Source organism: Rurimicrobium arvi (assembly GCF_039540495.1).
Classification (GTDB): Bacteria; Bacteroidota; Bacteroidia; order Chitinophagales; family Chitinophagaceae; genus Rurimicrobium; species Rurimicrobium arvi.
In genome coordinates this window covers 644098-701442 of sequence record NZ_BAABEZ010000022.1, presented here as the reverse complement: position 1 = coordinate 701442, position 57345 = coordinate 644098, and the positions used below count along the sequence as shown (strand labels likewise).

The following is a 57345-nucleotide window of genomic DNA, read 5'->3' as shown; positions in this document are numbered from 1 at the left end:
AGTATTCGTCGAGGGTGCCGATATTGATGACTACAGCGGAGGAGATGGCAACCATGTCCCGCAGCTCCGGACGGGCATGTGCCATGATCGGTGAAGCGCCGGCCGCAAGCAGGGCATTTGCGGTATTGTTCATTACCACATAATTGGTGAGGTTGAGTACCAGAGGGGACTGTGTCTTTACGCGTTGGATAAGCTCCCAGAGTTTTGATTCCATAATGACCTTTTTCAATTACAATAAAATGGCCTCAGGAATAACCGATCCGGAACAAAAGCAGCGTGCAGGGAAGCACGCCGGTTTTTACTTTTCCCTACGACGGTATGAGCCGTGTCAGGTTCCAAGGGACTCTCTCAATTCCTTCCGGAATACCCCTAAAGCGCAGACAAATGTAAAACATCCGGTCAGATAAACGCAATATTTATCCGGCTGTATGTTGCGAACTCCGCGACAAAAGAGAAGATCGTCAGGTTATTGAAAAAATATCAGCTTGCCACCACCTGCACGCAGCAATAGATGGCATGGGGTAGTGCGAGGGTGAACTCTTTTCCGGACGTATTTTCTGTAGGGATTCTGGTTTAACTTTAATGTGCCACATAACCCCCCTGTATGAAACCACTACTACTCATTGTCGCACTGTGCGGCGCAATCCTGCCGGCATACGCGCAGCAGGACTCTTCTACATACTATTTCAATTCGGAGTGGCGCGATACGAGCGCCGTTCATGCAGCTTATTACCGGAAGGCGTTCCGCACAGACGATCATTGGGGCGTACGCGACTACTACATGAATGGCACTTTGCAGATGACAGGTACTTATGCCGATGCTGCAATGAAGATACGCGACGGTGCATTTGTGTATTACGATGAATCGGGTGCACGTGAAAGTTACGGATCTTTTACCCGGGGCATGCGCAGCGGCGAATGGACGGATGTGTATGAGACAGGCGCCGTCAGGTCCCGTGCAGTATATAAAGCCGGCAATATAGAAGGGTGGTGGAACAACTGGTATGCAAACGGAAAGTTGCGTGCGCGCGGTAAATACCGCCATAATAAGGCTGTAGGGCGCTGGAAATGGTATTACGAAAATGGCGTGGTCGCGTCCAGCGAAAAATACCGCAGAGGTAAGCTCAGGAAAGCCACGTTCTACAATGAAGACGGAAGCAGAGTACCGGGTACACCACAGATAGAAGTGATGGCCGAATACAAGGGTGGGGAACCCGCTTTGTACAGATACCTGCAAAATAATATCCGTTATCCTCAGGAGGCGATCGAACAGGATTGGGAAGGAACGGTAGGTGTCCGCTTTATTGTGGATACAGATGGTTCGGTCATTAAGCCTGTGATACGCCGCGGAGCATACCCGGCACTGGACGCCGAAGCACTGCGGGTGGTCCGTTCGATGCCTGCCTGGACACCGGCCCGCTCACACAATTTGCCCGTTCGTGTGTACTTTCTTGTACCGGTGACATTCCGGCTGCAATAGTTTTCAGTTTAAATATTATACTGAATTTTGTTTAAAAAGAATCACGATCTAGAAAAACAATTGCTTTATATGTAATTGTGCGCTCATGATATTGAACCAATTTTGGTATTGATCTTCATATGCGCTCCAAACCATATTTGTGATCCAATCAATAAACTGTATTCCTAAATCGTGTTTACTATCCGTAGGGTTATCCGTTACAATAGCAGCTCTTTCGCGATGAAACCAGATTTGAGTCTGCAGGTAATCTATACAACTGCTGCCGCTTAAGACTTTTACACTCCTGTTATCTCGGGTGATTTTGCAAGTTTCATGGTTTTCTATTTTTTCAATAAGAGATAATCCCATCATGTAGTTATACAGCTTATTACCATCTTGCTGGATATGCCTGGCGACATTTTGCTTTTTTACGGTAATTGCTCCAATGATGAATTCAGGATGCTTTTCAAGCATTTTAATAGTCGCCGCGCAGATGTAATCTTTATGGTGTTTTTTTAATTGCGAAGCTTTGACTTCTTGCTGCGGATTAAATCCGAATTTGGTGTAAAAATCTCTTACCAGTCGGCGAGCTATATTACAATGGGTGACAGGGCATATCAAATAACCTATTGTCAAAAACCGACTCGATCCCCCATCCCTGTATGGTAAATTTAATTTCCAGCCCAAGTCACCACTTTCGTCTAAAAAAACGTGACTTTTCATAGGTATACGCAAAAAAAAATAGCAGACCCTGAAGGCGATGTACTTACAGTACATTTATGATAGTCCGGATGACCGTCACGCTACTTCGAGGATTTACCTGCTACTCAGTGCAAATCTAATGCCATCTTTTAGAATAGCCAAAATTTGGTGCGAAAATCGGACTTTTTTCAGTTGGTTTTATTATTTAATTAGTTGGATAGCGGACTGTTTTTGACATGTAATAACGCAGCTCTATATTTGTGGCCTTCATGATGCGGACGAAATATTTTTTACTGGCCCTGGTCCTGTTTACAGGTCGCAACGCATTTGCGCAGGGCAGGATAAGTTGGGACGGGATCTTTACTCCCGGATTGCAGGATTTCCGTTCGCCGCAGACACGGATCAGTCCCGACATAAAAGCCAACAGCCTCAGCGCAGTTGTACGGATTGAATTCTCTTTTCTGATGTCGAATGGTCAGTTCATGTTCACGAAGAACTTCAACGATAAGGTAGACTGCACTTTTGATCCTTCCGTTTCTTTCCTGGTTGCGCAGGATTCGGCTACCGCATCAGACTTCGTGCAATTTACCTGCTTTTCATTCGACCTTGCGGAACTGTACGCCCGGAAGATGCGCCAGCGGTTGTACGAGGAAAAGCGGGCATTTTCACGCAGCGATTTCTATCAGCCGGTATACGACGAGCTATCCCACGAATACGACGTACGCCGCAGTAATGCGCTGCAGGAAACTGAAATGGGGCGCAAGCGCGAATTGCTTGCGCAATTGCATCAGGCAGTGAAAACGGAGATCGGACAGTTGCCGGATTTCTGCAAAACCTGTAAGCCGGCAAAAAAGAAGCCGTCCCGTATGGATGATCTCAACTGATCACCACAATAATCTGCACATTACGGAGTTTATTACGCTGTATGGACAACCTGATCATAGACACCGACCCCGCTAAGCTGGACATAGCGTATATGACCGCATTTTTGTCACAAACGTATTGGGCGCAGGGGCGGTCTCAGGCGCAGATGCAGCAGTGCGTGGATCATTCGCTTAATTTCGGTGTGTACCTGCAGGGCAGTCAGATCGGCTATGCACGTGTGGTGTCGGACACCGTACAGTTTGCCTACCTGATGGATGTATTTATTGATCCGCTGCATCGCGGTAAAGGGTATTCGCTGCAACTGGTGGATTATATATTACAATTTCCGGAGTTGCGCAATGTGCGGGTCTGGCGACTGGCTTCCAACGATGCACGCGGCTTATACGGGCGTTTTGGCTTTACACCGCTGGCGCATCCTGAAAAAATGATGGAGCGGATACGGCCTTAGTCCTGATAGACCGTTTCCTGGTAAACGGCGTTGCCGAAATCTTCATTATTGATTCGGGTGTTTCCCGCGAATCCTCCAAGGTACCCGATCTCATTGCACTGATCATCCATAACCGTAGCCGCCATATCCGCTCCGCAGTTACCGGGAGCGACCACATATACCTTTTTTCCCTGGAACAGGTATTGTTTTACGGAATTGCCCTTGGGACAGGAGCCTCCGGATTTCAGGAATGCTTCCAGCTTTTTGTCGAGGCAGGCCGGGTATTTCGCTGAAATGCGTCCGGTGGAATGTTTGGAGCAGGCGGCAGAGAAGAGCAGTGCAAAGGCACAAACGCCCAGGGTCAGTGTATGTTTCATAGATGGTCTTATAGGGCAAAGGTAGCCTTGCTCTGCTTTCGGTTAATGCCTGTATACGGAAAAGTTATGATCAATAAATACTACGTGAAACACAAATTTATTGCGGTATCCGACAAAGGGCGCTTTCCCATAAAATCGCAAAGCAAGAAAATGTTCGACATCTGCTGATATTCCGGCAGGAATTCCCGGTTGTATGGCGGATCTGGCTATTTTCTCAGAACCCATTCCATGTCTGTGAGCCAGCTGGATATCTTGCCAGTCCATTTTGGATAAGGTGCATAATCGCTCTACAAAAGAAATTTTCTGTTCTGCAGAACAGGGTTCCAACCCGTAGTCTTTATGTAAGTATTTGAAGCAGAAAATAGGGTGTTTATAATGAACGATGGTTGTCTCTTCACGCGGAGCAAGCGTCGAACTTTTATTTAAAGCTGGTAACTTTATTTTGGTCATCAGTCACGGATAATTAAGTTCTGGAAATAATCCCGGAGCAATTCGTGATCTATTTCCTGATTTCTAGGAGTTTCCATCCAAGGACGTTCCGAATGAGTTAAGTTTCGCAATTTCCATGCAGAGAACTGTCCGTAGACAGACTGGATCTCTTTTATCAGTTCAATTTGCTCAGCCGTAAATGTTCGGTGAGCATCAAAATCTGAAGGGTAAGGCAATCCGGTAGCGCCATATTCTTTAAAGTGATGATACAGGCTTTCAACAACTGGACCATGTTCCCATGCAAGAATAGGTTCGTTGAAAAATGCTGTTCCTTTAATCGCTAAATGAAAACCTTGTGCATAGTAAACCAGTTTCTGCACTTTTAAATTAGAAACATGGTCACCCACTTCCGGCTCGGACAACATTATAAAAGCATTTGCTATGTCTAAAACCTTAACCATGCCGCAAAAATACTTTTAATTTCTTGGCTCCTTTCTTTTTAAATGCTTATTTTCAGTCTTATGCCTGTTCCGTTCACCTGTCTGCATAATTGAATAAATGCAATTCCTCATTTGTCGGGGTGTCCCCCTCCGACCACTGTTTTTTTGACCTATATTTGCGCTGCAAAAATAGAAACCTGTTACGCATGTCCCGCTATCTGAACTTATCTTTATTTTATTTTATATGTATGCTCGGGCTCACTGCCTGTGGGGGCGGTTCCAAAGCACCTCAGCAGCCTGTTTCCGGAGTATTTGCCGTGCCGGAAATCGCTGAAGTATCTGCACGTATAGAAAAAGATGGCAATAATGCTGCGCTGTATTACAAGCGTGCGATGTTGCTGCGGGAGCAGGGTGCCGACTCGCTCGCCCTCACGGATCTCAAAAAAACAGTGTCACTGGATAGTAGTAAAGCCTATTATTTTTCCTCAATCGGCGAACTGCTGTTTGAGCACAAAGATGTGCAGGGGTCTATCAAATATTTTAAAAAGGCTATCGGCATTGATCCGAACGATCCCGTTTCGCATCTGAAATACGCAAAACTGCTGATGTTTACCGATAACAACCAGGAAGCATTCACAGAGATCAATACCGTATTGCGTCGCAATCCATACAGCGGTGAAGCATATTTCCTGAAAGGAATGGTATATAAAAACCTGAAAGACACGAATAAGGCTTTGTCAAGCTTCCAGACCTCTATCCAGGTAGATCCGCAATACCAGCCATCCTTTCTGCAGTTGGGAGCAATCTATGCATCCCGTAAAGATTCGCTGGCCCTGCGCTATTTCGAAAATGCATACCTGATCGATTCTTCCCAGATGATCGGCCGCTATTCGCAGGCGATGTTCTACCAGGATGCCGGTGCTTACGAAAAAGCTAAAGCAGTTTACCGGAAGATCATTCTTAAAGATCCGCAATATGCCGATGCGTTCTTCAACATGGGTTGGATACTGATGCGACAGGATTCCTTTGAGAAGGCTGCAAGGCAATTCGACCTCGTGACGCGTATCGAGCCGGCCAATGCCGGAGCGTATTACAACAGAGGTGTCTGTTACGAACTGATGCACCGGACCCGGGAGGCATTGTCCGACTACAGACAGGCCGTGGAACTCGACGATACCTACACCGAAGCAAAATCCGGCGTGCAAAGACTTTCTTCCCAAAAATAGTATTTACTTTATTCTTCAATTACAGATAAAATGATAGCACCTTCCGTATTATCCGCTGATTTCCTGAACCTGGGTCGCGATGTGGAAATGATCAATGAGAGCGAGGCCGCACTGTTCCATGTGGATGTGATGGATGGCCGTTTTGTACCCAATATCAGTTTCGGGCTGCCTGTGATCAAAGCGATTAAAAAACTAGCAAAAAAGGCCCTGGATGTACACCTGATGATTGTGGAACCGGAAAAATATTTCGAAGACTTCAAAAATGCGGGTGCCGATATTCTTTCCGTTCACGTGGAAGCTTCCGTGCATCTGCACCGCAGCCTGCAGAGCATCAAAGCGCTGGGTATGAAGGCGGGTGTGGCTATCAATCCGCATACGCCTGTTTCCGCACTGTCTGAAGTGATCATGGATACCGACCTGGTATGTATGATGAGCGTGAACCCCGGATTCGGTGGTCAGTCTTTTATTCCCAATACATTGAATAAGATCCGTGAGCTGAAAAAAATGATCACGGAAAAAGGCGCATCCACGCTGATAGAGATAGATGGTGGTGTAACGCTGGAAAATGCCGCTACCATAATTGAAGCCGGAGCTGATGTGCTGGTTGCCGGTAATACGGTATTCAGCGCTGCTGATCCTAAAAAGATGATCAGCGACCTGCACCGTTTATCAAAATAAATGACGCTGTACTGCGTTTAATGCTCTATATGAAGTTGTTTCGCCCCGTCGCCTTTCTGATCGTATTGCTGTTTGCCTTGCCTGCCGCGTCTCTGGCGCAGTTGGCTCCCGCCGTGCTGGAAGGCCTGGTGCGCGACGATAATGGTAATCCGTTCGCCGATGTGCGTGTTACCGTTGCCGGTTCCGACAATATCCTGCTCACCGGTTCCGACGGGCGTTACCGTATTGAACTGTCTCCTTCCGTGACGCATACGGTCTCCTTCGCGAGCTTCGGCTACGAAACACATAAAAAGCGGGTGACGCTGAAGCCTGGCGAACATAAGACCCTTGATCTGCGTCTGCGCATACAGGATATTGAACTGCGTGCATTTGAAAAGAAAGATGATTCGCGCAAGAAAGAAGCCGGAGCAGTATATATTGATCCTAAAAAGGCGCAACAGATCGCCGGTCCCATCGGCGGAATCGAAGGGATCATCAAAACCCTCGTGGGCAGCACGAACGAATTGACTTCCCAATACAGCGTGCGTGGCGGAAACTATGACGAAAACCTTGTGTATGTAAACGATTTTGAAATATACCGCCCCTTTCTCGTCCGCAGCGGTCAGCAGGAAGGGCTCAGCTTCGTGAATGCGGATCTTACCCAGAACGTAAGCTTTTCTGTGGGCGGCTTCCAGGCGCGTTACGGAGACAAAATGTCTTCTGTGCTCGACGTAACCTATAAGACACCGAAACAATTCGCCGGCTCCGTTTCCGGTAGCCTGCTCGGCGGAAGTGTACACCTGGAGGGCGCTTCCCGCAATAAGAAATTTACGTATCTCGTCGGAGCGCGCCAGAAAAGCAATCAGTACCTGCTCAAAAGCCAGCCCACAAAGGGAATATACAATCCGTCCTTTACAGATCTGCAGGGACTGCTGCATTACCGTTTCAACCGTAAATGGGAAACGGAGCTGATCATCAACTATGCACGCAACCGTTTCTCCTACATCCCGGAAGAGCAGACCAGCAGCTTCGGTCTTGCCAATAAAGCATACCAGCTCCGTGTATTGTACACAGGTAGTGAGATCGACCAGTTTGATTCCCGCTTCGGCGGCTATTCCGTTACCTTCCGCCCGAATGAAAACCTGAAATTAAAATTACTCGCATCGGCGTTCCAGACCAATGAACAGGAAACCTACGATATCAGCGGGGAGTATGTACTCGGAGAATTGGAAACGGATCTCGGAAAATCCAACTTCGGACAGACAAAATACAGTCTTGGTACAGGAGTGATCCAGAACTACGGAAGGAACTACCTGAAGGTAAATGTGTATACCGCAGCACACCGCGGCTCTTACGATGCAGGCAATCACTTCATCCAGTGGGGCGCAGATTTTACGCGGCTGGATATACGCGACGAGCTACATTCGTACCAGCGCCGCGACTCCGCCGGATTTACGCAGCCTTTCAGCACTACCGACCTTACCATGCAGAACGTGTATGTTTCCGCCAACACGATACAGCCATTCCGCGTGAGTGGTTTTCTGCAGGATAATTTCCGTTTCAATGACAGCTCCCGTTATTCAGGATCTTTTGGCGTGCGTTATCTCTACAATAGTCTGAACAAAGAAAAGATATTGAGTCCGAGACTACAGCTGGGTTATAAACCACGTTGGAAAAAAGACTGGTCTTTCCGTTTTGCCACCGGCTACTATGCGCAGCCGGCGTTTTACCGCGAATTGCGCGATCTGCAGGGTAATACCAACCTTGATGTGCAGTCGCAGAAATCTTACCATGTGCTGGCCGGAACAGAAACCAATTTCACTGCCAATGGTAGTCCGTTCCGTTTTACCACCGAAGTGTACTACAAAAAGCTCTGGGACCTTGTGCCCTATGAATACGATGGTATCAAGATCCGCTACTACGGTACGAATTCAAGCCGCGGTTATGCATACGGTGGAGAAGTACGCTTGTATGCCGACCTGGTAAAGGACGCCACATCCTGGATATCGCTCGCCGTGATGAAAACAGAGGAGCAGATATTACAGGCTTATAAAGGTGCCGGCGGACAGGACAGTGCGTATGTGTATTCACAGTATGTGCCTCGCCCTACGGATCAGCGCGTGATGGTATCGATGTTCTTCCAGGATTATCTGCCGCAGAACCACAACTTCCGCGTGCATCTGAATATGATGTACGGAACAGGCCTGCCCTTCGGTTATCCGAACGGTAACCGCCTGGATGATGTGCTGCGCATGCCCGCCTACAAGCGCGTGGATATTGGTTTTTCCGCATTGCTGCTCGATGGCGCGAAAAAGGGAAAACGCCCGAGCCACAGTTTTTTCAACAACCTTGAATCTATATGGACGAGCCTGGAAGTCTTCAATCTGCTGAACATCCAGAATACGCTTTCCTACACCTGGATCCAGGATCAGACCTCCAATAAGATTTATGCGGTTCCCAACCGACTCACGTCGCGATTGCTGAACCTGAAGGTGGTTGTTTCGTTCTGATTCACCGAAAATCCCTCTCCTTTTCACCTACCTGTGATGCAATTGTGCACATAGCTTTGCTAATATTGCATTTCAAAGCACACCACCTATGAAAAAAACGCTTCAGCTCACCATGCTTCTACTGTGCCTCTCCCTTTGGGCACAGGCGCAAAAGACGGTCGTCTCGGGAAAGGTCATCGATACCTTCAACAATGAGACGATACAATATGCAACCGTTACGGTGCTCAATGCCGCCGACTCCACACTGCTCGGGTTCGGCCATTCAGACAAAGACGGTAAATTCTCATTTACTGCGGGCACCGCTCCTAAATTCCTTTTGCTGATCACAGGTTATGGCTTTGCCGATTATACGGATATTGTGAACTCCGGGAGCTCCGGAACGCTTGATCTTGGCAATGTAATCCTGTTTACACGTGAGAAGGTCCTTTCGGAATTCGTTGTCATGCAACGCCGCGGTTCCATCGTAATCAAAGGCGACACCACAGAATACAATGCGGATAGCTTTAAAGTGGACGCCAACGCAAATGTGGAGGCTTTGCTGAAAAAGCTTCCGGGTCTGCAGGTGGATAAAAATGGTCAGATTACCGCACAGGGCGAAAAAGTGCAGAAAATACTGGTGGACGGTGAAGAGTTCTTCAGCGACGATCCGGCTGTGGTGAACCGCAGTCTGCAGGCCAAAGCGATCGATAAAGTTCAGGTGTTTGATAAAAAGAGCGCCAATGCCGAGTTTACAGGTGTAGACGATGGTGAACGCACCAAGACGATCAACCTGCAACTGAAAGACAAATACAAAAAAGGTTCGTTCGGTAAAGTCGCGCTTGGCGGCGGAAGCAACGGCTTCTTCGAAAACCAGGCAATGTTCAACCTGTTCCGGGGCAAACAGAAATTCTCGGTTTATGGCATCGCTGCCAATACCGCGAAGATCGGATTATCGCAGAACGACGCGTCCAAATACACTTCTTCCGGTTCCTCGATGCAGATGAGTGATGACGGCGATATGTTCTTTATCGACAATAACAACGATGACGGAACGTCTTGGGACGGACAATATAACGGTGAAGGTCTGCCGAAGGCATGGGAAGCCGGAGCGCATTATTCCAACAAATGGAATAATGATATCCAGCACGTGAATACGAATTACCGCTTCAATCGCCGCAATATCGAAACGCTGGACAACACTTTCACGCAATACAACCTGCAGGATTCATCCTATTATACAGACCAGCACTCCACATCCTTCTCTTCTATAGACAAGCATACGCTGAGCGGATTGTACGAATGGAAAACCGATTCGGCCTCCATGCTGAAGTTCACGATGAACGGACGTAAATCGAATACCGTCAACAGGACCGGTAGTGAAACGAGATCCAAAGGGGTTTCCGGTGCACTGCTCAATACCTCCGACCGTACTTCGGATAACGACGGTACACGCGATAATGTGGATGTCAACCTTTCATGGCAGAAGCGCTTTAAAAAGAAAAGCCGCAGCATGTTCCTGCAGCTTACCTATAATAATTCAGGTACTAATAACGAAGGATACCTGCACGCAGCAAATACTTTTTACAGCGACGGTATACAGGATAGCACCACTACGATCGATCAGCGCAAAAAGAATGAATCCAACACCAACACTTACGGAGCCATCGCATCCTACACAGAGCCGATCTCTCAGAAAGCGGTGGTGGAAGTAAAATACAATTTCTCCAGCCAGGGCAACTATTCCCGTCAGCTTTCGTTTAATAAAGGTGCGGCAGGAGATTATCAGCAACTGGATTCGCTGTATAGTACCGACTATAATTTTGATGTGACGACGCATCGCCTCGGAACGACCTTCCGCTGGAATTATGAGAAGCTGAGCTTTTCGTTCGGGGCGGCAGCTTCCAACACCGAATTCCGCCAGTTTGATAACCTGTATAACAGGGAAATGAACCGTACATTCCACAACTTCTTCCCTTCAGCCAACCTGAATTATAAATTAAGTCGCCAGTCGAGTCTGCGCTTCCGCTACTCAGGGTACACACAGCAGCCAACGGTAACGCAGATACAGCCGGTACGCCAGAATACAGATCCTCTGAACATTTCTGTCGGAAACCCGAATCTGAAACAGGAATTCGACAACTCGATTTCTCTCGGATATAACAGTTATCGCGTGCTGAGCGGCACTTATATCTATATGGGCGGGGGAATGAGCCTTGTGGACAATGACATCAGTCGTTCAGAGACAATCGCCGCTTCCGGTGTGCGTACTTACCAGTACGTGAATGTAGACGGTAATCGCAGCTCCTACCTGTATGCGGGTATCGGTACCAAGATCAAAGGGACGCAGATACAGATCGGTGCAAATACCAATGTCAACGTAAGCCGTTACAATACAATCGTAAACGGTGCCGCAAATAAAAGTGACAACAACAGTTACACGGTAGGGTTGCGCGCTGCTTATGAAAAGGAAAAACTGATCGACTTCAGCTTCAATCCTTCCGTCACATACAACTACAACCTGAGCAGCATCAATGCGCAGAACACTTCGTTCTGGTCGGCAGCACCGGAAGCAAGTGTACTGCTGTATCTGCCCAAGAAGTTTCAGATCAGCTCAGATGCCAGCTATAATATCCGTCAGCGCACCGCAACATTCGATCGCAACAACAACGTATTCCTGCTGAATGCATCGGTTTCCAAAAAGCTCCTGAAAGGCGATCAGCTTGAGGCGCGCTTCGCGGTATACGACATCTTCAACCAGAATCTCGGGTTCAACCGTTATGGAAACGGTAACACTGTAGTGCAGCAATCGTACAACACGATCAAGCGCTATGCGTTGCTGTCGCTGGTATGGAACTTTACCTATACCCCCAAGGGAAATGCTGCCGACGGCGCAGCATCCCAGATCGAAGAAATTCAAATGAGCGGTAAATAAATCTGACACAAATGAAAGCACTTAAATATATCATAGCAGCATTTGCTGTAGCCTTGTCTTTATCTGCAGATGCCCAGGTGGTGTTGCAGGGACGTATCGAATACCAGCGTAAAATGAATATCCACCGTCAGTTTGACGATTTCGGCGACGGGGAAATGAACTCCTATATGGAAGCGTTTATGGCAAAATTGCCCAAATTCGATACCCGCAGTTTTAATTACCGTTTTACGACACAGCAAAGCCGTTACGAACCGATAAAGCAGGACGAAAACCCGGCTTTGTCGATGATGGGGGGGCTTCCCGGTACGGAGACTATTGTATTCTCCGACTTTTCGCGGCATCAGTTCGTGGCGCAGAAGAAAGTATTTGAACAGACCTTTCTGCTTGCCGACAGCCTGAAGCCGTTTAAATGGAAAGTGCTCGACGAAGTACGTACAATTGCGGGATACAGCTGCCGCAAAGCCAGTTGCCGTATTCACGACAGTGTTGTGGTGGTGGCATTCTATACAGACCAGATTCCCGTAAGTGGTGGTCCGGAATCGTTCAGCGGACTGCCCGGAATGATCCTGGAGATTGCCATTCCTCGTTTATACACTACCTGGATCGCGCAATCAGTCGTGCTCGAAGCCGTGGGGCCCGATAAGCTCGGTGTTCCCGAAAAGGGAAAGAAGATTGCGATGAAGGACGCTGAAAGTACCATCCGGGAGAGCACGAAAAATTGGGGAAAATTTGCAGAGAAATATATCTGGTGGACCTGCCTCTGACGTAATTTTGCAGTCTATCCGGCCTCATCCGTAATGAAATCATTCAACGTACCCACCCACTACCGCAGTCCTATTGTAAGTGCCATCAAGGCAAAACGCAAAGCGGCTGACAAGATGAAGAAAGACTTTGCTCCCACGATCCTGCATATAGGTTCGCTGGAAGTGATCCTTGCCCGTCATTTCGGTTTTTGCTACGGGGTGGAGAACGCTATTGAAATTGCTTTCCGTGCCATAGACGAGAATCCGGGTAAGCGTATATTCCTGCTCAGCGAAATGATTCACAATCCGAATGTGAATGCAGATCTCGTCGCGCGCGGCGTACGCTTCATTATGGATACTTCCGGCCGTATGCTGATGGACTGGAATGAGCTCAACAGCGATGATATCGTGATCATACCTGCTTTCGGTACCACACTGGAGATGGAGGCTTTGCTGCGTGCGAAGGGTATTGAACCGACCACTTACGAAACTACATGCCCATTTGTGGAAAAGGTGTGGAACCGTGCCGAGAAGATCGGTAAAGACGGCTATACCATCGTGATCCATGGCAAACCGAAGCATGAGGAAACGCGTGCCACGTTCTCGCACAGTAATGTGCACACACCCACGGTAGTGGTGAAAGACATGAAGGAAGCGGAATTGCTTGCTGAGTTTATCCGTAAAGAATTGCCGCGCGAGGAGTTTTACACGCGCTTTAAAGGCCAGTATTCCGAAGGGTTTGATGTAGATGCGGACCTCGAAAGGATAGGGGTGGTGAATCAGACAACGATGCTTGCTTCCGAAACACAGGGTATTGCAGACTTCCTGAAGCAGGTGATCATCGCTCACTACAACGTAGCTCCCGGTAATGAACTCGAACGCTTTGCGGAAACGCGCGATACTTTGTGCTATGCCACCAACGATAACCAGAGTGCCGTGCAGGGAATGCTCGAAGAGCAGGCCGATCTTGCTTTGGTGATCGGCGGATACAATAGCTCCAATACTTCTCATCTGGTGGAGCTGTGCGAACAAAAGTTGCCCACGTATTTTATCCGCGATGAATTCTGCCTGATCAGCGATAAACTGATTAGTCATTATGATTGGCGTAATCATCTGGAGGAGATGACTCCGGATTTTCTGCCCGCAAAGAATCCTTTGCGTGTAATGATCACTTCCGGGGCTTCCTGCCCCGATGCATTGGTGGAACGTATCATAAACAGGCTCGCCGGGCTTACGCACAACGAGCCTGCATTAGCAACATTGCAATCCACCTGGGAAGCCTAGGATGTTGTAACGTTGTGATTGAAAGTACTATTCCGTCAACTCGTCTTTTTTAACCAGGATTACATAGTCGGCGAGTGCTTCATGTGCCGCGAAATCGGGTTTTTCGAAATCCGCTGAAGGGAAGCAGCTGATAGTGCTTACTTTAATGTCTTTGTCGAGGCGGTACAGCTGAGAAACTGTTCCGAGGTATTCGTCGGAGTGGAAGCGGCCACAAACGTGCATCACCATTCCTTCCTTTTTATTTTTGTCAACCGCCGACTGTATGCTTTTCGCCATTGTGGCATCCCACAGGCACTGGGAGGCGAACATGTTGGGACTGTGGATGTTTTCTTCTCCGCCCATAATACCGATGAACTTCTTGAAATATTTGCCTTTTGCTGGTACGTAAACGGGCAGTTTTGCGATCAGTCTTTTGGCGCCGTAGCTCAGGCTGTCCAGGCTTTTCGGTCCCCGCTGACTCATCAGGGAATTATAGCGGCGCGGGCTGTTGGCGGCAGTGATGGGGATATGCTGGTCTTTACAGAATTCCACCATCGGACTGTAATCTTCATAATTCGACCAGGGGCGGGAATCTTTCAGGAATTTTTCGCGCGATATAAATCCTCCCAGGTAGTCTTCCAGCAGTACCTGACAGTCCGTTTCAAACATTTCCAGCGATAAACGCAGGCTGCCTTCAAAACGCTCCCGGAGCATTTTCAATAATTTCAGTTCAAGAATATGACCGATCGTATCATCATGTTCCTCACCCCAGATCACAACTTCTGATCGTTTCAGTTTGTCTGCCAGTTCTGTCAGGGTAATATAATTACCGGTAGCGGTCTGGATTATTTTGAAGGGCGGTTGCGGCATCTCCGGCCTGTATTGTGCTTTCGCCGTGTTTATTCCAAACAGGAATGCGAGCAGAGCGACAGATAAGAATCTCATAGACGAGCGTTGGTTTGCCGCAAGATACTTGTCTTTATGTGAAAAAGAAAGACTATTTGCCCCGGCCTTCCACGATCACGATCAACGTGTGCAGCATGATCTTTATGTCCAGCGCCAGGGAACAGTTCTCGATGTACAGGAGGTCGTACTCCATACGTTTTTTCATTTCATCCACGTTTTGCGCATAGCCATATTTCACCATTCCCCAGGAGGTAAGGCCCGGCTTCACTTTGTGCAGGTAGCGGTAGTGCGGATGCGTGGTGCAGATGATGTCGATATAATATTTGCGTTCGGGTCGCGGACCTACAAGGCTCATGTCGCCGATAAGGATATTGTAGAACTGCGGGATTTCGTCGATACGCCATTTACGCATCACGCGTCCCCAATTGGTAATGCGCGGGTCGTTGCGACGCGAGAGTGCCGGTCCGTGCTGCTCTGCGCTCATAAACATCGACCTGAATTTAATGATGTTGAACGTTTTGCCGTACAGCCCGATCCGTTCCTGCTTATAGAAAATAGGACCCGGTGAAGAGAGTTTTACCTTGATTGCCGCAAACAGGTACACCGGAGACAACAGCAATATCGCAATAGAAGAGGCCACGATATCAATCACGCGCTTGCATACGATCTGCCAGTCGGGCATGATGGAAGGCTCAATGTGTACCAGAATGGTGTCATACACATTGTTCGTTTTCACCGACCCTGAAATGATGTCGTACAGGTTGGGTAAGACTTTTACCACAACGGCCTTATAGCTCAGGCGTGTCAGAATGTTTTCGAGCAGACTCCGTTCGGAGCTGTCCACTGCGACAATCACTTCTTCGATCGCGTATTCGTCTATAATGGATTCCAGCTGCGCAAGATTTCCCAGTTGCGGCAGGTAATGGCTCATGCCGTTGCCGGTTTCTTTCTGGGAATAAACGAACCCTTTAAAAATATTTCCGAGGATCTTATCGTTGCCGGTGATCTGTTTGTAAATCTGGATCGCCTGCTCATTGCCGCCGACAATCATCGTGTTGAATCCTACGCGCCCGGAAATGATATTCTTTTTTACACGGAACAGGATGAACATTCTGGCTGCAAGTGTAAATGCGGTATGGATGAAGAAATAACGCCAGGTCATCGTAAAGAAATACGAAAAGTTATCCGTGTCGTTACTCACCAGGGTAAATGCGAGCAGCAGGCTGCCGATAAAACAGGAAATAAAAGTGCGGTAGATCTCATCTATGCGGGATTTCCGGTACAGATCGAAATAGGTGCCGGAAAGATGGTACAGGAACAACCAGCCCAGTGGCAACAACACAATCCCTTCAAGAAGATCGATCGGTTTCATCAATGTGATCGCTTCACTGAAACCGGTTTGCAGCAATGTTTTATGCCTGATCACCCAGAACAGCAGCCATGCAAGCGCCGATGTCAGAAAGTCTGACACCATCATTACGCGAATGGCTTTCTTTTTTACCGGGGACAGGTACGCAAACATCTATTTGTAAATCACTTTGAAATTGTCGAGTACAACGTAGCCTTCAGTGTATTTACCATCGTCGTCGTCCAGGGAAACACGGATCTTAAGGTAGAAGCGGGAATACTGTGTATTGGCATTGGTGAAATTGGAAACATTCACATACACTTTGTTGGTTTCGGATTTTGGATAGAACCCAACCGAATATGCTTCGTAAGAATTGTTGTTTGCGTCTTCTGCGCGGAACCCTATCTGGAACGGTACCGAACACTTGTATTCCAGTTCCAGCCAGCAGTCGCTCGTAGGCAACTCAAAATAGTTCGTTGATACGGATTCTGAATTCCTGTGGTTCTGGTCCACATAAATATAGCCCGAATACTTTCCCTCAATTTTAAGCTCCGGATTAGTGATCAGCTGAACGCCGGTATCTCCGCCGGTTGTTCTGAAGAGATTGCCTTCTTCAAAATTGATCATCTGACGGAAAGAGGAGCGGGTGAGCGAATGCAGGTAGCGCGTTTTGGGCGTAAAAGAAAAAGTCTGACCGGGTGCGTGTTTTACAGCAACGGAATCCAGTTCATAAAACGGGTACGCAATGACATAACTTTTGAGGCCCTGATTGGTAACGGCGGGAATAATAAATATCTCCTCGTCTTTACTGAGGATCAGCGGTACCGTACAGGGAAGGTCAAATACTCCCACGGCAGAGTTGTTAATGAATACTTTTGCCGCAGGAATGCTGTGGCTGGAGCTGCCGGTAAAGCTGGAGTCGGGATTGCTGTATTGAAAAGGTTCAATATGCAGAAAAGTAGGTACAGGTTCTTTAGGGTTGATAATATTACACCCCCAGCAAAACACAGCTATAAAAAATAATAAGTAAACGTTTTTCTTCATTCCTGTCGGTACACTTCTTACACTTAACGTAAAAAGCAATTATTCATTGTGTATCTGATTATGTAAACTCATTTTTTTCAGAATGAGGTGTGCTACTTCCATAGCCTGATAGCCATCGAAGGCAGTCACCTTTACCGCTTTGTCATTTATAACGGCGTCGGCAAACTCGGCCAGTTCCATGCGGATGGCGTTTATTTCCGGTACTGCGGGATTTTCCACCTGCAATATCTTTTTATCACCATTGGGCATTTCCAGCGGAATATCGAATGCATTGCTGTTGCCGGAGGAGTCGGAAAGGCGGATGATCTCCGTTTTCTTATCCAGGAAATCCACGCTGATATAGGCATCGCGCTGGAACAGGCGCATTTTGCGCATGCGTTTCAGCGAAATGCGGCTGCTTGTAAGATTGGCTACGCAACCGTTGTCAAACTCAATGCGCGCATTAGCAATATCGGGTGTTTCGCTCATTACGGCCACGCCGCTTGCCGAAATACGTTTTACGGGTGACTTTACGAGGTGAAGAATGATGTCAATATCATGGATCATCAGGTCGAGTATTACCGAAACATCTGTTCCGCGCGGATTGAAGGTGGCCAGACGGTGCGATTCGATAAACATCGGTTGCAATGCGGTATGTTCCAAAGCCAGCAGGGCAGGGTTGAAGCGCTCCACATGTCCGACCTGGCATTTAACATTGGCTTCCTTCGCAAGTTTGATCAGTTCCTGCGCTTCCTCAAGCGTGCTGGTGAAAGGCTTTTCCACGAACAGGTGTTTCCCTGCAAGCAATGCTTTGCGGGCAATTTCGTGGTGGAAAATGGTCGGGGTAACGATGTCGGCTGCTTCACACACCGCGAGCAGTGCGTCCGGACTTTCAAAGCGCCGGATCTGGTATTGCGCGGCTACGGCTGCAGCATTTGTATCGTCGGGGTCGAAAAAGCCCACTATGTGGACCTGCGGTATTTCCTTCCATTGCTGGATGTGAATTTTTCCGAGATGTCCTGCGCCGAAAATCCCTATGTTGAGCATACCTGTTTGCGTCGAAATTAAGCTGATGTTAAGCCTGCAAGATAATCATTTAGAGCGGAGTTTTTAAGCGGCGCAGCAGGCTGCTTCAGAAATAAATATTATTATAATAAGCCTTCGTTTGCGAATGAGACAGCCTGTTTGCCCGCAATGATAATGTGGTCAAGCAACTCGATATCCATTGATCCGGCGGCGCTCTGTAGCTTGTATGTGAGCTTTTTATCGGCTTCACTCACCTTTGGGTTGCCCGAAGGGTGATTGTGAGCTACGATGATCCGGGATGATTTGTAGAGCAATGCGTTCTTGAGTATGATCCGTATATCGGCTATTGTGGCGGTCAGTCCGCCATAACTGATAAATTCGTGCCGTATCAGCGCTCCGGAAATATCCATATAGAGCACGCAGAATACCTCCTGACCCAGGTCTTGTAATAAGGGTTGCAGGATATCAACCGCATCCTGGTACCCGGTAATGATTTCCCGCGCGATTGCGGGCTCCATCTGCCGGCGTCTGCCGAGTTCGATCGCAGCAAGCAAGGTGATCGCTTTCGCGGGCCCGATACCTTTGATCTGGGTCAGTTCTGTAATGGTAACTTTTCCAAGGGTGCCCAGCTTCCGGTCAACGAGTTTCAGGACATCCCTCGCAAGGTCCAGTGCGTTTCTCACCGGGGTTCCGCTTCCGATAAGTATCGCGATTAATTCTGCATCGCTGAGGCTGTTTTCTCCTTTACTGACCAGCTTTTCCCTGGGGCGGTCGTCTTCCGACCATGATTTGATTCCGCTCTTCTTAAATGCTTCTTTCTTCCTGCGTGACATTCTTTTCCCTATGCAAATATCTTGCCAGGGTTCAATATTCCCTTCGGATCGAATGCTTTTTTTATGGCTTCCATTAAAGCCAATTGAGTTGCATTGAATACGATGGATAAATAAGTTTTTTGCACATATCCGATCCCGTGTTCCCCGGAAATAGTTCCGCCCATCTGATGCACTTTTCCGAACAGCTCGCGAATCCCTTCCGGTAGTTTATATTGCCAGTCGTGATCGCTCATATCGCCTTTTACAATATTCACATGAAGATTGCCGTCGCCGGCATGACCGTAACATACAGATCTGAAACCATATTTCTTCCCTGTCTCTTTTACATGTTGTAACAGCTCCGGCAGGCATGCCCTGGGGACCACCGTATCTTCTTCTTTATAGATGGAATTGCCTTTTACCGCTTCACCGACAATACGCCTCAGCTTCCACAATTGCTGTTTCTGTGCGGCTGTATCGGCAAAAAGTACCGGGTCTGTGGCGTATTTTTCTGCAATGGCAGTTATCTGTTCTGCCTCTTCAATAAGCTGTTCCGGATGATTTCCGTCCACTTCAACAAGCAGGTGCGCCTGTACATGGTCGGGTAGCGGAACGGAACTGTCCCCGAAATAATGCACGGCACATTCCAGCGCATCACGCTCCATAAATTCGAGTGCCGATGGGGTGATACCTGCAAGAAAAATGTCATTTACGGCACGGCATGCTTCTGATGCATCGTGAAACGGGATCAGCAGCAACAGGTCATGCCTGTTCGCCGGTATAAGCCGCAGCACGATTTTTGTAACAATACATAAAGTGCCTTCGCTGCCTACCACCAGTTGCGTAAGATTATAGCCAGTGGCGTTTTTCAGCACATTTGCGCCGGTCCACATCACGGATCCGTCTGCAAGCACCACTTCGAGATTCAAAACGAAATCCTTGACCACGCCATATTTTACGGCTCGGGGTCCTCCTGAGTTTTCGGCTATATTTCCGCCTATGAAACAAGAGCCTTTACTGGCAGGGTCGGGCGGGTAGTACAAGCCCTTTTCCTTTACGGCATTCTGTAATACTTCGGTAATGACGCCGGGTTCGGTGGTCACCTGAAAATTTTGCGTATCGATATTCAGGATTCGGTTCATGCGTTTCATATCCAGGGAAACGCCGCCCGCAACCGGTAATGCACCGCCGCTGAGTCCTGTTCCGGCTCCCCTCGCTGTGACGGGGATGTTATGCTGGTTGCAATAAGCAAGCACTGCGCTTACTTCGGCTGTCGACTGAGGCCGAAGGACCACCTCCGGGTAAAACACGAAATCTTCCGTATGGTCGGAAGCGCATTGCGCCAGGTCCGGCGCTGCTACAGACATGCCTTCCGCGCCCAGTAGCGACCGGAATTGCTGCAGGTCATTTTCATCGATCTTTTTATAGAGCACTGTCTTTTTTTTAAGGTTTGTCGAATGCGTACTGAACCAGGTTGGCGCCCATTTGCAATGCAGCCTGTCTTTGCGCGGGCTTGTCGTTATGTACATCCGGATCTTCCCATCCGTCGCCGAGATCCGTTTCCACGCTGTAAAACACTATCAGTCGGCCTTCATAGATCAGACCGTATCCTTTCGGTGCTTTATTGTCATGCTCGTGGATTTTCGGCAACCCGTTCGTGAAATTGAATTTCTGGTGGTAAACAGGGTGGGAAAAGGGCAGCTCCGTAAGCGTCAGTTCCGGGAAGATTTTTTTCAATGCCGGGCGCACATATTCGTCGAGCCCGTAGTTGTCGTCGATATGCAGAAATCCGCCGGCCATCAGGTAACTGCGCAGGTTTTTTGCCTCAGCATCATTCACCGTCCATCTTCCGTGACCGGTCATGTGTACGAAAGGGTAGTTGAATATTTCAGGACTTGCGGCTTCCACCTGTGCTTCCTTTGTATCAAGATTGGTGCGTAGTTGTGCATTGCAGAATTGCGCGAGATTCCTGAGCGAACTCGGATTCGCATACCAGTCGCCACCACCTCCGTATACGAGCAGGGCCAGTCGCAGCTGTTGTGCGGACGCGCTGCCGGCGCAGGAAAGGAGCAGCGTAAACAGTATTATTTTGAATTTATTTTCCATTGAGCAGGTTGAAGTAAGCGCAAACCGCCATAGCTGCGGTTTCGGTTCTTAATCGTTGTTCACACAGCGCAATTCCGGCAAAACCGGAAGCTTCCATTTGGGTGATCTCCGCAGGACTGAAATCGCCTTCAGGTCCTATCAGTATCCATACATCTTTTCCGGCTGAAAGTACTTTGGATATTGGGTTACGCGTGCTTTGCGGGTCACAGTGTGCGATGAGTTTCAGTGTGCCGGTATCGGCACGTTCGGCAATCTGTTTCAGTGTAGACGGGGCGTACAGCTCCGGAAGGTAATACTGTTGTGATTGCAGCATAGCCGAAATAAGTATGTTGCGTGCGCGGTCTTCCCGGAATTTCTCGCGTTCGGTGCGTTCGCTTAAAAGGGGAGTTATAGAAGAAACGCCAAGTTCCGTCGCTTTTTCCAGCAGCCATTCATTTCGGGAGGCATTCTTGGTAAAGGCGACGGCAAGATGCAGTTGTATCGACGGAGCGGCATGCTGCTCCGTGCTTTGCAGGCGCACCACGCAATGCTTTTTACCGGCTGAGGTAAGCGCCGCGAGTGCGGTCCGGCCCTTCCCGTTGTTTAGCTGTATCAGGTCTCCTTCTTTTTTGCGCAGTACCTGGACTACATGCTTTGCCGTGTCTTCGTGAAGACTCAGCAGTTCATTTGCGAGCAGTTCCCCGTCGTGGTAAAAAAATGGAATTTGCGACATCGCGGCAAGTTACTCCGAAATCCGTAAACCTGTTCCTGACATATCTTTTGAAAATGTATAAGCTTTTGCCAGCCTGCGTTTGCCAGCCTATAGACACGGCAAATGGACAAATAACAAATCGTTTATGAAGCGAACTATTTTCTTTAGTTCGTTTTGTTATCTTTGCGTCCGTCGGGTTCGAATCTGAGGCTGTCTGCGTCCAATCAACTTTTCAATTTATTGTCACTATGGGTTACATTAAAGACCATTTCAAAGAAGTTGCAGATAAGCAATCTGCAGCAATCAAAAAATTAATAGCGGAACACGGTGAGATTTCTTTGGGGCAGGTTACGATTGCTCAGGCTTACCAGGGGATGCGTGGTATTCCCGGTCTGATCACCGAAACTTCTCTGCTGGACGCCAATGAAGGTATCCGCTTCCGCGGGTATTCTATTCCTGAGCTGCGCGAAAAGCTGCCGAAGGCAAGCGATGGTAAAGAACCTTGTCCGGAAGGACTGTTCTACCTGATGCTCGTTGGTGAGATTCCCACAGACGAAGATGCAGGTCATATCTCCGCAGTTTGGGCCCGCCGCAGCCATGTACCCAATCACGTTTTTCAGGTGATCGAAGCGTTCCCTGTTTCCACGCACCCGATGACGCAGTTCTGTGCTGCAGTGCTCGCGTTGCAGACGGAAAGCAAATTTGCAAAAGCTTATGAGGCCGGTATTTCCAAAAAAGAATACTGGGATTATGTATACGAAGACAGCATGACGCTGATTGCGCGCCTGCCCCGTATCGCAGCTTATATCTATCGCCGTAAATACAAAAACGGTGAGCATATCCAGCCTGACGGAATGCTCGACTGGAGCGCGAATTTTGCGCATATGCTCGGTTATGACGATGACAGCTTCAAAGAGCTGATGCGTTTGTACCTCACCATCCACGCTGATCACGAAGGTGGAAACGTTTCCGCTCATGCCACACATCTGGTTGGGTCTGCACTGAGCGATCCTTACCTGTGTTTCACAGCAGGAATGACGGGCCTCGCTGGTCCGCTGCACGGTCTTGCCAACCAGGAAGTGATCCGTTGGATCGAAGAGCTCCAGAAAGATCTCGGTACGCTCACTCCTTCAAAAGAACAGATCGCCGATTACATCCGCAAAACCCTGAGCGAGGGTAAAGTGGTTCCCGGTTACGGTCATGCCGTACTGCGTAAAACAGACCCCCGCTTCACTGCTCAGATGGAATTTGCAAAAGTTCACTGCGCAGACAACCCTACGGTTCAGACCGTTTGGAACGTTTATGAAGTGGCTCCTGAAATCCTCGAATCAACCGGTAAGATCAAAAATCCGTGGCCTAACGTGGATGCGCATTCCGGCGCACTGCTGAAACACTACGGTCTTGTGGAAGAAGATTTCTATACCGTGCTGTTTGGCGTGAGCCGTGCGCTGGGTGTGCTTGCAAGTCTTTGCTGGGATCGCGCACTCGGATTCCCGATTGAGCGTCCGAAATCAATGACCACCGAGTGGATCAACAATTATATCGCGAAACAAGCAGTGAAATAATCCTGCTTTGATATATGAAAAGCCCGTGGATCGATACCCACGGGCTTTTTTTGTCGTTTCTGAAATTATATTTGACAGCATTTCTGTTTTTCTGAATCATTCGATATGAAACCCATCCTGGAATGTATTCCCAATTTTAGCGAAGGCGCTGATGAAAGCGTACTGACAAAAATTGCAGAAGCGATCCGTTCGGTGCCGGGTGTTTTTTTACTGCATACAGATAAAAGCCCTGCCGCCAATCGTACGGTATTCACTTTCGCGGGTGATCCTGATGCCGTTGCCGAAGCGGCTTTCCGCGGCATATCTGTTGCCGCAGCGTGTATTGATATGCGCAATCAGAAGGGTGTGCACCCGCGTATCGGCGCAACGGACGTGTGTCCGTTGGTGCCGCTGCAGGGAATGTCTGAAGCGGATGCAAATGTGTATGCATTACAGCTTGCGGAAAGAGTAGGCAAAGAATTGTCGATCCCTGTGTTTCTATATGAATACAGCCAGTCACGAACTTATCGCGCGGCTTTACCGGTTATCCGCAAGGGGCAGTATGAGGGGCTTTCGGAACGCATGGCGGACCCTGCCTGGCACCCCGATTTCGGGCCGGTCACGGGCAATCCTGTTACCGGCGCAACCGTAATTGGTGTGCGTCGGATATTGTTGGCATTCAATATATCCTTAAACACAAAAGACGTGCTCGTTGCGGAGTCGATTGCCCGCAGCCTGCGTCAATCGGGATATTGGGAGGAGGGGGATGAAGGGCAACGACGCAAAGTGCAGGGATTATTGCCGATGGTGCGCGCGATCGGCTGGTATATGGAAGATTATGGACAGGCGCAGGTTTCGTTCAATCTGCTGGATTATCATACAAGCAGCCTGCTGACGGTATGGCTTGCGTGCAGGCAGGCGGCAGCGGCTATGGGCGTATCTTTGGCAGGGTCTGAGTTGATCGGACTGGTGCCCGAAGCGTGTATGCTGGAAGCCGGGCGTTATGCAGCGGGGAGTGCCGTGAGCGATCCGGACACATTGATGAACGCAGCCATCGATATGATGGGACTGGCGCAGCTGAAGCCGTTTGTGCCTGAAGAAAAAATATTGGAACGTGCATGGTACCGGTATTCCGGTACTGTTTTGAAATTAAACTGATCATGTTTTTATTAAGATATCTGCTACTCCCGTTTACATTACTGTACGGATCACTTGTGTGGCTGCGGAATCGTTTATACGACGCGGGTTTCCTGTCATCGGTATCTTTTGATATTCCGGTGATCGCAGTGGGGAACCTCTCGGTAGGAGGAACCGGCAAAACGCCCCATATCGAGTACCTGGTGCGTTTATTGCAGTACGAATACCGGGTTGCCACAATGAGCCGGGGTTACAAACGCCGTACGCGTGGTTTTCTGCTGGCGGATGAACGGACGAACGCGCTGCACATCGGGGATGAACCGATGCAGTATCACCTGAAGTTTCCTGAGCTTGCAGTAAGCGTTGCCGAGGATCGTATGACCGGCATTCCTTCCCTGCTGATGCACCGGCCCGAAATTGAAGTAGTGCTGCTGGATGATGCATTTCAGCACCGGTCTGTACGTGCGGGACTGAATGTGCTGATTACGGATTACAACAAACCTTTTTATAAAGATCATATCCTTCCCTATGGCAGTCTGCGCGAAAGCAGGAACGCGTATAAACGCGCAGACCTGATTGTAGTATCGAAATGCCCGCCATCGCTGACAACTGCAGAAGCCGCGGATATCCGCTCCAGGATAGCGCCGTCGCAGTCTCAGCAGGTTTGCTTCAGTCGCGTGCGTTACGGCAATGCGTACCGGATGGGCAGTCCGGACGAAGCGGTATCATTTGCCGGGAAAAAAGTACTGTTGCTGACAGGTATCGCCAAACCGGAACCTTTACTTGCACACGTGGAACAGCAGGCTGCAGCCGTGCACCTCTTATCCCATCCCGATCATCACTTTTTTACTGCACGCAATTTTGCCGAAGTGGAAGAAGTGGCGAAAAACTGGGGCGGTGATTGTGTGGTACTGACTACGGAAAAAGATGCGACACGCCTGGCACTTCGTCCGGAACTCCTTTCGGCGATGAGCATGCCCGTATATGTAATGCCGATTGAAGTCGCGTTTCTCTTCAACGACCGTGTGGTTTTTGATCAGCGTGTACGGGAATTTGTACAACATCAAAGTATGCATTATCAGGGTCTCGACTGATAAATTACCGTGTCTGCAGTCCGGCGCGTATCATACGCCAGTTGTCATGCATATCGCGACGGGGAGTGATATGGGTATATCCGAGCGATTGGAGCAGGTCGCGCGTCTGTGGCATGAAATCACAATGAATTTCGAAATACAGGCAGCCTCCGTCTTTTAATCGCGTCATCGCTTTCTGCGCAATATTCCTGTAAAACAGCAATGGGTCGTCATCTTTCACAAATAAAGCAATATGTGGTTCGTGCCCGGTTACATTCGCATGCATCCCGGCCGCTTCCCTCTCCGGTATATAGGGTGGGTTGGATACAATCACGTCATACATCCCCATCAGCGATGCCGCTTCGGGGCTTAATATATCTATCTTTTTAAAGGTTACGTCCGCATCCAGGTAAGCCGCATTTTCCCTGGCTGTTTTCAGTGCGCCGGGGCTGATATCGCAGGCTTCCACAGTTGCGGCAGGGATCTCTTTTTTCAGGGAAATGGGGATACAGCCTGAACCCGTACCGATGTCCAGTATTGCAGGAGCCTTATCACCAAAGTCCTGAACGATCCAAAGCACCAATTCCTCGGTCTCCGGACGCGGTATCAACACGGATGGATTTACGACGAAACGGCGTTCCAGAAACCAGGCCTCACCGAGGATGTATTGTATCGGTGTAGCCTTTCTGAGTTGCTGTACCGCAGTCTCCAGACGGAATTCCTGCGATGCGTCCAGCAAGCCGTCTTTCTGCATCAGTCGCTCCATCTTGCTCATTCCGCTGATCTGCTCCAGCAGCATATGCGCGACCGCAGCTGCCTCCGCCGGATCATACAACGGAGAAAGTTGTTCTTTGGTTTGGTAAAAAGCCTGCGACCAGTTCATCATTCTGTCTGCAAAGAAACATAATACCGTCGATTTGAAATGAATGACGATTCGTTATTTTCGCGGAAGAATGTGCGTTTCCGAAGATCAGTTGTATATGATGCGCTGCCTGCAGCTCGCCCAGCGCGCAGAAGGCTATGCTGCACCCAATCCGCTCGTCGGCGCGGTGCTGGTACATCAGGGACGGATCATCGGTGAAGGATTCCATCAGGTATATGGGGCGGCACACGCAGAGGTAAATTGTTTTGCCTCAGTATCCGAAGCAGACCGTGTGCTCATCCCTGAGTCCACCCTGTACGTCAGTTTGGAACCCTGCGCGCATTTCGGCAAAACACCGCCTTGTGCAGACCGGGTGATCCGGGAACGGGTACAACGCGTGGTCGTGGCCAACCGCGATCCTTTTGCTGCGGTGGACGGTAAGGGAATAGATAAGCTGCTGGCAGCAGGAATCCAGGTAGATACAGGCGTTCTGGAGCAGGATGCTGCATGGCTCAATCGCCGTTTCTTCTGTGTGCATACACGCAACAGACCCTATATTATTCTGAAATGGGCTCAGACGCAGAATGGCTTTTTTGCTCCTGCCGATCGCTCCCGGCTGCAGATTTCCAATAGCTGGTCGAAGCGGCTGAACGACCGCTGGCGTGCCAAAGAGTCGGCCATCATGGTGGGAACCATAACTGCAATCAACGATAACCCGCGTCTCACCAGCTCATATGGTCATGTTCCGTTACGCATTGCATTGGACAGAACCCTTCGTATACCGGCAACACATCAACTGTTGCAGGAGGGGCCGGCAACATGGATCGTCAATGAATTGGAAGCAGGCAATTCCGGTTCCGTTCGGTACCACAAGTTGCCATTTGATGACCGCTTGCTCACACAACTGCTCGATGAATTGAGTGCTGTCGGAAAGAATTCGCTGATTGTGGAAGGCGGAGTACAATTATTACAGTCGTTCATTGATCAGGGCCTCTGGGATGAGGCACGCGTATTTATTGCCGGAGATGTCGATAGCAATGGAATACAGGCACCCCGGCTTTCAGAAGCCCTGCATTGTGCAGATTGGCCGCTCGGCGATAATCGTTTACACTATTATATTCACAACAACAATTCCTACGCTCCCGGTACTCTGGGACTCCATTCCCTCGATTTATGATGTACCTGCTGTTGATGGTGCTGCTGAACGCCTTGCTGGCAGCATTGTTTAAATTATTTGTTCGTTTCCGGGTCGATAACTTTCAGGCGATTGTGGTGAATTACTGGGTATGTGTGCTCACCGGCTCCGCGTTCCTGGGCTCCTTTCCGGTAGGCGCAGCAAGCCTCTCCAGGGACTGGCTGGGATTGTGTTTATTGATGGGCGCCGGATTCATATCTATTTTCAATCTGTTTGCTTATTGTACCCGCAGGGACGGAATTACTGCAGCCACCGTTGCCAATAAATTATCACTGGTGATCCCTGTATTGTTCTCTATCGTCCTGTACGACGAGCATCCGGGTCTGGTGCAATGGCTGGGTATCGTACTGGCTTTCCCTGCCGTGTACCTGGCTTCGCTCCCGAAAGCCTCAATGGAAAAGGTAAGTCCGCATAAGCACAATCTCTTCTGGATCGTGCTGTTGTTTATCGGCAGCGGATTGCTGGATACTGCCATGAAATATGCAGAGCAGCGCTACCTTGCTACTCCGTCTGAACAGGCATCTTATACCATACATCTGTTTTTCGTGGCAGGCACCATTGGTACATTGCTGTTGCTGTTTTTCCTGATTACCGGACGCATGCGTTTTTCCTGGCGCAATGTGGCAGGAGGTATAGCGCTTGGTGTGCCGAATTACTTTTCGATCTACTTTATGATCCGCATGCTAAACAGCAATTTTATACAAAGTTCGGCAATGATACCGTTGAGCAACGTGGGTGTTCTTGTTGCCTCTTCGTTGATCGCGATGTTGTTTTTCGGAGAACGCCCGTCTGCAAGGAATAAGCTCGGGTTGCTGTTGTCACTGATCGTAATTGCCTTGCTGGCAATGTCGTGAAAAGAAAGAGCCCGCAACATCTGTTACGGGCTCTTTGCTTAAAGGATATTTAATAAGGATATCAGCATACTTTCAATACCCAGTTGTGGTTATCTGCCTTGCGGCCATAACGTATATCATCCAGTGTTGTTTTGATCCAGTTCATTGTTTCCCATTCCTCAACAGGGCGCAACTGCATTACATCTGTGTGGAAAGTCAGTTTGCCGATAGGAGCAACTGATGCAGCTGTTCCCGTTCCGAACGCTTCTTTCAGGGAGCCGTTCTTGTAAGCAGCTTCAATTTCGTCAATGGAAATCGGACGCTCTTCAACGGTAACACCTTTTTCTTTCAGCAGTGTGATCACACTGTCGCGCGTAACACCTGCGAGGATCGTACCTGCGTTCAGATCGGGAGTGATCACTTTGTCACCGATAACGAAAAATACGTTCATGGTTCCAATTTCCTGAACATACTTATGTTCAAAGCCATCTGTCCACAGGATCTGATCGTATCCCATTTTCTGGATCTGCTGTGCCGGGTACATACAGGCTCCATAGTTACCTGCTGCTTTGGTCATGCCGATACCACCGGGGAATGCACGTACGAATTCGTCCTGAACATAAATAGAAACAGGTTTGGAATAGTAGGCAGCCGCAGGGCTGGTGATGATCATAAATGTAAATTTGGTTGCCGGACGCACCCCTACAAACTCATCTGTAGCGATCATGAACGGACGGATGTACAGAGAACATCCCGGTTCTGTAGGAACCCAGGCTGCATCCACTTCAATGAGTTTACGCATGCCTTCCACGAACAACTCTTCCGGAAGATCAGGCATACCCATACGCTCCGCAGACTTATTCATGCGTTTCCAGTTAGACTCGGGACGGAAAATCTGAACGCCGCCTTCAGCGTTGCGGTAAGCTTTCACGCCTTCAAAGATCGCCTGTCCGTAGTGCATGAAGGTTGTGGCAGGACTCAGACTGATATTTTCAAATGGTACGATTTCCGGGCTTCCCCACACTCCATCCTCGTAGTGAGCTACCAGCATGTGATCGGCATATAGGCGGCCAAACTGGATGTTTTTCTGATCCAGTTGAGCTATTCTGCTTTGTGGGATTTTGTTGACCTTGATTTCGTAAGCCATTGTATTATCAATAAGATTTGTAAATAAATTTGCGCAAAGAAACGCTTTTTTTGCCACTTGCGTTTCCTGTGATTACTTATAAATATTTGTGTTATGGAAGCTGTTGCGCCTGAAATCTTTAATACGCCGCTTGTACGTGCGGACATTGATTCGCTCTGGGATGAGCAAAATTATCCTCCACTGAATCAATGTGATACATTGGTGATCAGCAGGCCTTATGCGAGCGGGTCTGACGCTGAACAGCAATTGCAACGCATGCTGGGGGCCTGCAAGCTGGATGCTTCCGCTTACCAGATTTTGTTCGTAAACGAAACGGCGTCTTTTGCCTGGCATAAGCTGAAATCGCTCAGCGGCGCCACCAAAGTACTGCTGCTGGGTGTGCAGCCTTCCCAGTTGGGCATTACGGCAATGATGATGTTGCATGCGGTGAACCACTTTAACGGTGCGGTTTGGATGGCTACTTCCTCATTGGAGGAAATAGCGGCAAATGCTCAATTAAAGCAGCACTTATGGGTAAATGTATTAAAGCCTGTTTACCTGCCTTCCTGATCTCCGCGAAACAAACACTCTGTAAAATACATACCCCGACGCGGCAATACCGACGCTGTACGCAAAAGACGATAGCAGGTCGCCTCTTAATGTGAAAAAAAAGAGTCCCGGATATGCAGGGTAGAACAGGCGGGCGAAGCTGTTCGGGTCTTTTCTGCTGAACCAATAATAACGATCGTACCATCCGGCAAATAGTGCGCACACAGCAACCCACAACAACGCTCCGGTGAATCCGAAATCGAGATAACCTTCCGCCGGCAGCGGACTGCAATAGTTATTGAAGTCGGAGCCGGGTCGCGGTGGATTCACAATTGCGCCGCTACCGATGCTTTTGGCGGGCCATACAGATCTGGGTACAAAAAACATCAGGGTCGTGCCGATCTGTTTCCCATGCTGCATACCCTGCGTTTCGGTATGCAAAATGGTATTTCTCAGAGAGGCATAAGCGTCGAAGTCCTGGCTGCAAAAAGTTCGCTGCATGATGTTTCCGGAAGGGTATTGCGATGCGGGCGCCTGCCTGATAAGGCTCAGTAAAGGAAATATGATTATCAAGCCCGCGAACAACAGCGTTTCGAACAAGCGCGCTCGTAGCACCAGCAGCCTCAGACAGCAGGTAATAGCCACCCCGAGATACAGGCATGCGAGCCAGTAACGCGGAATGGCCGTCGGCATATTGGCGAGCGCGGTAAGTGCCATAGCTCCGGTAAGTAATCCCGGGCTAACTTTTCTTTCCCGGTAACCCGTCAGCAGACTCAGTATGCCGCACAATACAATCCCTTTCACAGCTTTATCTGCCAGCAGCTGCAGCGACTGATTCCGGATCAGCCCCGGGGCGTCAACCGCCTGTCGTACCAGCAGATTGGGTGCGATCAGGATTTGTATTGCCAGTGCAATAAACAGCAATATTATTCCAGCGCGGCTTAATCCGTCCGTCCGTGCCGGCAACTGAATCAGTGTTTCGCGCTGTGATCCTTTCCAAACGGCAAGCCGTATGATTCCATAAACCATCATCGCGCACAGAACGACATTATTGGTTGCAAGAAATGATTTCAGGTTTTCCTGGTTATTTGTCCAGGGAAAAGGAAATGTGTGCAATGCAAATTGCAGGAGCGGACTTATTCCAAAAAATACGAGGCAGAACAGCCAGAACAGTTTGTTCAGCGAATAGGGGAGCCTGTCGCACCACAATCCCCATAGCGATAGCAATACAATAGAAATATACCCGGCATATATGAGCGTTTCTGTGGCAGGCACGACGAATAGAATAACCGCTCAAAGATAAATGCCACGCGCCACAATGCAGTGTTTTCAGGCGTTGTACCACGTAAACAATTTTTTTGCGATAATTTTTTGGAAAAGTACACATGCGAGTCGTACTTTTGCAAATGGCTGCAAAATCTAAGTTTTACGGCGAGGGCCTTACTTTTGATGACGTCCTCCTCCTGCCGGCATATTCTGAAGTACTTCCGCGCGAAGTAAATATCCATACCAAACTTACAAAAGACATTACGCTGCATCTTCCGATGGTTTCCGCTGCAATGGATACTGTCACTGAGTATCGTCTTGCGATGGCGCTTGCGCGTGAGGGCGGGATCGGTATCCTGCACAAGAACATGAGTATCGAAAAGCAGGCAGAGCAGGTGCGTAAAGTAAAACGTTCCGAATCAGGTCTGATCACCGACCCCGTAACGCTGAATCCCGATGCTACTGTCGGGGATGCGCTGCGCCTGATGAAAGAAAATAAAATCGGCGGTATCCCGGTAATAGATGCAGACCGCAAGCTGGTTGGCATTGTTACGAACCGCGATCTCCGTTTTGAAAAAAACGCCCGCAAGAAGGTGAGCGAGATCATGACCAGCACAAATCTGGTAACCGCTCCTGTTGGCACCAACATGGCCAAAGCGGAGAAAATTCTCGAACAACATAAAATCGAAAAGCTGCCTATCGTGGCTAAGAATGGCGTACTGATGGGGCTCATTACATTCCGCGATATCGTACAACTGAAGAGTTATCCCAATTCCTGTAAAGACTCCCAGGGTCGCCTCGTGGTAGGTGCCGCGGTGGGTATCACGCAGGACGGACTGGATCGTATTGCGGCGCTGGTACACGCGGGAGTGGATGTGATCACGCTGGATAGCGCGCACGGCCATTCCAAAGGGGTGCTGGATATGGTGAAGCTGGTAAAAAAGACATTTAAAGGACTGAATGTAATTGCGGGTAACATTGCAACAGCAGAAGGCGCGAAAGCGCTTGCTGCGGCAGGAGCCGATGCCGTGAAAGTGGGAGTAGGACCGGGTTCTATCTGTACTACACGTATCGTTACCGGTTGCGGAGCCCCGCAACTGACAGCGATCATTGAGGCGGCAAATGCATTGAAAAAATCAGGCATCCCGGTAATTGCAGACGGCGGTATCCGCTACACCGGAGATATGGTGAAGGCCATCGCTGCAGGAGCCAATTGTGTGATGGCCGGTTCTATTTTCGCAGGAACAGAAGAAAGTCCGGGAGAAACCATCATCTACGAAGGCCGTAAATTCAAATCCTATCGTGGAATGGGTTCAGTAGAGGCAATGAAAGAGGGCTCCAGCGACCGTTACTTCCAGGATGTGGAGGCTGATATCAAGAAACTGGTTCCGGAAGGTATTGTTGGTCGCGTTCCTTATAAAGGCAATCTCAGTGAGATCATGCAGCAGTTTGTAGGCGGATTGCGTGCCGGAATGGGCTACTGCGGTGCGAAAGACATTAAAGCGCTTCAGGAGCAAAGTCAGTTCATTCGCATTACGGCTGCGTCTATGGCCGAAAGCCATCCGCATAACGTAGTGATTACGAAAGAGGCTCCGAACTACAGCCGCTAATTTGAATTTTTTCCCGATATGGGAATTGCAAATGCATTACTTTTGCGCAATTATTTTTAAATCACATTACATAAACACAACATGGCTTCTCAAAAAATTCAAGAATTGTTAGGCGATAAGGCCGCATATTATCTCGATCATAAGTGTACAACGATCGATAAGTCTTCTTTGCACCTGCCTGCTGCTGATACTATTGATAATGTATGGTTACACAGCAACCGCAACCTGCAGACTTTGCGCAGTATCTCCGCATTGTTGAATAACGGACGTCTGGCCAACACCGGTTATGTGTCGATCCTTCCTGTGGATCAGGGTATCGAGCATAGTGCCGGCGCTTCATTTGCTCCGAATCCTATCTATTTCGATCCTGAGAATATCGTGAAGCTTGCTATAGAAGGCGGCTGTAACGCTGTTGCCTCTACTTACGGAGTGCTCGGTTCCGTTGCCCGTAAATACGCGCACAAAATCCCTTTCATCGTTAAGATAAATCATAACGAATTTATTTCTTATCCTAACCGCTTTGATCAGATCATGTTCGGTACCATCAAAGATGCATGGAACATGGGCGCTACCGCTATCGGTGCTACTATCTATTTCGGTAGTGATGAAAGCAGCCGTCAGATCGTTGAAATCGCTAAAGCATTCGAATATGCGCACGAACTGGGTATGGCTACTGTACTGTGGTGCTACCTGCGTAACAGCGCATTCAAAAAAGACGGTGTGGATTACCACACTGCTGCAGACCTGACTGCTCAGGCTAACCACCTCGGTGTTACCCTGCAGGCCGATATCATCAAACAAAAATTACCAACAAACAATGGCGGTTACACTGCGCTGAACTTTGGTAAAACGCATAAAGATGTTTACGAGAAACTGACGACCGATCACCCGATCGATCTGGCTCGCTACCAGGTGGCTAACTGCTACATGGGCCGCGTAGGTCTGATCAACTCCGGTGGAGAGTCTAAAGGAGCTTCCGACCTGTCTGAAGCGGTGATGACTGCCGTGGTGAACAAACGTGCCGGTGGTATGGGTCTGATCAGCGGACGTAAAGCTTTCCAGAAAGATATGAAAGTGGGTGTTGAACTGCTGAATACAATTCAGGATGTTTACCTGGATAACAGCATCACAATCGCTTAATTCCGGTAAATAATTCAAAGCGGGCACAGATATTATCATCTGTGCCCGCTTTCTTTTTAGAGGATTGTGGATTATCGGTTATTCGCGTGTCATCCATATGAGGTACAGGTAGACCGACCGGGCCAGGCGCATCAGCCAGGGTTGCAACAGCAGTACCACGCTGACACTGCTGGCCAGGAAATAGTAAACGCTGTTGTCTGTATAGGAGAGCCCGAAAATGGGATAATACCACAGTATATTCAGGAATAACAAAAGCGTGGTGAGCACGAAATTAATACCGGGACCGTTATTGCTTTCTTCTACCAGCTTCGCGCCGCATTCCGTACAATGTGTATGCATCTGCAGCATCGAACGTAACGGGAATACCGAACGTTGCGTGAACAGATTGCCTTTGCGGCAGTTCGGACACTTACAGCGCAGCAGGGACCAAAGCATCGGCGGCTTGCTAGCCATTTGCCGGAACTGTTTTATCTTCCGGAACCAGATGCTTGACTTTCTTGTAGAATACGCGTATAGCAGCTACAATTTCGCGGGCACCCTTTCCGTACAGCATTGTCTGGTGATTGCCGTCTATTACAGCATATTCGCAGTTTTCGATCAGTTTGGTTGCTTTTTTGGCAAGGTTAGCCGGAAGCAACGCCTGCTCCATCGTATATATACCTAATGCATTCAACAGGATTGCGGGTTGGTGTATATGCTCAAAAATGGTAGCCCAGGGCATGCTCGTGAGCCCTACGGCCATTGCCGTAATATTAGCCAGATTGGAGTTGGTCTGTGTAATACCGTTCTTGTCGATATGCACATCGGCGCGGTAATAGCTCTCCATGGCCTCGTCCCAGAAAGTGTTCTGAGGCGCTTTCTTCATCATCCGCAGATATACGTCGAAGGAGGGGTAGAGCACACCGAGACGACTGAATGTCGGTAACAGCATACGTGCAGCATTCGGATTGAGCTCATGTGCCGCATCCAGCAATATCAGAGCTGCCACACGTTCCGGGAAATTGGCAGAAAGATAAGCGCTGAGCAGTCCCCCGAAAGAGTGTCCGCAAAGCACAGCTTTTTCAATGCCCAAATGATCCAGCAGCCCGATAATATCGCGTGCATGCTCTTCCATGGAATAGCCGAATGCAGGCTTGTCGCTTTCGCCGCGTCCGCGCAGGTCGGGACTATAAATGTGGAAATCGTCTCCCAGTCCGGCGCGGATCACACCGTCAAATGCATGTGCATTGGCGGTGATACCGTGCAGCATCAGCAGTTTGGGCTTGCCGGGTGCCGGGTACTCAATGTAGTGGAGTTGAATGTGGTTGGTCTTGATATGGTGGTCCTTCATTCCCATAAGATAAGCGGTCAGGAAAAGGCAAAATACCTTTTTCCTGACAAATAAGACCTAAAAGTTATGCCCATGCGGGTATAAAATATTTTTTAATGCGCTGTCCAGCCTGCATCCAGCGGCATCGCAATGCCGGTGATCGTTGCACCTGCATCTGAATCTGCCAGGTATAGAATGGTGGATGCGATCGTTTCCACGGGAATAAATTCCTTAATCGCATGTTCGCTCAACATCACTTTATTGATCACTTCTTCGCGGCTCATATTATGCGCCTGCATCTGTGCGCCGATCTGCTTGTCCACGATAGGAGTGAATACGTAGCCCGGACAGATCGCATTGCAGGTAATCCCGAATTGACCGCCTTCCAGCGCCATCACTTTGGTGAAGCCTACCACGCCATGTTTCGCAGCAACGTAGGCGCCTTTAAAAGCAGAGGCGATCAGCCCGTGTGCGGATGCGATGTTGATCACCCGGCCGAATTTGCGTTCTTTCATTTGTGGCCATACCGCTTTTGTAGCGATAAATGTCGCCGTGAGATTGATTGCAATAATGTCATCCCATTTTTCTTCCGGAAAATCCTCTACCGGAGCAACAAACTGAATACCGGCGTTGTTGATGAGAACATCAATAGGACCCAGTTCAGTCTGAGCCTGGTGCACAAATGCTTTGATCTCATCCGCATGCAGCATATTGGCCGGAGAAAAAATATGACCTACCTTATAGGTTGCCGCTACTTCTGCCGCTATCGCAGCTCCGTTCTCTTCGAGCCCATTGAACGCAACGTTATACCCTTTCGCTGCAAATGCTTTTGCTGTTGCAAGTCCGATCCCGCTGGTACTGCCGGTGATCAATACTGTTTTTGCCATATCGCTCTTTTTTAGTGCTATTGTTGTTTCGTTTTGAATTCGCTGGTAAAATGGAACTCGATATCCGGATTATTCTGACGTTCGGTGTTCAGGAACCATTCGCTTTGGGCCAGATACACGAGGTTGCCATCTTTATCTTCCATCACATTCTGCTGTTTGAAGCGCACAAAATCCTCCAGCTTTTTCCGGTCTCCCGTGATCCAGCACGCTTTATAGAAATTCAGCGGCATGAATGCACATGATGCGCCGTATTCCTGTAACAGGCGGTACTGGATTACTTCGAATTGCAGTTCTCCCACGCATCCGATGATTTTGCGGTTGCCGCCATGTTGTGTAAACAGTTGCGCCACGCCTTCGTCTGTAAGCTGACTGATCCCTTTTTCCAGTTGCTTTGTTTTCATCGGATCTTTATTGATGAGCTCCTTGAAGATTTCCGGAGAGAAGGTAGGGATACCGGTAAACTGCATCATTTCACCTTCCGTAAGTGTGTCTCCGATCTTGAAGTTGCCGGTATCGAATAAGCCGACCACATCACCGGGATACGCGTCTTCAATTACTTCCTTTTCCCTGGCCATAAAAGAGTAGGGGTTTGAGAAGCGCACATCTTTTTCCAGTCGGGTATGTTTATAAAAAGTATTGCGTTGGAAACGGCCGGAACATACGCGCAGGAATGCAATACGGTCGCGGTGGCGCGGGTCCAGATTTGCATGTATTTTAAAGATGAAGCCGCTGAACTTATCCTCATCCGGTTCCACAAAACGTTTGTCGGTACTGCGACCCAGCGGTTCGGGTGCGATCTGGATGAAGGTGTCGAGCAGTTCTTTTACGCCGAAGTTGTTAACCGCTGAGCCGAAGAAAACAGGTGCAACCTTGCCCTGCAGGTATTCGTTTTTATCCAGTGCTCCATATACGCCATCGAGCAGTTCCACGTCCTCACGTAATTGTGCAGCATCGCGTTCGCCTACTTTCTGATCCAGCAGACTGACGTTGATATCAGGGATCTGAACGGTATTTTCTTCGTCCGATTTCTGGTTCGGGGTAAATAATTGCAGGCTCTTCTCGTACAGATTGTACACACCTTTGAATTCCTTACCCATATTGATAGGCCAGGTAAGCGGGTGCAACCGTATATTCAGCTCCTTTTCAATCTCATCCAGCAGATCGAATGGGAGTTTACCGTCCCGGTCCATTTTGTTGATGAATACGATTACCGGAGTGTCACGCATACGACAGACTTCCATTAGGCGGCGTGTTTGCTCTTCAACTCCGTTCACGCTGTCGACCACGAGGATAACGCTGTCCACGGCGGTAAGCGTCCTGTAAGTATCTTCTGCGAAGTCCTTGTGACCCGGAGTATCCAGCAGATTGATCAGGATATTTTTATATTCGAAGCACATCACCGAAGTGGCTACAGAGATACCTCTCTGACGCTCAATCTCCATAAAGTCGGAGGTGGCATGCTTCTTGATCTTATTGCTTTTTACAGCACCCGCAACCTGGATCGCGCCACCAAACAGCAATAATTTCTCGGTCAGGGTTGTTTTACCGGCATCCGGATGCGAGATAATCGCGAAGGTGCGCCGGCGGGCAATTTCTTTTTCGTATTTCAACTGTTACGCTTTGTGTGATAAAGGCGCAAAGATAGTCCCGCAAACTGATATGGCAATTTGCGGGACGAAAACTTAAACTGTAAGTTGTCAGCTTAGTATACCAGGTCGCTGCTCAGTTTGGCAGTACGCACAGAATCTCCGGTACTCGGGTCGTCTATTTCAATAATTACGTCTGTCATCTGCATACGTACTTTGCCATCGGCTACCGTTACGTTAACGGTTCCCGAAATGCCTGTACCGATCGTCAACGGACTCATCTGGGTGGTAAGGATATGTACTTTGTCATCGATACTGCCGGTAACAGTATAAGATTTTGAAGCAGACGGAATTGCATCAAAGAAAAGGGACACGCTGGAACCGTCCATAGATGCAAATGCATAAGAACTGTCATTGTACGTTTTTGTTACGGAAGTGTACGACTTACTGTCTATCGACCAGGTAGAGGAAGAAGGCATAGAAGTGCTTTTCTTGTCATCTTTCTTACAGGCGCTCATGCTTGCAGCGAAGCCCAGGGTTGCCACCAGGCCAATTTTAAGGATATTTTTGGTCATGTGATTAATTTGCTCACAAAATAAAAATCCAGATATAGAAAGTCAATGCCTGCAGCTATCTGTTTTTTTAACGGTATCGCAGTTTTTTTAACGGTAATTATCCCTCGGCGATTTATGCTAATAGCTCTGTTCCGACACTCCTGCATGAAGTGAATCGGAGCTGCTTTTCCCTGCCGGCCTGCGGATAAATCCTGAACCTGATCGGACTACTCGCGGAATGTTTATTGCTGCCGGATCATAGGTGGGATATCTATGCCGCATGAGTGGCACTGCCGATGTTTTTTCAACCCCAGCCTGTACAGAATTCTGCGCCACCTGGCCCGTCTTCGCATGCTTTTGTCCGGCCGTACCGGAACATAGTACGGTCCGGTAATAACACTTCCGTTATCTGAAAGTACAAAAAAGAGGTCTTCTCCACGGAGCAAATGCATTCCCGCCATAGATATCAATATGGATTTTCCCCTGATCTCTTCCAAAGGAATCAACAGGTCATCGTTATTGTCTTTTATTTTGACTGTATAGTGGCCGGAACGCACAGGTGGCAGGCTGTCCAGTGTTACATAGTCCGCTCGCGCTTTTGCACAAGTCCACCGCATCGACTTTTTCTGCTCATTCTCTAAGCTTACACAAAAGCTATGGTTGAAACTCGGATATTCACGAAAATGGAAATGCACCTGGTCGTCTTGTGTCAACGATTCTTCTATTCTGTAGGTGGTGCGTTTATCCGGTACGTCTATATCGGTGCACATGAAAATGGTGTCTTTATAAACGTAATATCGGCCACGGCCAAAATAATTCACCGTAAGGCAGCCCCAGCTATGATAAAACTCAAGTGTGCTGTCGCTAATGCTTATATAATTGTCTTTGTAAACGTAGCGGCGCCCCTCCAGCCCGGTTGACTGTGCCCGTGCCGGCAAATTGCATAACAGCAGGAAAAAGTAGAACCATTTGCAGTAATTCGGAGTATGCATAGCGTGGAAGGTTATCTGAAAGTATTATCCGTTCAGCAACTTATGTCGCTTTATTGCTTTGTTATGGCGCAGCCGGATCGCATGATACAAGGTGGGAACGTCATTTGTCCACTTGCGCAGGCATAAAATGATCAGTATTATCTCCAGCCGGGTCACCATGCCAACCCAAATACTCAGTTGGAATAGTATCCCGGAAGAGCAGGAAAGCATGATCTGGGTGAGTGCACAGCAGAGCAAAGCAGCCCATATTTTTGCTCCTATCGAATGCGTCGCGATCTCTTTACGGAATTTTATAAAGCTCACTACATAAGTAAGCGCTTCAAATGCCAGTAACACAATGATCGCTGCCGCATGTGCTTTGAAGAAGTCTGTGCAACGGATGTACGCAGCTGCCGCAACACAAAGAAAGAATATCTGGTCCACGGAAGAATCCAGTCGTCTGAGCTTTTGCGTTGAAATCCCCAGTTGTCGGGCAATCACTCCGTCAAATACATCAGAAAGGAAGCCGTAAACCAGTAATGCAGCCGGAATTGTCCCCGTGCACCCGGGGCTTGTCAGCGCAAGTGTAAGTATTGCGAAGCCTGCCAGGAGCCGTGAACTAATCAATAACAGGGGTATATTGTTGCGTAGCGACATGTGGTGTGTTTAGTGCAACAATAATAAACACATTTTCAATCAGATTTGTTTCTGTTGATTGCTGATGTTATTCCTGTCCGTGAATTCGATCAATGAAATATGCGCTTATCGAACGGAAAAGGAGCAATATCTGTTATTGTAATCCTGGCAAAATCTTTATGGTAAGGATTGATCAGCACGTTAAAGTCCCCTTGGGTCACTGCAGACGGAATAACCAAGGCGCAGTATTGATTTGCGTGTACGAAATCGTCGCCGATCTTTTGCGTGGCAATAGGGTGGGGAAAGTCTTTCCAATGTGCCGGCAGCGCCTGTTCGCTTATTTTCTGAACAGTAACATCGTCCGGGATGTGAATGGTAACCATTACATAGTCTTCCGGCAGGGTTGCAAGTGTGCAGTGCACCGCTACTTCCGCCATTGCAAGAGAGCGGTGGTTGATTGCGGTGTACACCAGTTCTATGCCTATGGAATTCCAACGGGCACCTTTTAAGGCTGCACCTTGCCCGGACAATGGAGCTGCATAAGGCCTTCTGGCGAGTCGGAACACTTCCATTCAGACGAGTATTCCGTAATTGATGCGGGTAAGTTCACTGATCACCAGTTCCTTGCCGTAAGAGTCTTTTAGTAATTCGATGGGTTTGAGGCGCCCCAGAGCATAGTTTGGGGTATTAAGCCAAAGGCGGAGTTTTTCCATATTGCCGAATACATCAAGACCTACTTTCGTCACCTCTGCCATTTCAATGATCTTTTCTGAGTGAATAGGTTTGAAATGATGCTCAGAACTGGTTCTGTAGCGTTGCAACGATTTCGTGGAAATATCCAGAAAGTTTGCCCAGTCGCTTTCTGTGAATGGTGTATAATCCTGAATCAGGTCAAAGAGCGAGTAGGGAATACCGTTCCGGATTGCACCGATGATCAGCATTTTATTTTCCAGAAAGTCGGCATAGCTCACCGGTTTGCCCGCCTCCACCGGGTACCCGGAAAAGTCTCCTGATTTAAAAAAGCTTGCAATTTCCTTATCCAGCCGCAACTCAATTTTTGATACTGCTCCCATCCTTGAGACATTTGTCCACAAATATAGGACATTTATCTTTGCCAATAAATTTTTCGCTGATAAGATCATATCAAAAAGCCCCTTCCGAACGGGAAGGGGCTTTTTGATTTTTGGGTGGACAGAATAAATTACAACTTGATTTCACATTCAGTAATACCCTGAACGTCACCCCTATCGCATTCGGAGCGGGCATCGGACAGAGATTGTTTCGGAAGGTCACGCGTAATACCGGCACTGCCGTTTACGGGTTTACATTCGCAGGTATAAGATTTGCGGCAAGAAGTTGCGGCCATTGCGGTCAGGGCGAATACGCCAATCATTAGCTTTTTCATAATCGTCTTTGTTTATTGTTTCCACAAAAATATTCACCGCAGTGTGCAGGGTGGTTCAAACTAACCGAACGCTTTGTTAAGGCTATCCTGTGAAAATGTGAATACGCTGAAAGGACCCGGGAATAATTTCCTCAGATGAAAGATTCGTACGATAATTGTAAATCGAAATCCTATATGAAATATATACATCAACTAAACTGCCTGATCGTGCTGAGTATTGCTGCGTACGGCTGTGATAATGCCAATAAGCAACCTGTTCCGGCTCCTGCTGCAGGTACTGCAAAGCAAATGGAAACTGTTTCCGGGAAAGCTGCAAAGCCTGAAGAACCTGCTCTTGCTGAAGTGCACTACCATTTTGAATATAAAAAGGTATGGTCGGCCGGAGATTCTTTCAGCGGAAATGCGCACAAAGACATCTTATGTTACCTCAATCGTGTGGACGAAAAGCATCTGAAGCGACTGGACAGTTTTATTGTTCCGGATCTTTACGATCGTAAGCCGGAAGATTATATGCCGTTCCCGGCGTATTCCGAAAGTTTGAAGGATATCCGGAAGGTGATTATTTTTTCTTATCCCACACAGGCATTTGCCGCGTATGAGCAAGGTAAAAGAATCATAAGCGGACCTACAAATATGGGTAAAAAGGCTTCCAGGACACCCACAGGTCTGTTCTTTTGCAACTGGAAGTCTAAAGAGACCAAAAGCACGGTGAATGAGGAGTGGATCCTGAAGTGGAATTTCAATGTAAGCAATATGGGCGGTGTCGGCTTCCATCAGTACGATCTGCCGGGTTATCCCGCTTCGCACAGTTGTATGCGCCTGCTGGAAGAACAGGCGCGTTTTCTGTACGGATGGGCCGATCAGTGGAAATTGTCCGCTTCCGATCAGTTGCTGGAAAAAGGAACACCGGTTATTATATACGGAGCTTATCCGTTCGGACAGCCGCGGCCCTGGTTTGCGCTCACCGGTAATGCACACGCATTGGATATCAGTGAAGAGCAATTGAATGAACTGGTAAAACCTTACTTGGAGGAAATAATGGCTGCGCAGCAGGCTAGAGGCGCATCGGAAGCTAATGCCAGTTCCGTCACCAACACCCAAACAGTGTTGTAAATTGTGTATTTTTGCACGAATTAAGAGGTTAAACGCTTGTTTTACGGAAAGGAACAAAAAAATACAAAAAATATTTTTGTTGTTTCAGTAAAAAGCCTCACCTTTGCAGTCCTTAAAAAAACAGAATTATGGCAAGAGTTTGTCAAGTAACGGGTAAAAAACCAATGGTAGGCCACAAAGTATCTTTTTCTAACAAAAAAGCTTTGCGTCGCTTCCTGCCTAATCTTCAGGTAAAACGTATGTACCTTGCAGAAGAAGATAAGTGGATCACTTTGAAACTTTCTACTGAAGCACTGCGTACTATCAATAAAAACGGTCTGATGGCAACCGTAAAACAACTGCGTGCAGAAGGCCATAAAATCTAACCTATTATATTAAGTTTCAAAACATTTCATAACAATGGCAAAGAAAGGCAACCGCGTACAGGTAATTTTGGAATGCACTGAGCATAAAAACAGCGGCTTAGCGGGAACCAGCCGTTATATTACCAGCAAAAACAAAAAGAACACTCCGGAGCGCATCGAGTTGAAAAAATACAACCCGCTGATGAAACGTGTGACCGTTCATAAAGAAATCAAGTAATTAATACCACTTTTTAAAATATTTAAGTCATGGCAAAAGCAGCTAAAACCGCGATTAAAAAAGACCCAAAGCTGGCAGCTGAAGCTAAGAATTACACTAAAGTAATCAAAGCTGTTCGTAGCCCGAAGACTGGTGCTTACACTTTTAAAGAGAACATCATTCACAAGGATAAAGTGAAAGATTTTCTCGCAAGCAACTAATTCTTTTTGAAGTTTTTTTAAGAGAGACCGGTCTTCCTGCAAGACCGGCTTTTTTATTTTATGATCCGCAGTTTTCTTATCTCCGGCTTACTGCTGCTTTTTATTGGCTTATGCTCCTGCGGACGGATCCAAGCGCCACAGGTGGCAGGCGATAAGCCAGTTGCAGACAATGTCCTGCAGCAATTGCGCACAGGCGATATCGTGCTGCGTGCCGGAAAAGACGAGATCAGTCATTTTTTTACCCGGCTTAATCAGCAAGATCATCGTTTTTCCCATTGCGGTATCATTGTCGTGTCGGATTCTGCCATACAGGTCGCTCATATTACCGCAGGTGGCAAAAGTAACAGCGGCGACCTGCATTACGAGTTGTTATCTTCTTTCGTTGCAGCAGCGCATAACACGGAATGGACCGTGTTCCGGCCTCCGCTTGCCGAATCGCAAAGAGCTGCTGTACCAAGGATATTAAGCCGGCTCTTTGCGGCTCATATCCGTTTTGATAAACGTTTTGACCTCGCTACAGACAACGAACTGTACTGTTCTGAAATGGTCTGCAAGGTACTGAGGTCGGCCGGAGTAGGGGATTCCGTATTTCATATCTCCATTGCCGGCAATGGAAAGCCTTATATCGGTACCGACGACCTCTATCTGAATAATCGCTGTACAACCATTTGCCAGATTATTTATTAGTAGTAGCTTCGCAGCTTCCAACATGCGCATAACTATGAAATATTTCAGCCTTTCTTTTCTGCTTGTACTATTGCTAAGTTTCAGCTCCTGCAGTAATAATGATCCCAAATATGTAGCCGAAAAGTTCCTGACCAGCGTGGCAAGAGCAGACCTGGATGAAGCCAAAAAGTATTGCGATTCCACAACGGTGGAACTGCTGGATCAGGCAGACTACCTGAATATGGTTCCGGATTCCGTAAAGGCAGAAGGGCGAAAGCTGAAAGTGAATATCGTAGATGTGAAAACGAATGGAGATAAAGCCGTCGTTACTTATACCACTTCCAAGCTGGCCGAAAACCAGCTTATCACTCTGGTGAAGCAGAATGGTAAATGGCTGGTACAGCTGGATAAGGCCCAGCAATACGAAGAGGATGATCAACCGATCATGACCGAAGCGCTGGACAATATTCCCGACAGTACAACGCTTGCAAAGCCTTCTGATTCCACCATAGCAGATACGGCGACCAAACCGGCTCCATAAGCTTTATCTGCTGCGGCTCAGTTGGTCGATCTCATTTTTGGAACTTGTATAGTTGAACTCAGATTTGAGTGATGCCATATTTTGCGGATCACTGATCCTGGCATACCCCCATTTTACCAGCTCCAGGCGCGTGCCTTCAAACAGCAGGAAGTGTAGCATATTACCAAGCTGCGCAACGGTAAACGTGGTGCGGGACAAACCGGATTGCAACAATTTTATTTTTTCACTGTCTGACACTTTCTGGTCGCATGCCTGCTGTAACGCAGCGAGTCGCTGTTCTGTGAGCGGACTCAGTTTTTCGTTAGATACAGCTCCCGTAGATGGATCAGCATCGGCGGCATCAGGCCCCTGCTCTTTGATACGCAGCATTTCCTGCTCCAGTGTTCGCTTGGAGCTCTGGAATGAGAGTTTATTGCTCACCAAAAGGTAGTTATCCGGATCGCTTACGCGCGGGTAGCAGTAAGTGGCGATTTCCAGCTTATTGGATTCAAAATTGAGCCAGTTCATGATAGTGATCACCTGTTCGGTCATCAGCGTTTTATCGCTCAGAAACAGCTTTATAGTCCGTACTTTATCTGTGGTACTTATTTTGTCTTCCACAGATGTCCGCAGCATTTCCATCTGAGCGGCTGTTATACGGTTGCGTTCGTTGTAATACGAAACCTGGCTGCTCTGGTCATTACGCCCTTTATCATATTCCCAGCTTTCGTCGTTACGGCCGTCCGAAAAATCGGGTCTGTTATCGATCGGGAAAGCTTTGTTGCGTTCATCTACCGAACTCATGCGCGATTCCCGCACTTTCAGCGTTCCGTTTGCCGGATCGATCATGCAGTAATAAGTCCTGCCCCCGTCTATCTGCATGCGGCCTTTGAATACAAGTACCGCCCTGTCGCGCCCTGCGCGACCGCTTCTTCCGGAATGATCAGTGGCTGGGTAATAGTAATAAGCTTTTAATTCGTGCATCCCTTTAGGAATATTGCCAACAGTAAGGATATTGCCGTATTTGCGGAAATGCCTTCCGTCGAGCACCAGCGTCAGCGGCTGACCGTCTCTCAGCTGTACCTGAAGTGTGCCCTGATAGCTCTGAGCAGCTACAGGAGCGGTAAATACGGTATTGAGTAATGTAACCAGTGAAAGTATGCGTTTCATATCTGTGATCAGTCTTGCGTATAATAAAAATCAGAAAAATAATATTTGCTATCCGAAAAAGTGGGCGCACAGTATTCCTGTAGATATAGCTGCGTTTAACGATTCGGCACCACCTTTTTTCGGAATGGTTGTTGCCAGGGCGCCGGGCGGCAATGTTTCCGGTCTTATTCCCTGGCCTTCGTTGCCGATTACGAGTATGCCTTCGACCTGTGGGGTAAGCGAACGGTAATCGGTTCCGCCGAGCAGCGCTGCCCATATGGTTTTCCCAGAGTGCAGCAGTGTAGCTGCAAGGTCGCAATAGATGGCTTTCACCCTCAGATGAGCCCCCATTGCGGACTGCACTACCTTGGGATTGTATATGTCCACACAATCCTGCGAGCAAAGAACGTAGGGAATGCCGTACCAGTCGGCAATGCGGAGAATGGTACCCATATTTCCGGGATCGCGTATACCGTCCAGTGCAATACCTGATCCGGCAGGGATTGCAGAAGAGCTATTGGGCGCGGGAAGCTTTACCACTAATAGTACTTTATTAGGAGACTGCAGTGTGGAGATCGTTTTCAATTCCTCTTCAGTAACCGGGGTAACACGGGCATCCGGATGGCGTGCAATCAGCGCTTCATGCTCCGAAATCCAGGAGGGAAGTGCCGCAATTTGTTCTACTTTTTGCTCAGAAAGCAGCCACTCACCTGCAATTTTTTCGCCTTCCGCTATAAAACAACCGGTTTCTTCACGAAATTTTTGAATGGCTAATGAACGAATGTATTTACTTTGCGTTTTTGAGAGCATGCTGCAAATCTAATAGTTTGCGGACATTAAACATTGATGACAACGAAGCAACTGAATTTTTCACCAACACTCCGGGTCCATTTTATATGGATGCTTTGTCTGTTGCTCGCTTCGTGCAGCTCCACCAAACGACTCAAAGAGGGGGAGTATCTGTTGCGCTCGAATACACTGCGTGTCCGCTCAGACAAAACGATCACCAATAAAGGACTGCTGCAGGACCAATTGAATCTGCTGGTAATCCAGAAGACAAATACTTACTGGAGCGGCGTATTTCCTTTCAAGCTCTGGCGCTACAATATCCGTTACCGTAAGTTTGTGAATACCCAGCCGGGAGATCTGCCCAAATCAATCGAAAAGCCGGTGGTGTACGACAGCACACTACAGATCCGCACCGTTGCGAATATGAAGAATTTCCTGTTCAATCAGGGCTATTTCAATGCTTCCATCCGCGACACCGTTAAGTTTAAAGGGAAAAAAGCTTACGCGTATTATTACATCAACACCGGTATCAGCTATCTCGTAAACAATGTTTATGTAGAGGCCGATGATTCGACCGTTGCAGCGATTGTACGAAGCAGCCTGTCCCAGACAAAATTTCAGCGCGAGAAAGAATACAATAAGCTTTTGGCTGATGAGGAAAGAGCCCGCATCATCACAGAACTGCAAAACCGTGGCTATTACCGCTTTTCGCAGGATAACGTAAGCTTCGAGCTGGATACCGTGAATAAGGAACGTCTGCGCGATGCGGAAAATCTGTTTGAAAGCGCGATCAACTTTCTTACGTTGCAGAAGCGTCAGAAGAAATTGTCGCTGGACGTAAAAATCATTGTCCATAACAATGGGGATTCGCTTTCCTACGCGCAATATGAAATGGGGAAGGTGATTGTTTTTCCGGATTTCATCGACCGTTCCACCGCCTTTGATTCTAACCTGATCAGCGTGACGCTGGACGATATTTCTTACCGCTACCGTAACTATTACGTGCGGGAAGGGGTGCTGGGCCGTCAGATATTTGTCCGTCCCGGAGAACGGTATTCCCGGACCAATCATCAGCTGACGATTACTAAACTGAATGAACTCGGGATCTTTCAGATGATCAACGTGTACTTTATAGAAGATACTGCAGAGCGCACGAAACACTTGCTCAACTGTTATATTACGCTGAGTCCTTCTGATAAGGTTGATGCGTCCGCATCGCTGGAGGTGGCAAACGCCACCACGTACGTATTGGGTAATTCTATCGGACTGGGGTACCGGAATAAAAATCTTTTTAAAGGAGCCAACCTGCTGAGCCTGAATACCACCGGCGGTATTGAAATGTCGAACAGCAATAATGAAGGGTCGAAATTCCTCGAGAATGTAAAATTGCAGAGCCGTAATTTCGGGGTAAACGGAACGCTTACTTTCCCCAAATTCCTGTCACCATACCGACCGAAATGGCTCGACCGTCGAAACCTGCCTAAGACGCAGCTGATGCTGGGTGTGAACATGCTGGATCGTATCGACCTGTTCCGCCTGACGAATATCTCCTCTGCATTTTCCTACAACTGGCATCAGAACAGGATGATCACCTGGGATTTTTCCCCTGCATTTGCCAATATCGTGTTACCTGTTATCCGGCCTGCTTTCCAGGGAAGGCTGGATTCCAATGAGGTACTGCGTAATACGTATCGTCGTACGTTCATAGAGGGCGAACAGTTGTATTTTACTTTTACCGATCAGGAGAAAAAGCAGAACCGGAACTATTATTACGTGCGGATGGGTGTTGAAGAGGCCGGTATTCTGATGTCGGGTATCAATAAGCTGCAGAAAGCGATCAGTAACGGACCGGATTTTATTTTTGACCAGTATGTGAAATTCGATCTGGACGCACGACATTATATAAACGTGCGCAGCTCTTTGCTCGCACTGCGCTTTCTGGCGGGTATCGGATCTCCTTATGGCGACTCGAAGACTTTACCTTATATCAAACAGTATTTTGTGGGTGGTGCCTACAGTATCCGCGGCTGGCGTCCCCGAACCCTGGGTCCGCTGGCTGGTTCCGATACTGCCGGTACCAGTGTAGACAGGACGGGCGATATCAAGCTGGAAATGAATGCCGAATACCGGTTTGATATGATACAGCTTTTTTCGGGCACGCTGAAACTGAATGGCGCCATATTTGCCGATGCAGGAAATACCTGGCTTGCACGTAAGTCTTCCACCACTTTGGGCGGCGACTTCGATATCAGCCGGCTCGGTCATGATATTGCAGTGAGCACCGGAGCCGGATTGCGTGTGATTGTGGCGGAGTTCTTCACCGTGCGGCTGGATGCTGCCTTCCCCGTTAAAAATCCGTACGTGGCTGCGAACAACGGATGGATTATCCGCTATGTGGATCTCGGCAACAGTGAATGGCGTCAGAAAAACGTCGTGATCAACCTGGCAATCGGTATGCCTTTCTAATTACTTCACCACACGCTATATAAAACGATTCCGCAAGGGAGGCCAGGATTTCATTTGCAGGATTGTTGATTTTAGTTGGCAACGGGTAAATTGTATGCCATATTAATCTGATTTTGCAATATTCCCGGCACTGCTCATCAGGCTCTCGGAAGGCTTAGTGCATTTCCCCGCACTGTTCAACTGGTTTTCAGAAGTTCCGGCGCATTTCCCAGAACTCTTCATATGTCTCTCAGAAAGCTTAGTGCATTTCCCTGAACTGTTCATCCGTTTCTCGGAAGCTTTAGCGTATTTCTCTGAGCTCTTCATACGTCTCTCATAAGGCTTAGCGCGTTTCCCGGAGTGGTTTATCCATTTTCCGGAGGATTTCCGGCAGTCAGGCAATTACCCAAAACAGTTTAGCGTTGTGTCTATGTAGTCGACAATCCCCTATTCAAAACAAAACAGGCTGTCTCATATCGTGAGACAGCCTGTTCGTTTATAGCTTAATATGCCGTGAAAGTCTTACTTCACTCCATGCATCATTTTGGAAATCGGTTTCGATAAAGCGACCATGATGAGTCCCAGGACAATTACCGCCGTAGAAATGCTTGTGAAAATTGTCTTAGCACCCAGCTCCTCCACAAATGCTGCCAGGTAGCCACCTACGATATTCGCGATAAATGTCGCCAGCATCCATACCCCCATCATCAGGGACGCATATTTGGGATGCGCCAGTTTGGTCACCACAGACAGTCCTACCGGAGACAGGCAAAGCTCACCGATCGTATGCAGCAGGTAGGTCAGTACGAGCCAGATCAGGCTTGCTTTTACCGTTTCGTCCTGAATATCGCCGCCGCGTTGGGCAATCGCACCCAGCATGAAGAAATAGCCGATACCGAGCAATACCATGCCCAGACCCATTTTCACCGGAGTGCTCAGGCGCTGACCGAGTTTGGAAACCCAGAAAATACTGAATAATGGAGCCAGTACGATGATGAACAACGGATTCACAGACTGGAACCAAGGTGTGGGTATCGTGAAGTTGCCTACCTGGCGGTTGATAAATTTATCGGTATACAGGGAAAGGGAAGAACCAGCCTGTTCGAAACCTGCCCAGAAGAAGATCACAAATGCCGTCAGGATAAAGATCACCGTCATTTGCTGTTTATTCTCTTTCGTCACTGGCTGCGCTGCCAGTGCATGGTGCGCGTCGTTATTACCGCCTGCTACGGTTTTGACAGGAGCTTTACCAATGGTGCCCAGGTACTTCGCTGCGAGTGCATTGAAGATGATCTGTCCGAGCAACATACCGATACCGGAAGCAAGGAAACCCCATTTGTATCCGTAGGAAACAATATTACCTGCTTCATCTTTTACGGAGAATATGTTGTCGGTGAACTGACCGATTACCAGCGGAGCAAGGAACGCTCCGAGGTTGATGCCCATGTAGAAAATAGAGAATGCAGCATCGCGGCGGGGATCTTTTGCCTCATAAAGACGGCCAACCAATGTAGAAATGTTCGGCTTGAAAAAGCCGTTACCGATAATCAACAGTAATAACCCCAGGTACATGCCTGTATGCGTATTGATCGCAAAAAGCGTAAACTGTCCCACCATCATTGTAAGTCCGCCGATAGTGATCGCCAGACGCTGCCCGAGATAGCGGTCTGCCAGCCAGCCCCCGATCAACGGAGTGAAATACACGAAGCCGGTGAAATAACCATAGATCTGAGAGGCCATTGCAGGATCGATCGCCAAACCACCTTCGAAATATTTCTTTGTCAGGTAAAGGATCAGGATACCACGCATACCGTAGTAACTGAAGCGCTCCCACATCTCTGTGAAGAATAAAAGATAAAGCGCCTTAGGGTGTCCCTTCTGCGGGATGGGTGTCGACAAGTCTGCTGCCATATAAACCTATTGATTGTTAATGTTACTGAAAAATCGAGCCAAGATACTTCAAAAAAGCAAATGGCAAAGGGGGAATTTTTTGGTTACTTTGCAGCCAAATTCAAAAACGCAGATGAATATCCTGTTACTGGGTTCCGGCGGCCGCGAATGCGCAATCAGCTGGAAACTGAGCCAAAGTCCGAAATGTAAACAATTGTTCATTGCACCGGGTAACGCCGGTACGCAGCAATATGGCAGCAATATAGCAATCGGTATCAATGATTTCCCTGCGCTTAAGGCTTTTTGCCTCCAGCATAAGATAGATATCCTGTTTCCGGGTTCGGAAGAACCGCTGGTGAATGGTGTATTTGATTTTTTTAAAAATGATCCTGAATTAAAGCATATCATCATTCCCGGTCCCAGCAAAGTAGGGGCGCAACTGGAAGGGAGCAAGGCATTCTCTAAAAAACTGATGGCGCGTCATGGCATCCCGACGGCTGCTTATGCAGAATTCGACGCACAGAACTTTGAGGAGGGCTTGACGTATCTGGAACGGCATTCACTGCCGATTGTATTGAAAGCAGACGGACTTGCCGCAGGTAAAGGGGTGATCATTACTTCCGACAGAGAAGAGGCCAAAACTGTTTTTACAGATATGATCCGCAATGCACAATTCGGTGCTGCCGGTGCTACCGTGGTGGTGGAGCAGTTCCTGCAAGGTGTGGAACTTTCTGTTTTTGCATTCACAGACGGAACCAATTATGTATTGCTGCCGGAGGCAAAAGATTACAAACGGATTGGCGAAGGAGATACCGGACCTAATACGGGAGGCATGGGTGCTATTTCTCCCGTACCTTTTGCAAAAGGGGCGTTTATGGAAAAAGTTGTGAGCCGTATTGTCGAGCCGACAGTAAACGCTTTACGCGAAGAGTCGCTGCAATACCAGGGTTTTATTTTCTTCGGACTTATCAACGTGGCCGGTGATCCCTATGTGATCGAATACAATTGCCGTATGGGCGATCCTGAAACGGAAGTGGTGATGCCGCGCCTGGAGAATGACCTTGTAGAACTCGTATTGCAGATGGGTGAGCAGCGCCTGAACGAGGTACATATCCGTCACCGTGAAGGGGCGGCCGCTACCGTAATGCTGGTAAGCCAGGGGTATCCGGGAGATTATGCAAAAGGTAAGGTCGTTACCGGAACAGAGCAGGTTGCAGACAGCATCTTATTCCACGCGGGAACCATACAGCGGGACGCGGAAGTACTTACTTCCGGAGGCCGGGTTATGGCCATAACGTCCGTTGCTCCGACTTTGAAGGAAGCATTGGCACAAAGCTACCGTAATGCGACACTGGTGCAATTTGAAGGCAAACATTACCGCAATGATATCGGATACGAATTTCCGGATGCGTGATATACAAACGTATAGCATCACAGAATTGTCAGATTTTAAAGCCCACATTTGATATCCCGGTAGTTAAGTCCTTATTTTTCAGAGTTTTTTATACCCGGACGGTTACACATGTATTGTGTAGCCGTTTGTTTTTCAATCCCTTACCTTTTTTCTGAGGCAGCAGGAGCGTATATTTGTACAGCTCAATGATTAACGAATATATAAGCCCCCATTCTCTGAACCCGGCACAACAGCTGCTCGGAAAGGATGTTTTGGTCGTTAACCGCCAGGAAATCCGGTTCAATAAACTGGTTTCGGGCAGCGCTTATACCGTAAATCATCCCGAAGCACAGCTGCCCAACCAGTTTGCGACAATTATGTGTCCTGCAAAAGATGGTGTGCAAGGTGCCATCCGGGTACTCTGCCTGAAGCACGATTTTACTGCGGTTGGCTCCGCTGTTGTATATGCAATCGACTATGCGCCTGCTTTTCTGGATCAATGGGAGGAAAGCGACTGGTCGCTTGAGCGCGCATTAACGGATAATAATACGGGACTGCAGTTCAGTTTCGATCCCGATATTCAGGAAACCGTCAGAAACTTGTTTCATCCAACAGGATCTGTTTCTTTTGAAAAAAAGCTGCAGCAGATGACGGCTGTCACCGGATTGTTGCAGCATGCTTTACGCCAGATCAACGCTGCGAAAATATCGTATGCTGTTCCTGCCTGCAGCTTCCTGAACAATAATACCGAGCAGCGCGACAAGGTTATGATGGCGCGTGAAATACTCGAGCGGGAATTCGATCAGATGCTCTCCATTAAAGAACTTTCGCGTCGTGTGGCGATCAATGAATGCTATCTGAAAAAAGGCTTTAAAGCGATGTTCGGTAAAACGATCAACGAATACCAGCAGCATTTGCGCATCGAAGAAGCAAAGCGGTTACTGCAGAAAGAAGGGCTGAATGTAAGCAGTGTAGCCGGCATCCTGGGATACAGCAGTATATCTCATTTCAGTACCGCCTTCAAAAAAGCGACCAATATGAAGCCCTGTGAGCTCCTTAAATAAATTAAACGCTAGTTTTACGTCTTAATTTATGTTCCGTGCTTCATTTTCCCAATGCTAAAATCAATATTGGATTATTTGTCACCGGCAAGCGCCCCGACGGATATCACAATCTTGAAAGTGTTTTTTACCCGCTTCCTTTCCTTAAAGATGCGCTGGAAGTGCTGCCGCTTGAATCGGGAGTAGATCCTCTGATGGAAATAAAAGGCAAAAATGTTCCCGGAGCGCTATCCGATAATCTGGTGTTGAAAGCATTCCGTTTGCTGCAGCAGGCGTTTCCGGACAGGGTGCAACCCGTGCATATACGTCTCCTGAAGGCGATCCCGATGGGAGCGGGAATGGGTGGCGGTTCCGCGGATGGTACATTTATGCTGCGTCTGCTGAACCGTTTTTTTGAATTGGGTCTTACGGATGATCAGCTGGCTGCTTTTGCGCTGGAACTGGGCAGCGACTGTCCATTCTTTGTGTATAATACACCTCAGTTTGCTTCCGGACGGGGAGAAAAGCTTTCGCCTGTACCTGTCGACCTGAGTGCATACAGCATACAGGTGATCTGTCCTGAGCTGCATATCCCAACGGCGCTCGCTTTTGCAGGTGTCACTCCGGCTCCTGCGCCTTTCAACCTCAGGCAGATTCCCGATCTTCCGGTACCGGAATGGAAATCTGTGATCCGGAATGATTTTGAGAAAAGTGTGTTTGCGGCACATCCGGTACTTGCAGACATCAAATCCGAATTATATGCACAGGGCGCTGTTTATGCTTCTATGAGCGGCAGTGGCAGTTCGTTGTATGGCATATTCCCGAAAGGAGAACATGCGATACTAAATTTCCCGGAAATCAGTGAGTCTTTCTATGCCGCATAATATTGTTCCAACGACAAAGGGAGCCTTCATGGCTCCCTTTGTTATTCTGGTAATAAATATCAGCGTCTGAAACCTCTGGCAGGCTGCGCATTGTTCTGTGGAACAGGTTGCGGAGCCGGACGCTGTTCTATCCGTTGCTGTTGTATCTGCTGCTGCTGTTGCATTCTTTGTTGTTGCATCTGTTGTTGCTGCTGCATTTGCTGCTGCTGCATCTGTTGCTGTTGCATAGCGCGTTGCTGATCCATTTGTTGCTGTTGTTGTTGCATGCGTTGCTGCTGCATCTGTTGCTGCTGCATGGCGCGTTGCTGATCCATTTGCTGCTGCTGTTGTTGTTGCATGCGTTGCTGCTGCATCTGTTGCTGCTGCATGGCGCGTTGCTGATCCATTTGTTGCTGCTGTTGTTGTTGTTGTTGGATTCTTTGCTGTTGCATCTGTTGCTGCTGCATAGCGCGCTGCTGATCCATTTGTTGTTGCTGCTGTTGTTGCATTTGCTGTTGCTGCATGGCGCGCTGTTGATCCATTTGCTGCTGCTGTACCTGTTGTTGTTGTATGGCGCGTTGCTGATCCATTTGTTGTCGCTGCTGTTGTTGCATTTGCTGTTGCCTTACTGCACGCTGCTGATCCATCTGCTGCTGTTGTACCTGTTGTTGCTGTATGGTGCGTCGCTGATCTACCTGCTGCTGTACTCTTTGAGGTGCGTCCTTTACGGGCTGCATCCTCTGCTGATCAGGAGTATTCTGATTATTGTCCAGGTTACGCGGCCGGCCTGAAAGGCGGGAGTTGTTTCCCTGGCGTATTCCGTTTCCCGGGTTGTTTATGCCGGGGTTGCCGTTTTGTGCGCGGTTGTTGTAAATGTGCTGGTCGGTAACATTTTGCAGTACGCGTTGGCGGCCGGCTGCCTGATCCATAGTTCCTCCGAAATTTTCCGGACGGCGGGCGATGTTCCGTTCCACGTTTACTGATTGTCCGGGTGCGGCAACTCTGCTTTGCGTTACATCAGGACGATACATGTTGAGTCTGTTTCCGGAAGTGGCGCGTGGGCTACCTCTGCGTCCGGAGTTCATTACATTGTACATGCTCGGGCGTACGCCTGTTCTGCGGTAATAATCGTCTCCGCCCGGACCTGAATAATACACTGTTGAGCGATCGCGGTATGTCTGATTGATGATCTGCGTACGACGGTAGATATTCCGGCGGAACCCGTAGTCGTTGTTGCAATAGCGGTAGAAAGAGCGGTCGTACATATATCCGGGATTAATGAACATCCACCAGTCGATAGGGATAAGGCCAAGATTTATATTGATATTGATTCCGGGTCCCATTGGCGCCCAACCATAATAATCATTTGCGGAACGCCAGCTCACCCATGCCGGAGCCCATTCATAACCGGGAATCCACAACCATCCGTAGTAACTGTCGTAGGTCCATCGGCCGTAGTGAAACGTAGCCCAGCCCCAATCATAGTTAGATACCCACGTATTGCCATACTGCGTGTATGCCCAATAGCCGTTGGTGTAATATGGTCTGAAGTCAGAACCAACATCCGGCAACCATACATACCCATATTGCGGATCATTCAGCCATTCTCCATACGGTGAAAGGTCATCGTAAAAATCCTGGTAGCTGATGGGCTGGTACGCCTGTGCTTTAGATTGGCTGCTCCAGAAGGAAAGAACAAGAAGCAACGCGGTAGTAATGATTCGTAAGTTTCTCATCGGGTGTGTTTTTATGTCTTAAAGGTAGACTATATCGCTGCTGCGAAGATTATTCAGTTTTTGTTATCACTTTGATAATTCAACATGTTAAGTGCGGTTTTAAAATGACCATTATGTGAATTTTTTTCACAAGGGTATTTGATTTCTGGAAAATTGTATTTATTTTGGAGTAGCTTTTTCGGAGTAGGGGAATTGAAACAGCCCTTATCCACGGGATTTACAAGCGAAAGGTTAGTAAGATATTGTGATAAATGTCATGTTTTAAGTTGCGTTTTCACATTGTTTGCAAATGAATTCTTTCGAAAATTTGTAATTGAAACGAATGAAATAAATCCTTCCGGGTTTACTTCGAAAAACCTAACTGAAACCAATAAACCGATAGTAAAATGAGAAGAATAGGTCTATTTCTATTCTTGGGCTTTTGCGCCTGCAAAAGTTTTCGCCCGGCTCCTCCGCCACACCCCCCGGGCATCTACCAAGGCTACGACAGCGCTTTATATATAAGCGACCGTTTTGGCGAAAAAATGTTTGGAGGATGTGTGAACGTAGCGGGAGAACCCAATACCGGCCTGTCTTTTAATGGTAAGCCGCTTACCGCTATAGGCAAGGAAGAATATTCTTTTGAATATGTGGATTCCGTGGATTACGGTATTGCGAACGACCACGATATCCATGTGATCCGTCGCAAGGGTATATTCAAATTTTCCTACAATCATCTTATTGTCGACTACTCCGTTGGAGAAGTTGGAGCGGTGGAATCTCAATACCGTTTCAACGGTTGGAGATAAATTGTTGTAGCGTTAAAATTCCGCAACTTTCGCGCGCATCCATAGCAATAGGTGTATTTTGCCGCAATGACCCGTATTGTTGTTCTGCCTGTGTTATTGATTATTGCTCTGCTGCATGGCGTTACCGTACATGCTCAGTTCAATGACAGCACCCATTATCTGGTCAATGCCAATCTCTCCGGGAATATCAACCGGACGAGTTCGGGGACCAATTATTTACTGGATAACTCCTTGAAGTTAGGTGTTGACAAACAGCAACTTACGCTGAATAGTAATACACGCTGGCTGTATGGCGCGAACGCCGGAATGCTTATTAACAACGACTTCTCCAGTATTTTCGATTGCAATGTGTATGCCCGTCCGAAGGCGAGATTTAATTATTGGGCACTTGCCAATTTCACGAGCAGCTATTCGCTGAAAATCGATTACCAGTTCCAGGGCGGCAGCGGCATTGCGTGGAAGGCGATCGATAAACCTTATCTGATGATGCGGCTGAGCGACGGTTTTTTATATGAGAACAGTCAGGTGTTGCTGAAAGACGGGCCCA

General features: G+C 48.2%; 59 protein-coding genes and 1 riboswitch (2 of these 60 cut by a window edge). Of the genes, 29 read left to right on the top strand and 30 right to left on the bottom strand.

Annotated elements, in window-relative coordinates:
- On the bottom strand, positions 1 to 214 hold the start of the coding sequence (thiM, locus tag ABD846_RS09785; protein WP_344825969.1) for a hydroxyethylthiazole kinase. The gene continues 587 nt to the left of window position 1, outside the view; 214 of the gene's 801 nt are visible here — the first part of the coding sequence; its start codon is at positions 212 to 214; its stop codon lies off the left edge, out of view.
- Positions 215 to 288: 74 nt separating this feature from the next.
- A riboswitch (TPP riboswitch) is annotated at positions 289 to 381 on the bottom strand.
- 223 nt (positions 382 to 604) lie between these two features.
- On the opposite strand from thiM, the gene ABD846_RS09780 reads away from it, so the two are divergent.
- Positions 605 to 1480, top strand: coding sequence for a TonB family protein (locus ABD846_RS09780; protein WP_344825966.1), 876 nt, complete (start codon positions 605 to 607; stop codon positions 1478 to 1480).
- A gap of 48 nt (positions 1481 to 1528) precedes the next feature.
- On the opposite strand, the gene ABD846_RS09775 is transcribed toward ABD846_RS09780, so the two are convergent.
- The gene (locus ABD846_RS09775; protein WP_344825963.1) at positions 1529 to 2182 is read right to left on the bottom strand and encodes a DUF3800 domain-containing protein; all 654 of its coding nucleotides are present in this window, start codon (positions 2180 to 2182) and stop codon (positions 1529 to 1531) included.
- A 248-nt stretch (positions 2183 to 2430) separates the two neighbouring features.
- Here ABD846_RS09775 and ABD846_RS09770 point away from each other — a divergent pair, with 248 nt between their 5' ends.
- Both ABD846_RS09770 and ABD846_RS09765 read left to right on the top strand, forming a co-directional pair.
- Positions 2431 to 3045, top strand: a complete 615-nt coding sequence (locus tag ABD846_RS09770) for a hypothetical protein (protein WP_344825960.1) — start codon at positions 2431 to 2433, stop codon at positions 3043 to 3045.
- Between the two features lie 41 nt (positions 3046 to 3086).
- Positions 3087 to 3494: a GNAT family N-acetyltransferase gene (locus tag ABD846_RS09765; RefSeq protein ID WP_344825957.1), complete on the top strand. Its 408-nt coding sequence runs from the start codon at positions 3087 to 3089 to the stop codon at positions 3492 to 3494.
- Here ABD846_RS09765 and ABD846_RS09760 read toward each other — a convergent pair.
- The 3 genes from ABD846_RS09760 to ABD846_RS09750 are packed head-to-tail and all read right to left on the bottom strand — an operon-like array spanning position 3491 to position 4740.
- A complete protein-coding gene (locus tag ABD846_RS09760; protein ID WP_344825954.1) occupies positions 3491 to 3850 on the bottom strand; it encodes a DUF6970 domain-containing protein in 360 nt (119 codons plus the stop codon). The two genes, ABD846_RS09765 and ABD846_RS09760, sit on opposite strands and share 4 nt — an antisense overlap.
- A gap of 42 nt (positions 3851 to 3892) precedes the next feature.
- Positions 3893 to 4300 (bottom strand): hypothetical protein, encoded by a 408-nt coding sequence (locus tag ABD846_RS09755; RefSeq protein ID WP_344825951.1) that lies wholly within the window; start codon positions 4298 to 4300, stop codon positions 3893 to 3895.
- On the bottom strand, positions 4300 to 4740 hold the full coding sequence (locus ABD846_RS09750; RefSeq protein WP_344825948.1) for a Panacea domain-containing protein: 441 nt from the start codon (positions 4738 to 4740) through the stop codon (positions 4300 to 4302). The genes ABD846_RS09755 and ABD846_RS09750 overlap by 1 nt, the downstream gene beginning before the upstream one ends.
- Before the next feature lie 185 nt (positions 4741 to 4925).
- Here ABD846_RS09750 and ABD846_RS09745 point away from each other — a divergent pair, with 185 nt between their 5' ends.
- From ABD846_RS09745 to ABD846_RS09720, 6 genes are all read left to right on the top strand, one after another.
- Entirely contained in the window at positions 4926 to 5945 is a 1020-nt protein-coding gene (locus ABD846_RS09745) for a tetratricopeptide repeat protein (RefSeq protein WP_344825944.1), read from the top strand.
- A 30-nt stretch (positions 5946 to 5975) separates the two neighbouring features.
- Entirely contained in the window at positions 5976 to 6623 is a 648-nt protein-coding gene (gene rpe, locus ABD846_RS09740; RefSeq protein WP_344825941.1) for a ribulose-phosphate 3-epimerase, read from the top strand.
- A 29-nt stretch (positions 6624 to 6652) separates the two neighbouring features.
- Positions 6653 to 9112 (top strand): TonB-dependent receptor, encoded by a 2460-nt coding sequence (locus ABD846_RS09735; RefSeq protein WP_344825938.1) that lies wholly within the window; start codon positions 6653 to 6655, stop codon positions 9110 to 9112.
- An 88-nt stretch (positions 9113 to 9200) separates the two neighbouring features.
- Entirely contained in the window at positions 9201 to 12023 is a 2823-nt protein-coding gene (locus ABD846_RS09730) for an outer membrane beta-barrel family protein (protein WP_344825935.1), read from the top strand.
- A gap of 11 nt (positions 12024 to 12034) precedes the next feature.
- The gene (locus ABD846_RS09725) at positions 12035 to 12787 is read left to right on the top strand and encodes a GLPGLI family protein (RefSeq protein ID WP_344825932.1); all 753 of its coding nucleotides are present in this window, start codon (positions 12035 to 12037) and stop codon (positions 12785 to 12787) included.
- Positions 12788 to 12820: 33 nt separating this feature from the next.
- Positions 12821 to 14050, top strand: a complete 1230-nt coding sequence (locus ABD846_RS09720; protein WP_344825930.1) for a 4-hydroxy-3-methylbut-2-enyl diphosphate reductase — start codon at positions 12821 to 12823, stop codon at positions 14048 to 14050.
- A gap of 27 nt (positions 14051 to 14077) precedes the next feature.
- Here the strand turns inward: ABD846_RS09720 and ABD846_RS09715 are convergent, their stop codons facing one another.
- The 8 genes from ABD846_RS09715 to ABD846_RS09680 form a co-directional block, all read right to left on the bottom strand.
- On the bottom strand, positions 14078 to 14974 hold the full coding sequence (locus ABD846_RS09715) for a ChaN family lipoprotein (protein ID WP_344825928.1): 897 nt from the start codon (positions 14972 to 14974) through the stop codon (positions 14078 to 14080).
- A gap of 52 nt (positions 14975 to 15026) precedes the next feature.
- Positions 15027 to 16457: a sugar transferase gene (locus ABD846_RS09710; RefSeq protein ID WP_344825925.1), complete on the bottom strand. Its 1431-nt coding sequence runs from the start codon at positions 16455 to 16457 to the stop codon at positions 15027 to 15029.
- Positions 16458 to 17327, bottom strand: a complete 870-nt coding sequence (locus tag ABD846_RS09705) for a hypothetical protein (protein ID WP_344825922.1) — start codon at positions 17325 to 17327, stop codon at positions 16458 to 16460.
- A gap of 39 nt (positions 17328 to 17366) precedes the next feature.
- Positions 17367 to 18353 (bottom strand): Gfo/Idh/MocA family protein, encoded by a 987-nt coding sequence (locus ABD846_RS09700; RefSeq protein WP_344825919.1) that lies wholly within the window; start codon positions 18351 to 18353, stop codon positions 17367 to 17369.
- Positions 18354 to 18454: 101 nt separating this feature from the next.
- Positions 18455 to 19165, bottom strand: a complete 711-nt coding sequence (gene radC, locus ABD846_RS09695; protein WP_344825916.1) for a RadC family protein — start codon at positions 19163 to 19165, stop codon at positions 18455 to 18457.
- Between the two features lie 8 nt (positions 19166 to 19173).
- Positions 19174 to 20577 (bottom strand): FAD-binding oxidoreductase, encoded by a 1404-nt coding sequence (locus ABD846_RS09690; RefSeq protein WP_344825913.1) that lies wholly within the window; start codon positions 20575 to 20577, stop codon positions 19174 to 19176.
- A 10-nt stretch (positions 20578 to 20587) separates the two neighbouring features.
- Positions 20588 to 21250, bottom strand: coding sequence for a DUF4159 domain-containing protein (locus tag ABD846_RS09685; protein WP_344825911.1), 663 nt, complete (start codon positions 21248 to 21250; stop codon positions 20588 to 20590).
- Positions 21240 to 21962 carry an RsmE family RNA methyltransferase gene (locus ABD846_RS09680; RefSeq protein ID WP_344825908.1) on the bottom strand — a complete coding sequence of 241 codons (723 nt, stop codon included), beginning with the start codon at positions 21960 to 21962 and terminating at the stop codon, positions 21240 to 21242. The genes ABD846_RS09685 and ABD846_RS09680 overlap by 11 nt, the downstream gene beginning before the upstream one ends.
- 227 nt (positions 21963 to 22189) lie before the next feature.
- Between ABD846_RS09680 and ABD846_RS09675 the strand changes: the two genes are divergently transcribed.
- From ABD846_RS09675 to lpxK, 3 genes are all read left to right on the top strand, one after another.
- Positions 22190 to 23506, top strand: coding sequence for a citrate (Si)-synthase, eukaryotic (locus ABD846_RS09675; protein WP_344825905.1), 1317 nt, complete (start codon positions 22190 to 22192; stop codon positions 23504 to 23506).
- 105 nt (positions 23507 to 23611) lie between these two features.
- Positions 23612 to 24643 carry a glutamate formimidoyltransferase gene (gene ftcD / locus ABD846_RS09670; protein ID WP_344825902.1) on the top strand — a complete coding sequence of 344 codons (1032 nt, stop codon included), beginning with the start codon at positions 23612 to 23614 and terminating at the stop codon, positions 24641 to 24643.
- A 2-nt stretch (positions 24644 to 24645) separates the two neighbouring features.
- Entirely contained in the window at positions 24646 to 25716 is a 1071-nt protein-coding gene (gene lpxK, locus ABD846_RS09665; protein WP_344825899.1) for a tetraacyldisaccharide 4'-kinase, read from the top strand.
- A 4-nt stretch (positions 25717 to 25720) separates the two neighbouring features.
- Here lpxK and prmC read toward each other — a convergent pair whose 3' ends face one another.
- Complete coding sequence (gene prmC, locus ABD846_RS09660) at positions 25721 to 26581, bottom strand: peptide chain release factor N(5)-glutamine methyltransferase (protein ID WP_344825896.1); 861 nt, start codon at positions 26579 to 26581, stop codon at positions 25721 to 25723.
- Positions 26582 to 26621: 40 nt separating this feature from the next.
- On the opposite strand from prmC, the gene ribD reads away from it, so the two are divergent.
- A complete protein-coding gene (gene ribD, locus ABD846_RS09655; protein WP_344825892.1) occupies positions 26622 to 27734 on the top strand; it encodes a bifunctional diaminohydroxyphosphoribosylaminopyrimidine deaminase/5-amino-6-(5-phosphoribosylamino)uracil reductase RibD in 1113 nt (370 codons plus the stop codon).
- Positions 27731 to 28606 (top strand): EamA family transporter, encoded by an 876-nt coding sequence (locus tag ABD846_RS09650; protein WP_344825889.1) that lies wholly within the window; start codon positions 27731 to 27733, stop codon positions 28604 to 28606. Before ribD ends, ABD846_RS09650 begins: the two co-directional genes overlap by 4 nt.
- 61 nt (positions 28607 to 28667) lie before the next feature.
- Here the strand turns inward: ABD846_RS09650 and ABD846_RS09645 are convergent, their stop codons facing one another.
- Complete coding sequence (locus ABD846_RS09645) at positions 28668 to 29732, bottom strand: branched-chain amino acid aminotransferase (RefSeq protein WP_344825887.1); 1065 nt, start codon at positions 29730 to 29732, stop codon at positions 28668 to 28670.
- A 93-nt stretch (positions 29733 to 29825) separates the two neighbouring features.
- On the opposite strand from ABD846_RS09645, the gene ABD846_RS09640 reads away from it, so the two are divergent.
- Positions 29826 to 30281, top strand: coding sequence for a hypothetical protein (locus ABD846_RS09640; protein WP_344825884.1), 456 nt, complete (start codon positions 29826 to 29828; stop codon positions 30279 to 30281).
- Here ABD846_RS09640 and ABD846_RS09635 read toward each other — a convergent pair.
- Complete coding sequence (locus ABD846_RS09635) at positions 30255 to 31535, bottom strand: hypothetical protein (RefSeq protein ID WP_344825881.1); 1281 nt, start codon at positions 31533 to 31535, stop codon at positions 30255 to 30257. The two genes, ABD846_RS09640 and ABD846_RS09635, sit on opposite strands and share 27 nt — an antisense overlap.
- A 131-nt stretch (positions 31536 to 31666) precedes the next feature.
- Between ABD846_RS09635 and guaB the strand changes: the two genes are divergently transcribed.
- The gene (gene guaB / locus ABD846_RS09630) at positions 31667 to 33136 is read left to right on the top strand and encodes an IMP dehydrogenase (protein ID WP_344825878.1); all 1470 of its coding nucleotides are present in this window, start codon (positions 31667 to 31669) and stop codon (positions 33134 to 33136) included.
- Between the two features lie 81 nt (positions 33137 to 33217).
- On the top strand, positions 33218 to 34276 hold the full coding sequence (locus ABD846_RS09625) for a class I fructose-bisphosphate aldolase (RefSeq protein WP_344825875.1): 1059 nt from the start codon (positions 33218 to 33220) through the stop codon (positions 34274 to 34276).
- Between the two features lie 78 nt (positions 34277 to 34354).
- Here the strand turns inward: ABD846_RS09625 and ABD846_RS09620 are convergent, their stop codons facing one another.
- From ABD846_RS09620 to ABD846_RS09575, 10 genes are all read right to left on the bottom strand, one after another.
- Entirely contained in the window at positions 34355 to 34729 is a 375-nt protein-coding gene (locus ABD846_RS09620) for a hypothetical protein (protein WP_344825872.1), read from the bottom strand.
- Positions 34722 to 35606 (bottom strand): alpha/beta hydrolase, encoded by an 885-nt coding sequence (locus ABD846_RS09615; RefSeq protein WP_344825868.1) that lies wholly within the window; start codon positions 35604 to 35606, stop codon positions 34722 to 34724. Before ABD846_RS09615 ends, ABD846_RS09620 begins: the two co-directional genes overlap by 8 nt.
- 92 nt (positions 35607 to 35698) lie before the next feature.
- Positions 35699 to 36472: a 3-hydroxybutyrate dehydrogenase gene (locus ABD846_RS09610; protein ID WP_344825865.1), complete on the bottom strand. Its 774-nt coding sequence runs from the start codon at positions 36470 to 36472 to the stop codon at positions 35699 to 35701.
- A gap of 17 nt (positions 36473 to 36489) precedes the next feature.
- Positions 36490 to 38082: a peptide chain release factor 3 gene (locus ABD846_RS09605; RefSeq protein WP_344825862.1), complete on the bottom strand. Its 1593-nt coding sequence runs from the start codon at positions 38080 to 38082 to the stop codon at positions 36490 to 36492.
- 92 nt (positions 38083 to 38174) lie between these two features.
- Positions 38175 to 38633 carry a hypothetical protein gene (locus tag ABD846_RS09600; RefSeq protein WP_344825860.1) on the bottom strand — a complete coding sequence of 153 codons (459 nt, stop codon included), beginning with the start codon at positions 38631 to 38633 and terminating at the stop codon, positions 38175 to 38177.
- Between the two features lie 221 nt (positions 38634 to 38854).
- Complete coding sequence (locus tag ABD846_RS09595) at positions 38855 to 39604, bottom strand: hypothetical protein (RefSeq protein WP_344825855.1); 750 nt, start codon at positions 39602 to 39604, stop codon at positions 38855 to 38857.
- 24 nt (positions 39605 to 39628) lie between these two features.
- Positions 39629 to 40240 carry a CDP-alcohol phosphatidyltransferase family protein gene (locus tag ABD846_RS09590; RefSeq protein ID WP_344825852.1) on the bottom strand — a complete coding sequence of 204 codons (612 nt, stop codon included), beginning with the start codon at positions 40238 to 40240 and terminating at the stop codon, positions 39629 to 39631.
- Positions 40241 to 40329: 89 nt separating this feature from the next.
- On the bottom strand, positions 40330 to 40791 hold the full coding sequence (locus tag ABD846_RS09585) for an RES family NAD+ phosphorylase (protein WP_344825849.1): 462 nt from the start codon (positions 40789 to 40791) through the stop codon (positions 40330 to 40332).
- On the bottom strand, positions 40792 to 41292 hold the full coding sequence (gene parS, locus ABD846_RS09580; RefSeq protein WP_344825845.1) for a type II RES/Xre toxin-antitoxin system antitoxin: 501 nt from the start codon (positions 41290 to 41292) through the stop codon (positions 40792 to 40794).
- Positions 41293 to 41420: 128 nt separating this feature from the next.
- Positions 41421 to 41624, bottom strand: coding sequence for a hypothetical protein (locus ABD846_RS09575; protein WP_344825842.1), 204 nt, complete (start codon positions 41622 to 41624; stop codon positions 41421 to 41423).
- A 174-nt stretch (positions 41625 to 41798) separates the two neighbouring features.
- On the opposite strand from ABD846_RS09575, the gene ABD846_RS09570 reads away from it, so the two are divergent.
- The 6 genes from ABD846_RS09570 to ABD846_RS09545 all read left to right on the top strand — a co-directional run bounded on the left by ABD846_RS09570 (position 41799) and on the right by ABD846_RS09545 (position 44726).
- Positions 41799 to 42737: a L,D-transpeptidase gene (locus tag ABD846_RS09570; protein WP_344825839.1), complete on the top strand. Its 939-nt coding sequence runs from the start codon at positions 41799 to 41801 to the stop codon at positions 42735 to 42737.
- Positions 42738 to 42865: 128 nt separating this feature from the next.
- A complete protein-coding gene (gene rpmB, locus ABD846_RS09565) occupies positions 42866 to 43102 on the top strand; it encodes a 50S ribosomal protein L28 (protein ID WP_344825836.1) in 237 nt (78 codons plus the stop codon).
- Between the two features lie 34 nt (positions 43103 to 43136).
- The gene (gene rpmG, locus ABD846_RS09560) at positions 43137 to 43319 is read left to right on the top strand and encodes a 50S ribosomal protein L33 (protein ID WP_344825834.1); all 183 of its coding nucleotides are present in this window, start codon (positions 43137 to 43139) and stop codon (positions 43317 to 43319) included.
- Between the two features lie 29 nt (positions 43320 to 43348).
- Positions 43349 to 43519, top strand: a complete 171-nt coding sequence (locus tag ABD846_RS09555) for a DUF4295 domain-containing protein (RefSeq protein WP_344825831.1) — start codon at positions 43349 to 43351, stop codon at positions 43517 to 43519.
- 60 nt (positions 43520 to 43579) lie between these two features.
- The gene (locus ABD846_RS09550) at positions 43580 to 44206 is read left to right on the top strand and encodes a YiiX/YebB-like N1pC/P60 family cysteine hydrolase (protein ID WP_344825828.1); all 627 of its coding nucleotides are present in this window, start codon (positions 43580 to 43582) and stop codon (positions 44204 to 44206) included.
- A gap of 34 nt (positions 44207 to 44240) precedes the next feature.
- Positions 44241 to 44726 (top strand): nuclear transport factor 2 family protein, encoded by a 486-nt coding sequence (locus ABD846_RS09545; RefSeq protein WP_344825825.1) that lies wholly within the window; start codon positions 44241 to 44243, stop codon positions 44724 to 44726.
- Between the two features lie 3 nt (positions 44727 to 44729).
- Here ABD846_RS09545 and ABD846_RS09540 read toward each other — a convergent pair whose 3' ends face one another.
- Both ABD846_RS09540 and ABD846_RS09535 read right to left on the bottom strand, forming a co-directional pair.
- Positions 44730 to 45875, bottom strand: coding sequence for a proline and serine-rich protein 1 family protein (locus tag ABD846_RS09540; RefSeq protein WP_344825822.1), 1146 nt, complete (start codon positions 45873 to 45875; stop codon positions 44730 to 44732).
- Between the two features lie 48 nt (positions 45876 to 45923).
- Complete coding sequence (locus ABD846_RS09535; protein WP_344825818.1) at positions 45924 to 46664, bottom strand: TrmH family RNA methyltransferase; 741 nt, start codon at positions 46662 to 46664, stop codon at positions 45924 to 45926.
- Positions 46665 to 46700: 36 nt separating this feature from the next.
- Between ABD846_RS09535 and tamL the strand changes: the two genes are divergently transcribed.
- Positions 46701 to 49109: a translocation and assembly module lipoprotein TamL gene (tamL, locus tag ABD846_RS09530; protein ID WP_344827505.1), complete on the top strand. Its 2409-nt coding sequence runs from the start codon at positions 46701 to 46703 to the stop codon at positions 49107 to 49109.
- A gap of 501 nt (positions 49110 to 49610) precedes the next feature.
- Here the strand turns inward: tamL and ABD846_RS09525 are convergent.
- Positions 49611 to 50999, bottom strand: coding sequence for a peptide MFS transporter (locus tag ABD846_RS09525; RefSeq protein WP_344825815.1), 1389 nt, complete (start codon positions 50997 to 50999; stop codon positions 49611 to 49613).
- Positions 51000 to 51111: 112 nt separating this feature from the next.
- Between ABD846_RS09525 and purD the strand changes: the two genes are divergently transcribed.
- The 3 genes from purD to ispE all read left to right on the top strand — a co-directional run bounded on the left by purD (position 51112) and on the right by ispE (position 54295).
- The gene (gene purD, locus ABD846_RS09520; protein ID WP_344825812.1) at positions 51112 to 52392 is read left to right on the top strand and encodes a phosphoribosylamine--glycine ligase; all 1281 of its coding nucleotides are present in this window, start codon (positions 51112 to 51114) and stop codon (positions 52390 to 52392) included.
- 185 nt (positions 52393 to 52577) lie between these two features.
- A complete protein-coding gene (locus ABD846_RS09515; protein ID WP_344825809.1) occupies positions 52578 to 53435 on the top strand; it encodes a helix-turn-helix domain-containing protein in 858 nt (285 codons plus the stop codon).
- 35 nt (positions 53436 to 53470) lie between these two features.
- A complete protein-coding gene (gene ispE / locus ABD846_RS09510) occupies positions 53471 to 54295 on the top strand; it encodes a 4-(cytidine 5'-diphospho)-2-C-methyl-D-erythritol kinase (RefSeq protein WP_344825806.1) in 825 nt (274 codons plus the stop codon).
- A gap of 59 nt (positions 54296 to 54354) precedes the next feature.
- On the opposite strand, the gene ABD846_RS09505 is transcribed toward ispE, so the two are convergent.
- Positions 54355 to 56010: a DUF6600 domain-containing protein gene (locus ABD846_RS09505; protein ID WP_344825803.1), complete on the bottom strand. Its 1656-nt coding sequence runs from the start codon at positions 56008 to 56010 to the stop codon at positions 54355 to 54357.
- Positions 56011 to 56549: 539 nt separating this feature from the next.
- Between ABD846_RS09505 and ABD846_RS09500 the strand changes: the two genes are divergently transcribed.
- Positions 56550 to 56798: a hypothetical protein gene (locus ABD846_RS09500; protein ID WP_344825800.1), complete on the top strand. Its 249-nt coding sequence runs from the start codon at positions 56550 to 56552 to the stop codon at positions 56796 to 56798.
- A 66-nt stretch (positions 56799 to 56864) separates the two neighbouring features.
- Positions 56865 to 57345, top strand: the 5' portion of a protein-coding gene (locus ABD846_RS09495) for a DUF481 domain-containing protein (protein ID WP_344825797.1). Its footprint extends 266 nt past the window's final position; only the first 481 of its 747 coding nucleotides appear in the window; its start codon is at positions 56865 to 56867; its stop codon lies beyond the right edge, outside the window.

Coding starts and splice junctions, on each gene's coding strand:
- ftcD (WP_344825902.1), top strand. CDS start 23,612: ATGAAACCCATCCTGGAATGTATTCCCAATTTTAGCGAAGGCGCTGAT.
- ABD846_RS09595 (WP_344825855.1), bottom strand. CDS start 39,604: ATGCATACTCCGAATTACTGCAAATGGTTCTACTTTTTCCTGCTGTTA.
- ABD846_RS09545 (WP_344825825.1), top strand. CDS start 44,241: ATGAAATATTTCAGCCTTTCTTTTCTGCTTGTACTATTGCTAAGTTTC.
- ABD846_RS09720 (WP_344825930.1), top strand. CDS start 12,821: ATGAAATCATTCAACGTACCCACCCACTACCGCAGTCCTATTGTAAGT.
- ABD846_RS09505 (WP_344825803.1), bottom strand. CDS start 56,010: ATGAGAAACTTACGAATCATTACTACCGCGTTGCTTCTTGTTCTTTCC.
- ABD846_RS09685 (WP_344825911.1), bottom strand. CDS start 21,250: ATGGAAAATAAATTCAAAATAATACTGTTTACGCTGCTCCTTTCCTGC.
- ABD846_RS09585 (WP_344825849.1), bottom strand. CDS start 40,791: ATGGAAGTGTTCCGACTCGCCAGAAGGCCTTATGCAGCTCCATTGTCC.
- ABD846_RS09680 (WP_344825908.1), bottom strand. CDS start 21,962: ATGTCGCAAATTCCATTTTTTTACCACGACGGGGAACTGCTCGCAAAT.
- ABD846_RS09525 (WP_344825815.1), bottom strand. CDS start 50,999: ATGGCAGCAGACTTGTCGACACCCATCCCGCAGAAGGGACACCCTAAG.
- ABD846_RS09555 (WP_344825831.1), top strand. CDS start 43,349: ATGGCAAAAGCAGCTAAAACCGCGATTAAAAAAGACCCAAAGCTGGCA.
- ABD846_RS09770 (WP_344825960.1), top strand. CDS start 2,431: ATGATGCGGACGAAATATTTTTTACTGGCCCTGGTCCTGTTTACAGGT.
- ABD846_RS09700 (WP_344825919.1), bottom strand. CDS start 18,353: ATGCTCAACATAGGGATTTTCGGCGCAGGACATCTCGGAAAAATTCAC.
- ABD846_RS09755 (WP_344825951.1), bottom strand. CDS start 4,300: ATGACCAAAATAAAGTTACCAGCTTTAAATAAAAGTTCGACGCTTGCT.
- ABD846_RS09645 (WP_344825887.1), bottom strand. CDS start 29,732: ATGGCTTACGAAATCAAGGTCAACAAAATCCCACAAAGCAGAATAGCT.
- ABD846_RS09725 (WP_344825932.1), top strand. CDS start 12,035: ATGAAAGCACTTAAATATATCATAGCAGCATTTGCTGTAGCCTTGTCT.
- ABD846_RS09750 (WP_344825948.1), bottom strand. CDS start 4,740: ATGGTTAAGGTTTTAGACATAGCAAATGCTTTTATAATGTTGTCCGAG.
- lpxK (WP_344825899.1), top strand. CDS start 24,646: ATGTTTTTATTAAGATATCTGCTACTCCCGTTTACATTACTGTACGGA.
- rpmG (WP_344825834.1), top strand. CDS start 43,137: ATGGCAAAGAAAGGCAACCGCGTACAGGTAATTTTGGAATGCACTGAG.
- parS (WP_344825845.1), bottom strand. CDS start 41,292: ATGGGAGCAGTATCAAAAATTGAGTTGCGGCTGGATAAGGAAATTGCA.
- ABD846_RS09735 (WP_344825938.1), top strand. CDS start 6,653: ATGAAGTTGTTTCGCCCCGTCGCCTTTCTGATCGTATTGCTGTTTGCC.
- ABD846_RS09540 (WP_344825822.1), bottom strand. CDS start 45,875: ATGAAACGCATACTTTCACTGGTTACATTACTCAATACCGTATTTACC.
- ABD846_RS09625 (WP_344825875.1), top strand. CDS start 33,218: ATGGCTTCTCAAAAAATTCAAGAATTGTTAGGCGATAAGGCCGCATAT.
- ABD846_RS09535 (WP_344825818.1), bottom strand. CDS start 46,664: ATGCTCTCAAAAACGCAAAGTAAATACATTCGTTCATTAGCCATTCAA.
- guaB (WP_344825878.1), top strand. CDS start 31,667: ATGGCTGCAAAATCTAAGTTTTACGGCGAGGGCCTTACTTTTGATGAC.
- ABD846_RS09705 (WP_344825922.1), bottom strand. CDS start 17,327: ATGAAGAAAAACGTTTACTTATTATTTTTTATAGCTGTGTTTTGCTGG.
- prmC (WP_344825896.1), bottom strand. CDS start 26,581: ATGATGAACTGGTCGCAGGCTTTTTACCAAACCAAAGAACAACTTTCT.
- ABD846_RS09745 (WP_344825944.1), top strand. CDS start 4,926: ATGTCCCGCTATCTGAACTTATCTTTATTTTATTTTATATGTATGCTC.
- ABD846_RS09640 (WP_344825884.1), top strand. CDS start 29,826: ATGGAAGCTGTTGCGCCTGAAATCTTTAATACGCCGCTTGTACGTGCG.
- ABD846_RS09710 (WP_344825925.1), bottom strand. CDS start 16,457: ATGTTTGCGTACCTGTCCCCGGTAAAAAAGAAAGCCATTCGCGTAATG.
- ABD846_RS09775 (WP_344825963.1), bottom strand. CDS start 2,182: ATGAAAAGTCACGTTTTTTTAGACGAAAGTGGTGACTTGGGCTGGAAA.
- ABD846_RS09675 (WP_344825905.1), top strand. CDS start 22,190: ATGGGTTACATTAAAGACCATTTCAAAGAAGTTGCAGATAAGCAATCT.
- ABD846_RS09715 (WP_344825928.1), bottom strand. CDS start 14,974: ATGAGATTCTTATCTGTCGCTCTGCTCGCATTCCTGTTTGGAATAAAC.
- ABD846_RS09610 (WP_344825865.1), bottom strand. CDS start 36,472: ATGGCAAAAACAGTATTGATCACCGGCAGTACCAGCGGGATCGGACTT.
- ABD846_RS09730 (WP_344825935.1), top strand. CDS start 9,201: ATGAAAAAAACGCTTCAGCTCACCATGCTTCTACTGTGCCTCTCCCTT.
- ABD846_RS09765 (WP_344825957.1), top strand. CDS start 3,087: ATGGACAACCTGATCATAGACACCGACCCCGCTAAGCTGGACATAGCG.
- ABD846_RS09575 (WP_344825842.1), bottom strand. CDS start 41,624: ATGAAAAAGCTAATGATTGGCGTATTCGCCCTGACCGCAATGGCCGCA.
- rpmB (WP_344825836.1), top strand. CDS start 42,866: ATGGCAAGAGTTTGTCAAGTAACGGGTAAAAAACCAATGGTAGGCCAC.
- ABD846_RS09620 (WP_344825872.1), bottom strand. CDS start 34,729: ATGGCTAGCAAGCCGCCGATGCTTTGGTCCCTGCTGCGCTGTAAGTGT.
- ABD846_RS09550 (WP_344825828.1), top strand. CDS start 43,580: ATGATCCGCAGTTTTCTTATCTCCGGCTTACTGCTGCTTTTTATTGGC.
- ABD846_RS09615 (WP_344825868.1), bottom strand. CDS start 35,606: ATGAAGGACCACCATATCAAGACCAACCACATTCAACTCCACTACATT.
- ABD846_RS09780 (WP_344825966.1), top strand. CDS start 605: ATGAAACCACTACTACTCATTGTCGCACTGTGCGGCGCAATCCTGCCG.
- ABD846_RS09600 (WP_344825860.1), bottom strand. CDS start 38,633: ATGACCAAAAATATCCTTAAAATTGGCCTGGTGGCAACCCTGGGCTTC.
- purD (WP_344825812.1), top strand. CDS start 51,112: ATGAATATCCTGTTACTGGGTTCCGGCGGCCGCGAATGCGCAATCAGC.
- radC (WP_344825916.1), bottom strand. CDS start 19,165: ATGTCACGCAGGAAGAAAGAAGCATTTAAGAAGAGCGGAATCAAATCA.
- ABD846_RS09570 (WP_344825839.1), top strand. CDS start 41,799: ATGAAATATATACATCAACTAAACTGCCTGATCGTGCTGAGTATTGCT.
- ABD846_RS09515 (WP_344825809.1), top strand. CDS start 52,578: ATGATTAACGAATATATAAGCCCCCATTCTCTGAACCCGGCACAACAG.
- tamL (WP_344827505.1), top strand. CDS start 46,701: ATGACAACGAAGCAACTGAATTTTTCACCAACACTCCGGGTCCATTTT.
- ABD846_RS09650 (WP_344825889.1), top strand. CDS start 27,731: ATGATGTACCTGCTGTTGATGGTGCTGCTGAACGCCTTGCTGGCAGCA.
- ribD (WP_344825892.1), top strand. CDS start 26,622: ATGACGATTCGTTATTTTCGCGGAAGAATGTGCGTTTCCGAAGATCAG.
- ABD846_RS09760 (WP_344825954.1), bottom strand. CDS start 3,850: ATGAAACATACACTGACCCTGGGCGTTTGTGCCTTTGCACTGCTCTTC.
- rpe (WP_344825941.1), top strand. CDS start 5,976: ATGATAGCACCTTCCGTATTATCCGCTGATTTCCTGAACCTGGGTCGC.
- ABD846_RS09590 (WP_344825852.1), bottom strand. CDS start 40,240: ATGTCGCTACGCAACAATATACCCCTGTTATTGATTAGTTCACGGCTC.